This is a genomic window from uncultured Modestobacter sp. (genome assembly GCF_947486615.1).
GTDB lineage: Bacteria > Actinomycetota > Actinomycetes > Mycobacteriales > Geodermatophilaceae > Modestobacter.
Genome location: NZ_CANKUD010000001.1, coordinates 1 through 56,748, shown reverse-complemented (window position 1 = coordinate 56,748; position 56,748 = coordinate 1). Strand labels below are relative to the sequence as shown.

General features: G+C 73.3%; 53 protein-coding genes and 1 pseudogene (1 of these 54 only partly in view). 29 read left to right on the top strand and 25 right to left on the bottom strand.

Annotated elements, in window-relative coordinates:
• From Q1A09_RS00265 to Q1A09_RS00235, 7 genes are all read left to right on the top strand, one after another.
• Window positions 1–1,043: the 3' portion of an aldehyde dehydrogenase gene (locus Q1A09_RS00265; protein ID WP_299950548.1), read on the top strand. 424 nt of this gene lie to the left of the window's left edge; the window shows 1,043 of its 1,467 coding nt (coding positions 425–1,467); the start codon falls outside the window, past its left edge; the stop codon is at window positions 1,041–1,043.
• A gap of 80 nt (window positions 1,044–1,123) precedes the next feature.
• Window positions 1,124–2,248: an NDMA-dependent alcohol dehydrogenase gene (locus tag Q1A09_RS00260; RefSeq protein WP_299950546.1), complete on the top strand. Its 1,125-nt coding sequence runs from the start codon at window positions 1,124–1,126 to the stop codon at window positions 2,246–2,248.
• A 25-nt stretch (window positions 2,249–2,273) separates the two neighbouring features.
• The gene (locus tag Q1A09_RS00255; protein ID WP_299950543.1) at window positions 2,274–3,554 is read left to right on the top strand and encodes a cytochrome P450; all 1,281 of its coding nucleotides are present in this window, start codon (window positions 2,274–2,276) and stop codon (window positions 3,552–3,554) included.
• 47 nt (window positions 3,555–3,601) lie between these two features.
• Window positions 3,602–4,375 carry an SDR family NAD(P)-dependent oxidoreductase gene (locus Q1A09_RS00250; RefSeq protein WP_299950540.1) on the top strand — a complete coding sequence of 258 codons (774 nt, stop codon included), beginning with the start codon at window positions 3,602–3,604 and terminating at the stop codon, window positions 4,373–4,375.
• A complete protein-coding gene (locus Q1A09_RS00245; RefSeq protein WP_299950537.1) occupies window positions 4,372–5,202 on the top strand; it encodes an enoyl-CoA hydratase/isomerase family protein in 831 nt (276 codons plus the stop codon). The genes Q1A09_RS00250 and Q1A09_RS00245 overlap by 4 nt, the downstream gene beginning before the upstream one ends.
• A 28-nt stretch (window positions 5,203–5,230) precedes the next feature.
• Entirely contained in the window at window positions 5,231–5,641 is a 411-nt protein-coding gene (locus tag Q1A09_RS00240; RefSeq protein ID WP_299950533.1) for a Zn-ribbon domain-containing OB-fold protein, read from the top strand.
• Window positions 5,642–5,691: 50 nt separating this feature from the next.
• Window positions 5,692–6,615, top strand: a complete 924-nt coding sequence (locus Q1A09_RS00235) for an SDR family NAD(P)-dependent oxidoreductase (protein ID WP_299950530.1) — start codon at window positions 5,692–5,694, stop codon at window positions 6,613–6,615.
• 39 nt (window positions 6,616–6,654) lie between these two features.
• Here Q1A09_RS00235 and Q1A09_RS00230 read toward each other — a convergent pair whose 3' ends face one another.
• From Q1A09_RS00230 to Q1A09_RS00215, 4 genes are all read right to left on the bottom strand, one after another.
• A complete protein-coding gene (locus Q1A09_RS00230; protein WP_299950527.1) occupies window positions 6,655–8,160 on the bottom strand; it encodes a class I adenylate-forming enzyme family protein in 1,506 nt (501 codons plus the stop codon).
• Between the two features lie 4 nt (window positions 8,161–8,164).
• Window positions 8,165–9,310 (bottom strand): acetyl-CoA acetyltransferase, encoded by a 1,146-nt coding sequence (locus Q1A09_RS00225; RefSeq protein WP_299950525.1) that lies wholly within the window; start codon window positions 9,308–9,310, stop codon window positions 8,165–8,167.
• A gap of 97 nt (window positions 9,311–9,407) precedes the next feature.
• Window positions 9,408–10,436 (bottom strand): acyl-CoA dehydrogenase family protein, encoded by a 1,029-nt coding sequence (locus tag Q1A09_RS00220; protein WP_299950522.1) that lies wholly within the window; start codon window positions 10,434–10,436, stop codon window positions 9,408–9,410.
• Between the two features lie 12 nt (window positions 10,437–10,448).
• The gene (locus tag Q1A09_RS00215; protein WP_299950519.1) at window positions 10,449–11,621 is read right to left on the bottom strand and encodes an acyl-CoA dehydrogenase family protein; all 1,173 of its coding nucleotides are present in this window, start codon (window positions 11,619–11,621) and stop codon (window positions 10,449–10,451) included.
• A gap of 165 nt (window positions 11,622–11,786) precedes the next feature.
• On the opposite strand from Q1A09_RS00215, the gene Q1A09_RS00210 reads away from it, so the two are divergent.
• From Q1A09_RS00210 to Q1A09_RS00195, 4 genes are all read left to right on the top strand, one after another.
• A complete protein-coding gene (locus Q1A09_RS00210) occupies window positions 11,787–12,944 on the top strand; it encodes an acyl-CoA dehydrogenase family protein (RefSeq protein ID WP_299950516.1) in 1,158 nt (385 codons plus the stop codon).
• Window positions 12,945–13,012: 68 nt separating this feature from the next.
• The gene (locus Q1A09_RS00205; protein ID WP_299950514.1) at window positions 13,013–13,783 is read left to right on the top strand and encodes an SDR family NAD(P)-dependent oxidoreductase; all 771 of its coding nucleotides are present in this window, start codon (window positions 13,013–13,015) and stop codon (window positions 13,781–13,783) included.
• 127 nt (window positions 13,784–13,910) lie between these two features.
• Window positions 13,911–15,836 (top strand): 2-oxoacid:acceptor oxidoreductase subunit alpha, encoded by a 1,926-nt coding sequence (locus tag Q1A09_RS00200; RefSeq protein ID WP_299950511.1) that lies wholly within the window; start codon window positions 13,911–13,913, stop codon window positions 15,834–15,836.
• Window positions 15,833–16,906 carry a 2-oxoacid:ferredoxin oxidoreductase subunit beta gene (locus Q1A09_RS00195; RefSeq protein WP_299950510.1) on the top strand — a complete coding sequence of 358 codons (1,074 nt, stop codon included), beginning with the start codon at window positions 15,833–15,835 and terminating at the stop codon, window positions 16,904–16,906. The genes Q1A09_RS00200 and Q1A09_RS00195 overlap by 4 nt, the downstream gene beginning before the upstream one ends.
• Before the next feature lie 49 nt (window positions 16,907–16,955).
• Here Q1A09_RS00195 and Q1A09_RS00190 read toward each other — a convergent pair whose 3' ends face one another.
• The 11 genes from Q1A09_RS00190 to Q1A09_RS00140 form a co-directional block, all read right to left on the bottom strand.
• On the bottom strand, window positions 16,956–17,858 hold the full coding sequence (locus Q1A09_RS00190) for a CoA ester lyase (RefSeq protein ID WP_299950507.1): 903 nt from the start codon (window positions 17,856–17,858) through the stop codon (window positions 16,956–16,958).
• The gene (locus Q1A09_RS00185; RefSeq protein ID WP_299950504.1) at window positions 17,855–19,627 is read right to left on the bottom strand and encodes an NAD(P)/FAD-dependent oxidoreductase; all 1,773 of its coding nucleotides are present in this window, start codon (window positions 19,625–19,627) and stop codon (window positions 17,855–17,857) included. The genes Q1A09_RS00190 and Q1A09_RS00185 overlap by 4 nt, the downstream gene beginning before the upstream one ends.
• Window positions 19,628–19,683: 56 nt before the next feature.
• On the bottom strand, window positions 19,684–19,878 hold the full coding sequence (locus Q1A09_RS00180; RefSeq protein WP_299950501.1) for a ferredoxin: 195 nt from the start codon (window positions 19,876–19,878) through the stop codon (window positions 19,684–19,686).
• A 61-nt stretch (window positions 19,879–19,939) separates the two neighbouring features.
• Entirely contained in the window at window positions 19,940–20,719 is a 780-nt protein-coding gene (locus tag Q1A09_RS00175) for an enoyl-CoA hydratase/isomerase family protein (RefSeq protein WP_299950498.1), read from the bottom strand.
• Window positions 20,716–22,362, bottom strand: a complete 1,647-nt coding sequence (locus tag Q1A09_RS00170; RefSeq protein ID WP_299950495.1) for a class I adenylate-forming enzyme family protein — start codon at window positions 22,360–22,362, stop codon at window positions 20,716–20,718. Before Q1A09_RS00170 ends, Q1A09_RS00175 begins: the two co-directional genes overlap by 4 nt.
• Entirely contained in the window at window positions 22,359–23,903 is a 1,545-nt protein-coding gene (locus Q1A09_RS00165) for a class I adenylate-forming enzyme family protein (RefSeq protein WP_299950492.1), read from the bottom strand. The genes Q1A09_RS00170 and Q1A09_RS00165 overlap by 4 nt, the downstream gene beginning before the upstream one ends.
• Before the next feature lie 60 nt (window positions 23,904–23,963).
• Entirely contained in the window at window positions 23,964–24,479 is a 516-nt protein-coding gene (locus Q1A09_RS00160; RefSeq protein ID WP_299950489.1) for an aromatic-ring-hydroxylating dioxygenase subunit beta, read from the bottom strand.
• Window positions 24,472–25,761, bottom strand: coding sequence for an aromatic ring-hydroxylating dioxygenase subunit alpha (locus Q1A09_RS00155; protein ID WP_299950487.1), 1,290 nt, complete (start codon window positions 25,759–25,761; stop codon window positions 24,472–24,474). The genes Q1A09_RS00160 and Q1A09_RS00155 overlap by 8 nt, the downstream gene beginning before the upstream one ends.
• Window positions 25,758–26,249, bottom strand: coding sequence for a Zn-ribbon domain-containing OB-fold protein (locus Q1A09_RS00150; protein WP_299950484.1), 492 nt, complete (start codon window positions 26,247–26,249; stop codon window positions 25,758–25,760). Before Q1A09_RS00150 ends, Q1A09_RS00155 begins: the two co-directional genes overlap by 4 nt.
• Window positions 26,246–27,436 carry a thiolase family protein gene (locus Q1A09_RS00145; protein WP_299950481.1) on the bottom strand — a complete coding sequence of 397 codons (1,191 nt, stop codon included), beginning with the start codon at window positions 27,434–27,436 and terminating at the stop codon, window positions 26,246–26,248. Before Q1A09_RS00145 ends, Q1A09_RS00150 begins: the two co-directional genes overlap by 4 nt.
• The gene (locus tag Q1A09_RS00140; RefSeq protein ID WP_299950478.1) at window positions 27,433–27,687 is read right to left on the bottom strand and encodes a hypothetical protein; all 255 of its coding nucleotides are present in this window, start codon (window positions 27,685–27,687) and stop codon (window positions 27,433–27,435) included. The genes Q1A09_RS00145 and Q1A09_RS00140 overlap by 4 nt, the downstream gene beginning before the upstream one ends.
• Before the next feature lie 276 nt (window positions 27,688–27,963).
• Here Q1A09_RS00140 and Q1A09_RS00135 point away from each other — a divergent pair, with 276 nt between their 5' ends.
• The 5 genes from Q1A09_RS00135 to Q1A09_RS00115 are packed head-to-tail and all read left to right on the top strand — an operon-like array spanning window position 27,964 to window position 33,113.
• The gene (locus Q1A09_RS00135; RefSeq protein ID WP_299950476.1) at window positions 27,964–28,839 is read left to right on the top strand and encodes an alpha/beta fold hydrolase; all 876 of its coding nucleotides are present in this window, start codon (window positions 27,964–27,966) and stop codon (window positions 28,837–28,839) included.
• Between the two features lie 5 nt (window positions 28,840–28,844).
• Entirely contained in the window at window positions 28,845–29,648 is an 804-nt protein-coding gene (gene hpaH, locus Q1A09_RS00130) for a 2-oxo-hept-4-ene-1,7-dioate hydratase (RefSeq protein WP_299950473.1), read from the top strand.
• Window positions 29,645–30,430, top strand: a complete 786-nt coding sequence (locus Q1A09_RS00125; protein WP_299950470.1) for an aldolase/citrate lyase family protein — start codon at window positions 29,645–29,647, stop codon at window positions 30,428–30,430. Before hpaH ends, Q1A09_RS00125 begins: the two co-directional genes overlap by 4 nt.
• 32 nt (window positions 30,431–30,462) lie before the next feature.
• Window positions 30,463–31,920: an aldehyde dehydrogenase gene (locus Q1A09_RS00120; protein WP_299950467.1), complete on the top strand. Its 1,458-nt coding sequence runs from the start codon at window positions 30,463–30,465 to the stop codon at window positions 31,918–31,920.
• Window positions 31,917–33,113, top strand: a complete 1,197-nt coding sequence (locus Q1A09_RS00115) for a CaiB/BaiF CoA-transferase family protein (protein ID WP_299950464.1) — start codon at window positions 31,917–31,919, stop codon at window positions 33,111–33,113. The genes Q1A09_RS00120 and Q1A09_RS00115 overlap by 4 nt, the downstream gene beginning before the upstream one ends.
• 41 nt (window positions 33,114–33,154) lie before the next feature.
• Here Q1A09_RS00115 and Q1A09_RS00110 read toward each other — a convergent pair whose 3' ends face one another.
• A complete protein-coding gene (locus Q1A09_RS00110; protein WP_299950461.1) occupies window positions 33,155–33,835 on the bottom strand; it encodes a TetR/AcrR family transcriptional regulator in 681 nt (226 codons plus the stop codon).
• Between the two features lie 136 nt (window positions 33,836–33,971).
• On the opposite strand from Q1A09_RS00110, the gene Q1A09_RS00105 reads away from it, so the two are divergent.
• The 3 genes from Q1A09_RS00105 to Q1A09_RS00095 are packed head-to-tail and all read left to right on the top strand — an operon-like array spanning window position 33,972 to window position 36,866.
• Window positions 33,972–34,565: a flavin reductase family protein gene (locus tag Q1A09_RS00105; protein ID WP_299950458.1), complete on the top strand. Its 594-nt coding sequence runs from the start codon at window positions 33,972–33,974 to the stop codon at window positions 34,563–34,565.
• A 28-nt stretch (window positions 34,566–34,593) separates the two neighbouring features.
• Window positions 34,594–35,781 carry an acyl-CoA dehydrogenase family protein gene (locus Q1A09_RS00100; protein ID WP_299950455.1) on the top strand — a complete coding sequence of 396 codons (1,188 nt, stop codon included), beginning with the start codon at window positions 34,594–34,596 and terminating at the stop codon, window positions 35,779–35,781.
• Window positions 35,778–36,866, top strand: coding sequence for a CaiB/BaiF CoA-transferase family protein (locus Q1A09_RS00095; RefSeq protein WP_299950452.1), 1,089 nt, complete (start codon window positions 35,778–35,780; stop codon window positions 36,864–36,866). The genes Q1A09_RS00100 and Q1A09_RS00095 overlap by 4 nt, the downstream gene beginning before the upstream one ends.
• 82 nt (window positions 36,867–36,948) lie before the next feature.
• On the opposite strand, the gene Q1A09_RS00090 is transcribed toward Q1A09_RS00095, so the two are convergent.
• Window positions 36,949–38,403, bottom strand: coding sequence for an aldehyde dehydrogenase family protein (locus Q1A09_RS00090; protein ID WP_299950449.1), 1,455 nt, complete (start codon window positions 38,401–38,403; stop codon window positions 36,949–36,951).
• A 433-nt stretch (window positions 38,404–38,836) separates the two neighbouring features.
• Here Q1A09_RS00090 and Q1A09_RS00085 point away from each other — a divergent pair, with 433 nt between their 5' ends.
• From Q1A09_RS00085 to Q1A09_RS00070, 4 genes are all read left to right on the top strand, one after another.
• Window positions 38,837–39,697: a mycofactocin-coupled SDR family oxidoreductase gene (locus Q1A09_RS00085; RefSeq protein ID WP_299950447.1), complete on the top strand. Its 861-nt coding sequence runs from the start codon at window positions 38,837–38,839 to the stop codon at window positions 39,695–39,697.
• Window positions 39,698–39,710: 13 nt separating this feature from the next.
• On the top strand, window positions 39,711–40,439 hold the full coding sequence (locus Q1A09_RS00080) for an alpha/beta hydrolase (RefSeq protein WP_299950444.1): 729 nt from the start codon (window positions 39,711–39,713) through the stop codon (window positions 40,437–40,439).
• Complete coding sequence (locus Q1A09_RS00075) at window positions 40,436–41,365, top strand: hypothetical protein (protein ID WP_299950441.1); 930 nt, start codon at window positions 40,436–40,438, stop codon at window positions 41,363–41,365. The genes Q1A09_RS00080 and Q1A09_RS00075 overlap by 4 nt, the downstream gene beginning before the upstream one ends.
• Window positions 41,366–41,436: 71 nt before the next feature.
• A complete protein-coding gene (locus Q1A09_RS00070) occupies window positions 41,437–42,615 on the top strand; it encodes an NAD(P)/FAD-dependent oxidoreductase (protein WP_299950438.1) in 1,179 nt (392 codons plus the stop codon).
• Window positions 42,616–42,627: 12 nt separating this feature from the next.
• Here Q1A09_RS00070 and Q1A09_RS00065 read toward each other — a convergent pair whose 3' ends face one another.
• The gene (locus Q1A09_RS00065; protein WP_299950436.1) at window positions 42,628–43,671 is read right to left on the bottom strand and encodes an enoyl-CoA hydratase/isomerase family protein; all 1,044 of its coding nucleotides are present in this window, start codon (window positions 43,669–43,671) and stop codon (window positions 42,628–42,630) included.
• 60 nt (window positions 43,672–43,731) lie between these two features.
• Here Q1A09_RS00065 and Q1A09_RS00060 point away from each other — a divergent pair, with 60 nt between their 5' ends.
• Together Q1A09_RS00060 and Q1A09_RS00055 are read left to right on the top strand one after the other, a co-directional pair.
• A complete protein-coding gene (locus Q1A09_RS00060; protein WP_299950433.1) occupies window positions 43,732–45,039 on the top strand; it encodes a CoA transferase in 1,308 nt (435 codons plus the stop codon).
• On the top strand, window positions 45,026–46,435 hold the full coding sequence (locus tag Q1A09_RS00055; protein ID WP_299950431.1) for an amidohydrolase family protein: 1,410 nt from the start codon (window positions 45,026–45,028) through the stop codon (window positions 46,433–46,435). Before Q1A09_RS00060 ends, Q1A09_RS00055 begins: the two co-directional genes overlap by 14 nt.
• A gap of 15 nt (window positions 46,436–46,450) precedes the next feature.
• Here Q1A09_RS00055 and Q1A09_RS00050 read toward each other — a convergent pair whose 3' ends face one another.
• From Q1A09_RS00050 to npdG, 4 genes are all read right to left on the bottom strand, one after another.
• The gene (locus Q1A09_RS00050; RefSeq protein WP_299950429.1) at window positions 46,451–47,197 is read right to left on the bottom strand and encodes an SDR family NAD(P)-dependent oxidoreductase; all 747 of its coding nucleotides are present in this window, start codon (window positions 47,195–47,197) and stop codon (window positions 46,451–46,453) included.
• Between the two features lie 68 nt (window positions 47,198–47,265).
• A complete protein-coding gene (locus tag Q1A09_RS00045; protein WP_299950426.1) occupies window positions 47,266–48,090 on the bottom strand; it encodes a VOC family protein in 825 nt (274 codons plus the stop codon).
• A 59-nt stretch (window positions 48,091–48,149) separates the two neighbouring features.
• Window positions 48,150–49,295 carry an acetyl-CoA C-acyltransferase gene (locus Q1A09_RS00040; RefSeq protein WP_299950424.1) on the bottom strand — a complete coding sequence of 382 codons (1,146 nt, stop codon included), beginning with the start codon at window positions 49,293–49,295 and terminating at the stop codon, window positions 48,150–48,152.
• Between the two features lie 154 nt (window positions 49,296–49,449).
• On the bottom strand, window positions 49,450–50,178 hold the full coding sequence (gene npdG, locus Q1A09_RS00035; protein WP_299950421.1) for an NADPH-dependent F420 reductase: 729 nt from the start codon (window positions 50,176–50,178) through the stop codon (window positions 49,450–49,452).
• A 136-nt stretch (window positions 50,179–50,314) separates the two neighbouring features.
• On the opposite strand from npdG, the gene Q1A09_RS00030 reads away from it, so the two are divergent.
• The 4 genes from Q1A09_RS00030 (at window position 50,315) to Q1A09_RS00015 (ending at window position 55,533) form a co-directional block, all read left to right on the top strand.
• Entirely contained in the window at window positions 50,315–51,802 is a 1,488-nt protein-coding gene (locus Q1A09_RS00030) for a FadR/GntR family transcriptional regulator (protein ID WP_299950418.1), read from the top strand.
• A 559-nt stretch (window positions 51,803–52,361) separates the two neighbouring features.
• Entirely contained in the window at window positions 52,362–53,240 is an 879-nt protein-coding gene (locus Q1A09_RS00025) for an acyl-CoA thioesterase II (protein ID WP_299950415.1), read from the top strand.
• 80 nt (window positions 53,241–53,320) lie between these two features.
• The gene (locus Q1A09_RS00020; protein WP_299950412.1) at window positions 53,321–54,496 is read left to right on the top strand and encodes a thiolase family protein; all 1,176 of its coding nucleotides are present in this window, start codon (window positions 53,321–53,323) and stop codon (window positions 54,494–54,496) included.
• Window positions 54,497–54,531: 35 nt separating this feature from the next.
• Window positions 54,532–55,533 (top strand): alpha/beta hydrolase, encoded by a 1,002-nt coding sequence (locus Q1A09_RS00015; RefSeq protein WP_299950409.1) that lies wholly within the window; start codon window positions 54,532–54,534, stop codon window positions 55,531–55,533.
• A 10-nt stretch (window positions 55,534–55,543) separates the two neighbouring features.
• Here the strand turns inward: Q1A09_RS00015 and Q1A09_RS00010 are convergent, their stop codons facing one another.
• The 3 genes and pseudogenes from Q1A09_RS00010 to Q1A09_RS00005 form a co-directional block, all read right to left on the bottom strand.
• Window positions 55,544–56,149: a helix-turn-helix transcriptional regulator gene (locus Q1A09_RS00010; protein ID WP_366139740.1), complete on the bottom strand. Its 606-nt coding sequence runs from the start codon at window positions 56,147–56,149 to the stop codon at window positions 55,544–55,546.
• Window positions 56,150–56,231: 82 nt separating this feature from the next.
• Window positions 56,232–56,390 (bottom strand): annotated as a pseudogene (locus Q1A09_RS22555) (helix-turn-helix transcriptional regulator); the annotation flags it as partial.
• 139 nt (window positions 56,391–56,529) lie between these two features.
• Window positions 56,530–56,748, bottom strand: a 219-nt coding sequence (locus Q1A09_RS00005) for an electron transfer flavoprotein subunit alpha/FixB family protein (RefSeq protein ID WP_299950406.1), incomplete at its 5' end; no start/stop codon positions are given.

The following is a 56,748-nucleotide window of genomic DNA, read 5'->3' as shown; positions in this document are numbered from 1 at the left end:
TCCCGGTGGGGGTCGTGGCGGCCATCGTCCCGTGGAACGCACCGCTGTTCGTGGCGGCCCTGAAGCTGGCCCCGGCGTTGGCCGCGGGCTGCACCGTCGTCCTCAAGCCCTCCCCCGAGGCGCCGCTGGACGCCTACCTGCTGGCCGAGGCCGTGTTGGAGGCCGGGCTGCCCGACGGCGTGGTGAACATCGTCCCGGCCGGTGCCGAGGCCAGTGAGCACCTGGTGCGCCACCCCGGCGTGGACAAGGTGAGTTTCACCGGGTCGACCGCGGTCGGCCGGCGCATCGGCGCCCTGTGCGGGGCCGATGTGCGCCGCTGCACCCTCGAGCTCGGCGGCAAGTCCGCGGCGATCCTGCTCGACGACGTCGAGCTCGATCGCCGGCTGCTGGACGGCCTGGTCACCGGCTCGATGGCCAACAACGGGCAGATCTGTGTCTCCCAGACCCGGATCCTAGCCCCCCGCGACCGCTACGCCGATGTGGTCGACGCGCTGGCCGCCCGGGTCGGCGAGTTGTCCGTCGGCGACCCTGCGGACCCGGCGACCGAGATCGGTCCGCTGGTGTCCCGGCGGGCGCGGGAGAGCGTGCTCGGGCACCTGGCGGCCGCGGTCGGCGAGGGCGCGCGCCCGGTGACCGGCGGCGGCCGTCCGGCGGACCAGCCGCGGGGCTGGTACGTCCAGCCAACCGTCTTCGCCGGCGTGGACAACGGCATGCGGATCGCCCGCGAGGAGGTCTTCGGCCCGGTCGCCGTGGTGATCCCCTACGACGACGAGGCCGACGCGGTGGCGATCGCCAACGACTCCGAGTACGGGCTGGCCGGCAGTGTCTGGACCGGCGACCCCGAGCGCGGGGTGGCCGTCGCCGGCCGGGTGCGCACCGGGTCGATCTCGGTCAACTCCGCCGCCCCGCTCGACCTCGGCAGCCCCTTCGGCGGCTTCAAGCACTCCGGGATCGGGCGCGAGGGCGGCCCCGAGGCCTTCAGCGCCTACACCGAGCTCCAGTCGGTGATCATGCCCCGGCCGCGCTCGACCACGGCCGCCTGACCATCCGGCGGCGCCGCCACCCGGGGCGCCGCTCCCCCGGGCCCTTCCGGCCCGGCCACCAGCAGGAAGGAAGGACCCCTGTGCAGACCAAGGCAGCCGTGCTCTGGGAGCGCAACACCCCGTGGTCCATAGAGGACGTCGAGCTCGACGAGCCCAAGGACCAGGAGGTCCTCGTCGAGCTGCACGCCTCCGGGATGTGCCACTCCGACGAGCACATCGTCACCGGCGACATGCCCTTCCGGCTGCCGTGCATCGGCGGCCACGAGGGCGCCGGCGTGGTCAAGCAGGTCGGCCCTGGGGTCTCCTGGCTGGCCCCCGGTGACCACGTCGTCTTCAGCTTCATGCCCTCGTGCGGTCGCTGCCCGTCCTGCTCGACCGGGCACCAGAGCCTGTGCGACCTGGGCGCCCGGCTCTACACCGGCCGGCAGATCTCCGACGGCACCGCCCGCCACCACGCGCGCGGCCAAGACCTCGCCACCGCCTGCCTGATCGGCTCCTTCGCCCACCACACGGTGGTGCACGAGGCCAGCTGCGTGAAGATCGAGCCGCAGTTCCCGCTGGACAAGGCGTGCCTGCTCGGCTGCGGTTTCATCACCGGCTGGGGATCGGCCGTCTACGCCGCCGACATCCGCCCGGGCGACGCCGTCGTCGTCGCCGGGGTGGGCGGGATCGGCGCGGCCGCGATCCAGGGTGCCCGGCTCGCCGGCGCCAAGGTGATCGTCGCCATCGACCCGAACGACTCGAAGAAGGACAAGGCGCTCGAGTTCGGCGCCACCCACGTGGCCTCCTCCTGGGAGGAGGCGCCGGAGGTCGTCGCCGAGGCCACCTGGAGCCGCGGCGCCGACCGCTTCATCTGCGCCATGGGCGTCGGCGAAGGCCATCTGATCAAGTCGGCGCTGCGGATGACGGCCAAGCGGGGGCGCGTCGTGGTCACCAACATCCACCGGGCCGCGGAGACGTCCATCGACGTCAGCCTGATGGACCTGACGCTCAGCGAGAAGCAGATCGTCGGCACACTCTACGGCTCGGCGAACGCCCGGGCCGACATCCCCAAGCTCCTGGAGCTGTGGGGCCGTGGGCAGGTGGACCTGGACTCGATGGTCTCCCGCACCTATCCCCTCGAGGGGGTCAACGACGGCTACGCGGACATGCGGGCCGGACGCAACCTCCGTGGAGTCCTCACCTATCCCGCGCTCCAGGCCTGAGCGCTCCCCCACCGGGAGATACACCATGACCAGCGTCATCAGCACCGACAGCGCACCCGCCCCCGACGTCCAGCTCGACGACCTGGACTGGTGGACCCGTCCCGCGCCGGAACGCAACGCGGCGTTCGCCCGGTTCCGCGCCGCCGAGGACCTACCGTTCTTCCCCGAGCAGGACCTGGAGGGCACCCCCCGCGGCCGGGGCTTCCACGCCGTCACCCGGTACGCCGACGTGGTGGAGGTGAGCAAGCGGCCTGACGAGTTCTGCAGCGGCGAGGGCGTCAACATCTTCGACCAGCCGCCGCACCTGCGGGAGTTCTTCGGCTCGTTCATCTCCATGGACAACCCCGAGCACGCCCGGCTGCGGAAGATCGTCGCCCGCGGGTTCACCGCGAAGAACATGGAGGCGATGCGCGGTCAGGTGGCGGCCACCACCCGGGAGATCCTCACCGAGGTCGCCGGGCGCGGGGAGTGCGACTTCGTCACCGAGGTCGCCGCGCTGCTCCCGCTGCGGGTCGTCGACGACCTGATGGGCATCCCCCGCAGCGCCGAGCAATTCATCTTCGACAAGACCAACGCCGTGCTCGGCGCCAGCGACCCCGAGTACGTGGCCGACCAGTCGCCCCGCGGGGTGGCCACCGCGCTGATGTCGGCGGCCAACGAGATGGCCGAGCTGCTCCGGGAGCTGGCGGACGCACGGATCAAGAACCCCCAGGACGACCTGATCAGCAGGCTGGTGGCCGCCTCGACCGAGGAGAACCTCACCACCGAGGAGCTGGCCTCCTTCTTCATCCTGCTCGTGGGGGCCGGCAACGAGACCACCCGCAACGCCATCTCCCATGGCCTGGTCGCGTTGACCCAGAACCCCGACCAGCGGCGGATCTGGGCCGATGACCTGGCCGGCGTGACCCCCACGGCGGTCGAGGAGATCGTCCGCTGGGCCTCCCCCGTGGTGCACATGCGACGCACCGTCACCCAGGACGGCGTGCGTCTCGGGGACAAGGAGTTCCGCGAGGGCGACAAGGTCGTGCTCTGGTACGGCTCGGCCAACCGGGACGAGTCCGTGTTCGCCGACGGAGACGCCTTCGACGTACGGCGCAGCCCCAACCCGCACATTGCCTTCGGCGCGCCCGGCCCCCACTTCTGCCTCGGCGCCCACCTCGCCCGCCTGGAGATCGGCGTCGCGTTCCAGGAGATCCTCACCGCCCTGCCCGACATCGAGGCGGCGGCGGAGCCCGAGTACCTGCGGTCCAACTTCATCCACGGCATCAAGCACCTGCCTGCGCGCTTCACGCCCACGGCGCTCTGATCCGCCCGCTCACCGCCCCACCCGACACCGAACAGAGGACCCCAACGATGGGCAATCGCCTCGCCGGCAAGATCGCGTTCGTCTCCGGCTCCACGCGCGGCATCGGCCGCTCGATCGCCGAGCACTACGCCTCCGAGGGCGCCAAGGTCGCCGTCGCAAGCCGGACCGTGGCCAAGGGGGAGAAGGTCGTCGCCCGGATCCAGGAGGCGGGTGGGGAGGCGAAGTTCTTCCCGCTGGACGTGACCGACGAGGACAGCGTGCACGAGGCGCTCGACGCCGCGGCCGAGCACTTCGGCGGGCTCACCACCCTGGTGAACAACGCCGCCCCCACCGACCTGGTGGTGCAGAACTTCAAGCCGTTGCACCAGTACACGACCGCGGAGTGGGACTCGATCCTGCTGGGGACGCTGACCGGGAACGTCTTCTGGGCCTCGAAGTACGCCTGGCCGCACCTCGCCGGCTCTGGCAACGCATCGATCATCAACATCTCGTCCGGGCAGTCCGAGCGGGGCTACAAGGGGCTGGGCGCGTACGGGACGGCGAAGGGCGGGGTCAACTCGATCACCCGGACGCTGGCCGTCGAGGGCGCCGAGGACGGCATCCGGGCCAACGCGGTCATCGTCGGTCGCGTGGTCAGCCCCGGGGGTGACTCCGGGCACCACACCGGGCCCGGACACCTGACCCGGATGGGGCACCCCCTGGACATCGCCTACGCGTGCACCTGGCTGGCGTCGGACGAGGCAGCCTTCGTGACCGGGTCCCTGGTGACCGCGGACGGCGGCTTCGGCATCAACGGCGATGCGATCGGCAGCGGCGCATGACCGCGGTCAGCCAGAGCCAGCAGGACACCACCGACCCGATCGGCAGCACCGTCCTGCGGGACCTGACCGACGGCGTCCTGACCATCACGTTGAACCGCCCCGAGGCCGCCAACGCCATCCGGGCCGACCAGCGGAACGCCCTGATCAGCCTGTTCACCGAGGCCGACGGCGACCCCGACGTCCGGGTCGTGGTGCTGGCCGCCGACGGCAAGCACTTCTGCTCCGGCGCCGACGTCGGCGGCATCGGCGGCGGCGGTGAGAAGCGGGTCGGCGACCCCATGCGCAAGATCATGGGCGGGGCGCAGCGGCTGGTCACCTCCATCCTCGACTGCGGCAAGCCGGTGATCGCCTCGGTGCAGGGCGTCGCCGCCGGCATGGGCGCGCACCTCGCCTACGCCGCCGACCTGGTCGTCGCCTCCGAACAGGCCAGCTTCATCGAGTCCTTCGTGCTGCGCGGGCTGGTCGTCGACGCCGGCGGGGCCTACCTGCTCCCCCGCCGGATCGGCCTCCAGAAGGCCAAGGAGCTGGCGTTCTTCGGTGACCGGCTGCCCGCCGCCGAGGCGCTCGCGCTCGGGCTGGTCAACAAGGTGGTGCCCGCCGACGAGCTCGCCGCGGCCACCGCCGAGTACGCCGCCCGGCTGGCCACCGCGCCGACGTCGGCGATCGCGCTGACCAAGAAGCTGTTCAACACCTCCCTGGACGTCAGCCGCGAGGCGGCCTTCCTCGACGAGGGCATGGCCCAGGAGATCCAGTCCTACGCCGCCGACTCCGGCGAAGGGGTTGCGGCGTTCAAGGAACGCCGCAGCCCCGACTACCGAGGGTGGTAGGCGTGCACCGAGAGGAGCTGACCCGGCGATGACCGCACCGCGCAACGACCTGCCCACGATCGAGGATGAGAGCCGTCCCTTCTGGGACGCCGCCAAGCAGGGCCGCTTCCTCATCGCGCGCTGCAACGCGTGCGGCCGGGCGCACCACTACCCGCGGCCGTTCTGCCCGTTCTGCTGGAGCGAGGACGTCGCCTGGGAGGACGCCAGCGGCCGGGCGACGCTCTACACCCACTCCACGGTCTACGTGAACGACCTCGCGCCCTTCCGCGAGGCGCTGCCCTATGTCGCCGCCGTCGTGGACCTGGACGAGGGCCCCCGGGTGATGACCCAGCTGATCGACTGCCCGCCCGACGAGTTGCGCATCGGCATGCCGCTTACCGTCGCGTTCCGCGAGCTGACCGACGAGGTCACCGCCCCGGTCTTCCGTCCCGCGGGATGACCGACGCGCCACCCCCTGACAGTTCGCCCTCAACGAGAAGGAGTCCGATCATGTCCCGCCTGTTGGAAGGAAAGGTCGCCGTCGTGACCGGTGCCGGTCACGGCATCGGCCGCGGGCACGCCCTGGAGCTCGCCAAGCACGGCGCCACCGTGGTCGTCAACGACCTCGGCACCTCGGTGAGCGGGGAGGGCAAGGGCCGGGACGCCGAGCAGGTGGTCGACATCATCACCTCCCGCGGCGGCACGGCCGTCCCCGACTTCGGGGATGTCGGCGACGAGGCCCAGGTCGAGGCCATGCTGGACCGCGCCTGGGACCAGTTCGGACACGTCGACATCGTGGTCAACAACGCCGGCATCGTCCGCGACCGGGCGATCTGGAACATGAGCGCCGACGACTTCGACCTGGTCATGCGCGTGCACGTGCGCGGCACCTGGCTGGTCTGCCGGGGAGCGGCCCGCCGCTGGCGGGCCGAGGCCAAGGCCGGCGACGGCTCGGTCTACGGCCGGGTCATCAACACCGTTTCCGGTGCCGGGCTGCTCGGCCACTTCGGCCAGTCCAACTACGCCACGGCGAAGTCGGCCATCGCCGGGATGACCCTCACCCTCAGCCTGGAGCTGCAGAGCATCGGCGTCACCGTCAACGCCATCGGCCCCGGTGGGCTGACCCGGCTGTCGGCGACGATGCCCGGGCAGGCAGCGGCGCTGGAGCCCGACGAACGCGACGAGGACGCCTTCGACCCCAAGGACCCCTCGCTGTGCTGCCCGGTGGTGGCCTGGCTGGCCAGTCCGGAGGCCGACCACGTCAGCGGTCAGGTCATCCGGGCGATGGGTGAGAAGATTCACCTGATGGGCGGCTGGTACGAGAAGGCCAGCGCGGCCAACGGCCAGCAGCGCTGGGACGCCACCAAGCTGGGCCAGGTCTTCGCCACCGACGTGTTCGGCACCCGCGCGCCGGGCCTGCGGATGGGTGGCTGACGGCTCCCACGCGCCGCCTCGCCCTGCGGGAGCGGGTCCTCAGCCGAGGGCCAGCTCCCGCAGGGCGAGCTTGTCGATCTTCTGCATCGCAGTGAGCGGTAGGTCCGGCACCGTCTCCACCCGGTCGGGGGCCTTGTAGTCGGCCAGGTGGCCCCGGACCCAGACCCGTAGCTCCTCGCGGGTGGGCGCCGCCGCCGGATCGGCCGGAACCACGAAGGCCACCCCGATCTCGCCGATCACCGGCGCGGGGACGCCGACGACGGCGACCCGCGCGACCGCCGGGTGGTCGGCCAGCACGTTCTCCACCTCGAGCGGGTAGACGTTGTACCCGCCGCGGATGTACATGTCGCCACTGCGGCCCACCAGGACGAGGTTCCCCTCGGCGGTCAGCCGGCCCAGGTCGCCGCTGCGCAGCCAGCCGTCGTCCCCGAGGACCTGCGCGGTGAGCTCGGGAGCGCGCCAGTAGCCGCGCATCACGCAGTCGCCGCGCACCTGGACCCGCCCGACCGTCTCGGTGGCCACCGGCCCGCCGTCGTCGTCGACGACGCGCACCTGTACGCCGGCCTGCGGGCGGCCGACGGTGCGGGCCTGCACCTCGGGTGGATCGGTGGGCTCGGTGCCGCAGATCGACGGGGACTCCGTCATCGCGTACCGCACCACCAGCGGGACGCCGAGGAGGTCGGCGACGCGTTCAACGAGCTCCGGTGCGGCGGGGGCGGTGGCCGCGATGCCCACCCGCAGGTGCTCCAGCCGGCGCCCGGCCAGGTGCGGTTGCTCCAGCAGCTTGGACCACTGCGTCGGGACGCCACCGGCCACCGTGATCCGCTCGTCGATGAGCACCTGCGCCATCTCCGCGGCCGACCAGGGCACCGTCCCGACCACCATCGTGATGCCCCAGGCGAGCTGGTCCCAGAGCTTGGCCATGTAGCCGGCGTGAGCGAACGGCGTGGCGACCAGACGCCGGTCGAAGGGCGCGCTCATCACCCCGGCCGACCGTGCCGCCGCGGCCAGGTTGCGGTGGTCGAACCAGGCGCCCTTGGGCACTCCGGTGGTGCCGCTGGTCCAGATGACCACCACGGGGTCGGCCGGGTCGACGTCGGGCGCGGGACCGCCCCCCGGCCGCCGCAGGCAGGCCGCGGCCAGCTCGCTGCGGGCCATCACCGGTATTCCCTCGGGCACCTCGGGCAGCCCCGCCTCGGTGTCCCGGATGACCAGCGCGGGCGCCGCCGTGGCGAGCACGGCGGTCACCTCGTTGACGCCGAGCCGCGTGTTCAGCCCCGTGGTCACCGCGCCCAGCGAGGCGATCGCGGCGTAGCAGACGGCGTAGTCGATGCTGCTGGGCAGCATCAGGGCGACCACGTTCCCGCGGCGGACCCCGCGGTCGGCCAGCTCCACGGCGAGCCCGCCCGCGGCGGCCACCCAGCCGGCGAAGCTGATCCGCTGGAAGCCGTCGACGTAGGCCTCCCGGTCGCCGAACTGCTCGGCGGCCGCCCGCAGGGCCTCCCCCAACGTCGCGGGGTCGCCGATCAGCGGAGGGGTGCCCATCGGGTCAGTCCCGGCCGAGGATGACCGTGCCGCTGGAGCAGAACCACCCACCCGTGCCGCTGACCGCGGCCAGCCGGGCGCCCGGCACCTGGCGCGGGCCACTCTCCCCGCGCAGCTGACGGGCGGCCTCGACCAGCAGGAAGAGCCCGCGCTGACCGGGGTGCACGGCCGACAGACCACCGCCGTCGGTGTTGGTGGGCAGTGCGCCGCCCAACCGCAGGGTGCCGCCCTCGACGAAGCTGCCGGCCTCGCCCTTCTCGCAGAAGCCGAGGTCCTCGAGGGTGATCAGCAGCATGTAGGTGAAGGCGTCGTAGAGCTCGGCGACGTCGATGTCCTCGGGGCGCACGCCGGCCCGCTGGAACGCCAGCGGCCCGGAGACGGCGGCCGGACCGGTGGTCATGTCGTCCCACTGGCTCATCGACACGTGGCTGACCGACTCGGCGGCACCCAGCACCCACACCGGGTCGCTGCGCAGGTCGGCGACCCGGTCCTCGGCGACCAGGACCACCGCGGCCCCGCCGTCGGAGCGGATGCAGCAGTGCAACTTGGTGAATGGATCGGCGATCATCGGGCCGTCCAGGACGTCCTCGATCGTGATCGGGTCCCGGAAGGAGGCCTCCGGGTTCTCCGCCGCGTTGTACCGGGCGGACACCGCGATCTCGGCCAGCTGCTCGATCGTCGTCCCGTACTCGTACATGTGCCGCCGGGCGGCCATCGCGTACTTGCTGATCAGCGTGTGCCCGTAGGGCGACTCCCACTGCTGCGGCCCACGGGAGCCCCAGTTCAGGCTCGCCGTGCGCATCTTGCGGCGGAGGTCCGAGCGCGCGGTGGAGCCGTAGGTGAGCAGTACGACGTCGGCGTGGCCGGCGGCGATCGCGTCCGTCGCGTGCGCGGCCATGACCTCCCAGGACGCCCCGCCGACGGTGGTCGAGTCGACCCACCGGGGACGCAGCCCGAGGTACTCGGCGACGTCGATCGGCGCCAGCGTGCCCAGGCCGGTGGAGCCGAGGCCGTCCACGTCCCCGGGCTTCAGCCCCGCGTCCGCCAGCGCGCGGCGGCTGGCCTGACCGATCAGCCCGTAGGGCGTGGCTTCGGGGACCGTGCCGACGTCGGAGAGCGCAACCCCGGCGATGGCGACCCGGCGGCTCATGCCGTCGCTCCGGGAACGGTGTGCATGCGGGATCCCTCCGGGTTCATGCGTCCTCCGACGACGGTGTTGTGGGGCTGGCGGGTGCGCGGCGGCTGGGTCATTGCGGCGCGGGCAGGGCGACGATCTCGGCCAGGTGCTCGGTGCGCCCCCCGAGCAGGTTCTCCAGCACCTCGACCCGCTTGACGAACAGATGGGCGTCGTTCTCCCAGGTGTAGCCCATGCCCCCGTGCACCTGGACGTTGCTGGCCGCATTCACCGTGGCAGCGTGCGCGGCCACGACCTTCGCCGTCCGGGCCTGCAGCTCGGCGTCGGGCCGGCCCGACGCGAGGCTGACGGCGGCGAAGTACAGCTGGGCCATGCCCAGCTCGGCCTGCACCGCCATGTCGGCGCACCGGTGCTTGACCGCCTGGTTCACCCCGATCGGCCGGCCGAACTGCTCGCGGGTCTTGGCGTACTCGGTGGAGGCATCCCGGCAGGCCTCGGCGATGCCGACCAGCAGCGCCGCGGCGAGCACGAGGCCGCGCAGGTACAGCGGTCGGGTGGCCGCCGGCAGCCAGGCACTGACCGGCGCGTCGACGCCGGTGGCGGTCGCCAGCCGGACGCCGGGGTCGATGCTCGGCACCGTCTGCACGGCGCCCAGCTGCCCGGTCTCGACGAGAGCGGCACCGGCCGGGCCGAGCAGCAGCACCAGGGGCGCCTCGACGGCGTCGATCAGGTCCAGGTCACCCCGGACCCGGTCCTCGTCGACCGTGCTCCCGGCCCGCAGCGCGGCCAGGCCCACGGTGGTCTTGCCGGCGACGATGGAGGCCACCAGGTCGGCATCACCGATCGCGACGGCGAGCTGGGCGGCCAGCACGGTGGACAGGAAGGGGCCCGGCGCCACGTGACGGCCGAGCTCGCGGAAGAGGAGGGCTTCCTCCTCCACGCCGAAGCCTGCGCCGCCGAGCTCCTCGGGCACCGACAGGCCGAAGAGCCCGAGATCGGCACAACCGGTCCAGGCCGCGGCGTCGACGGAGGAGGCCTCGGCCTCGCGCTGGCGGATCCGGTCACGGGGCATCTCCTGGGCCAGGAAGTCCGCCGCCGCGCGGACGACGTCCTGTTGGTCAGCAGAGGGCAGGAGGTCCATGGTCGCTTCCTCTCAGCGGGGCAGGCCGAGGATGCGGTCCCCGATGATGTTGCGCTGTACCTCCGAGGTGCCACCCCCGATCGTCTGCGAGTACGAGTACAGGTAGTTGCCCGACCAGCCGCCGGGGATCCAACGGGAGACGTAGCGCAGGCCGTCGGGACCGAGGATGTCCATCGCCAGCCGGGCGACCTGCTTGACCATCTCCGAGTAGTAGAGCTTCACGATCGAGCCCTCGGGACCGGGGGTGCCGGTGCGGGCGCTGCGCGAGATGCCCACGTACGTCATGGCGCGCAGCGCGGCGACCTCGGCCCGGGCCGTGGCCAGCCGGCGGGCCAGCTCGTCGTCGGCGATCGCCGGGCGGCGGCCGTCGGGGCCGGTGCGCTCGCGGGCCAGTTCGATCAGCTGCTCGACGGTGGAGGCCAGCCGCACCTGCCCGGCGGTGAAGGCCGTGCCGCGCTCGAAGGACAGCGTCGACATCGCGACGCTCCAGCCCTGGTCGACGTCGCCGACGACGCTGCTCAGCGGGATGCGCACCTCGTCGTAGAAGACCTCGCAGAACTCGGCCTCGCCGTCCATGGTGCGGATCGGGCGCACGTCGATGCCCGGGCTGTGCATGTCGCAGATGACCCAGGTGATGCCCTGGTGCTTGGAGCCGGTGCGGCTGGTGCGGACCAGCAGCTCCTGCCAGTCGGCGACATGGGCGAAGCTCGTCCAGATCTTCTGCCCGCTGACCACCAACTCGTCGCCGTCGATCTCGGCCCGGGCGCTGAGCGAGGCAAGGTCCGAGCCGGCGCCGGGCTCGGAGAAGCCCTGGCACCAGACGACCTCCCCGGCCAGGATCGGCCGCAGGTGCTGGGCCTTCTGTTCGTCGCGGGCGCGGGTCATCAGCGTCGGGCCGGCGTGGTTGAGGCCGACGAAGTTGGCGTCGACGCTGGGCAGTCCGGCCCGGCCGTACTCCTCGAACCAGATGAGCTGGTCGATCAAGGAGAGGCCGCGGCCGCCGTACTCGGTCGGCCACGAGATGCCGGCCCAGCCACCCTCGAACTGGGTGCGCTGCCAGGCCAGGTCGTACTCGCGGATGCCCGCGGCGGCCCGGGGGCGTTCGTCCCGGGGCTTGTTCTCGTGCAACCACGTGCGGACCTGGTCGCGGAAGTCGCGCTGGTCGGCGGAGAAGTCGAGGTCCATCTGCACCTTCTTGCATCTGACACCGGAGTCTGGTGTGACGACTGTGTCAGATACTAGCCTGGGGCACACCCCCCGGCGGGTGCGTCGCGACGACGCCCTTCGCCGACCACCGCACGAGGGACCGGCTGTACGGGCCGTCCCGGCACCGGTTCCCGAGGAGACGACGTGGCCCAGCTCAGCCCCGAAGAAGGTCAGATCGTCGACCTGGTCGCCGAGTTCGTCGACAAAGAGGTCCGGCCGGTGGCCCAGCAGCTGGAGCACGCCAACACGTATCCCGAGGCCCTCATCGAACAGATGAAGGAACTCGGCGTGTTCGGCCTGGCAATCCCCGAGCCTCACGGCGACTACGGGGTCTCCACGACCTGCTACGCGCTGGTGACCGAGCAGCTGTCGCGCGGGTGGATGAGCCTGGCCGGCTCCTTCGGGGGGCACTCCGTGGTCTCCAAGCTGCTGCTGCGCTACGGCACGGAGGAGCAGAAGCAGCGCTACCTGCCCCGGATGGCGACCGGGGAGCTGCGGGCGACGATGGCGCTCACCGAGCCCGGGGGCGGCTCGGACCTGCAGGCCATGCGCACCGTCGCCCGCCGGGACGGGGACGACTGGGTGGTCAACGGGTCGAAGACCTGGATCACCAACGCCCGGCGGGCCGGCCTGGTGGCCCTGCTGGTCAAGACCGACCCCGCCGCCTCCCCCGCGCACCGCGGGATCAGCATCCTGCTGTCGGAGAAGGGCAAGGGCTTCACCGTCTCCAAGGACCTCCCCAAGCTCGGCTACAAGGGCGTGGAGAGCTGCGAGCTGCACTTCGACGACCACCGGCTGCCCGTGGACGCCGTGCTCGGTGAGGAGCCGGGCAAAGGCTTTGGGCAGATGATGGCCGGCCTGGAGGTCGGCCGGATCCAGGTCGCCGCCCGGGCGGTCGGCGTCGCACAGGCGGCCTTCGACGACGCCCTGCGGTACTCCCAGGAGCGGGAGGCCTTCGGCAAGCCGATCTGGCAACACCAGTCGATCGGCAACTACCTCGCCGACATGGACACAAACATCGAAGCCGCGCGGGGTCTGGTCCTGCGTGCGGCCGAGACCTTCGACGCCGGCGGACGCGCCGATCTCCAGTCGGGTCAGGCGAAGCTCTTCGCCTCCGAGATGGCCGCCAAGGTCACTCTCGACGCGATCCGCATCCACGGCGGCTACGGCTACTCGACCGAGTTCGACGTCGAGCGCTACTTCCGGGACGCCCCGCTCATGATCGTCGGCGAGGGCACCAACGAGATCCTCCGCGGCGTGATCGCCCGCCAGCTGGTCCAGCGGGGCTCGGCCAGACGCTGACACAGCCGTCCCCGCAGCGCTTTCCACCCACAACCGTGCGGTGGGCAACTCAGAGAGAAGGAGGACCGATGATCCTGGCAGGCAGCGTGGCCGTGGTGACCGGCGGAGCAGGCGGACTCGGCGAGGCCGCCGTCCGTGAGCTCGTCGAGGCCGGCGCCAAGGTCGTGATCAGCGATCTGTCCGAGGAGCGGGGCAAGGCCCTGGCCGACGAGCTCGGGGACGCCGCGGTGTACGTCCCGACCGACGTGCTGAGCGACGAGAGCATCGCCGGCGCGATCGAGGCGGCCCGGGGGCTCGGGACATTGCGGTACGCCGTGGTCGCCCACGGCGGCTTCGGCGTGGCCGAGCGGGTCGTCGGCCGGGACCACACGCCGGCCACGATGGCGGGCTTCACCAAGACCATCGAGCTGTACCTCACCGGCACCTACAACGTGCTGCGGCTGCTGGCGGCGGAGATCGCCAGTGCCGAGCCCGACGACGGCGGGCAGCGGGGCGCGGTGGTGACCACCTCCAGCATCGCCGCCTTCGAGGGCCAGATCGGCCAGTCCGCCTACGCCGCGGCCAAGGGCGGGGTCGCCGGTCTCACCCTGGCAGCGGCGCGCGACCTGGCCGTGCTGGGGATCCGGGTGGTCTGCATCGCGCCCGGGACCTTCCTGACCCCGGCCATGGAGCGGGTCGGCCCGGAAGCACTGGCGAAGTTCGGCGCCTCGGTCCCGAACCCGTCCCGCCTCGGCAAGCCCTCGGAGTACGCCGCGCTGGCCCGGCACATCTGCGAGAACACCTACCTCAACGGAGAGACCATCCGCATCGACGGGGCCCAGCGCTTCCAGCCGCGCTGACCCACCCCGTCCGCTGCCGGCGCAGGCCGGCAGCGGACGGACCCGGCAGCCGCGCCCCTCACCGGGTGGTTGCCGCCGTACCGAACCGTCCGGGACCACCCGGACCAGCTCCCCCTGAGAGGGACTCATGGACAAGCCCGTGGACGCCGCACTGCCGCCGCGCCCCGCCGGAGCACGCACCGTCGAACAGCGCAACCGGGTGGTGATCCGCTTCGCCGGTGACTCCGGAGACGGCATGCAGCTGACCGGCGACCGGTTCACCTCGGCCGCGGCCGCCTTCGGCAACGACCTGGCGACCATGCCCGACTTCCCCGCCGAGATCCGCGCCCCGCACGGGACGCTGGCCGGGGTGAGCAGCTTCCAGCTGCACTTCGCCGACTACGACATCCTCACCCCCGGCGACCGGCCGGACGTGCTCGTCGCGATGAACCCGGCGGCACTGCGAGCCAACCTGCGCGACCTGCCACCCGGCGGCGCGCTCATCGTCGACACCGACGAGTTCACCAAGCGCAACCTGGCCAAGGTCGGCTACGCCGACGACCCGCTCGCGGAGGGGTCGCTGTCGGCCTACACCGTCCACAAGGTGCCGATGACCTCGCTGACCACCGCAGCGCTGGAGTCCCTCGGCATCGGCAAGAAGGACGCCGAGCGCAGCAAGAACATGTTCGCCCTCGGGCTGCTGTCGTGGATGTACTCCCGCCCGACCGAAGGCACCGAGCGCTGGCTGCGGGAGAAGTTCGCCAAGCGCCCGGAGATCGCCGAGGCCAACCTGGTGGCCTTCCGCACCGGCCACGCCTACGGCGAGACGACGGAGTCCTTCGCCGTCACCTACGAGATCGCCCCCGCGGCGCTGCCGGTCGGCACCTACCGGCAGATCACCGGCAACACGGCCCTGGCCTACGGCATCGTCGCGGCCGGGCAGCAGTCCGGCCTGCCGGTCTTCCTCGGCAGCTACCCGATCACCCCGGCTTCGGACATCCTGCACGAGCTCAGCCGGCTCAAGCGGTTCGGAGTCACCACCTTCCAGGCCGAGGACGAGATCGCCGGCATCGGCGCCGCGCTCGGTGCAGCCTACGGCGGGGCGATCGGCGTGACGACGACGTCCGGCCCGGGGCTGGCACTCAAGAGCGAGGCGATCGGCCTCGCAGTGATGACCGAGTTGCCACTGCTCATCGTCGACGTGCAGCGCGGCGGCCCCTCCACCGGGCTGCCGACGAAGACCGAGCAGTCGGACCTCCTGCAGGCCATGTTCGGCCGCAACGGCGAGGCGCCGGTACCGGTCGTGGCACCCCGGTCACCGGCCGACGCCTTCGACGCCGCCCTGGACGCCGTCCGGATCGCACTGGCCTACCGGACTCCGGTGCTGCTGCTCTCCGACGGCGCCATCGCCAACGGCTCCGAGCCGTGGCGGGTGCCCGAGGACGAGGAACTGCCCGACCTCGGCGTGCAGTTCGCGACCGAGCCAAACGGGCCGGACGGGTCGTTCCTGCCCTACGCCCGTGACCCGGAGACCCTGGCCCGGCCCTGGGCGGTGCCCGGCACCAAGGGCCTCGCGCACCGCATCGGCGGACTGGAGAAGGCCGACGGCACCGGCAACATCTCCTACGACTCGGCCAACCACGAGTTCATGGTCCGGGTGCGCCAGGCCCGGATCGACGGCATCGCGGTTCCCGACCTGGAGGTCGACGACCCCGCTGGGGACGCCGAGGTGCTGCTGCTGGGCTGGGGCTCCACCTACGGCCCCATCGGCGCGGCCGCCCGCCGGCTCCGCGCGGCCGGTCACACGGTCGCCCAGGCCCACCTTCGCCACCTCAACCCGCTGCCGGCCAACACCGAGGCCGTGCTGCGGTCCTACCGGCAGGTGATCGTGCCGGAGATGAACCTCGGGCAGCTCGCGTTCCTGCTCCAGGGCCGCTATTGCATCCCACTCGTCTCGGTCACCAAGGTGGCCGGGCTGCCCTTCGGCGCCGAGGAGCTCTTCGACCGCCTGACACCGCTCATCACCGCACCACAGCTGCAGGACACCGACCAGAAGGAAGAGGTTCCGGCATGACCGCCATCGACCTGGGCCTGCCCGTCCGCGGAGGCCTGGACCTCGTCCCCAGCGAAGAGGACGTGCAGAAGGCGAAGGACTACGCCAGCGACCAGGAGGTCCGCTGGTGCCCCGGGTGCGGTGACTACGCCGTGCTCGCCGCCGTCCGCTCCTTCCTGCCGACGCTGTCGATCAAGCGGGAGAACACCGTCTTCGTCTCCGGGATCGGGTGCTCGTCCCGGTTCCCGTACTACCTGGACACCTACGGGATGCACTCGATCCACGGCCGGGCGCCCGCGATCGCCACCGGGCTGGCGGTCTCGCGCCCCGACCTGAGCGTCTTCGTGGTGACCGGGGACGGCGACGCCCTGTCCATCGGCGGCAACCACCTGATCCACGCGCTGCGGCGGAACGTGAACATGACGATCCTGCTGTTCAACAACCGGATCTACGGGCTCACCAAGGGCCAGTACTCCCCCACCTCCGAGGTCGGCAAGGTCACCAAGTCCACCCCGATGGGCTCGCTGGACCACCCCTTCAACCCGGTGTCGCTGGCGCTCGGGGCCGAGGCGACGTTCGTGGGGCGGGCCATGGACTCCGACCGGGCGGGCCTGACCGCGGTGCTCGAGGCGGCGGCGAAGCACCGCGGCGCCTCGCTGGTGGAGATCTACCAGGACTGCCCGATCTTCAACGACGGCTCCTTCGACGTCCTGCGCAAGCCGGACGAGTCGGAGTCGCGGGTGATCACGGTGACCCACGGGCAGCCCATCACCTTCGGCACCGACGGGCGCTGGGCGGTCGTCCGGCGCGGGTTCGGTCTCGCCGTCGCCCCGATCGCGGAGGTGGACCCGGCCGACGTCGTGGTGCACGACGCGACCGACCACGAGCTGGCGTTCGCGCTGTCCCGGTTGTCCGACCAGGCGCTGGACCACGCCGTCTTCGGGGTGCTGCGTCAGGTGCAGCGGCCGACCTACGACGACCTGACCCGGGAACAGGTCGACCAGGCCGTCACCAAGGCCGACGTGGCCGGCGGCCCGGACCTGCACGGCCTGCTGCACGGGCAGGACACCTGGACCATCGCTGGTCGGTGACCGGCGGGGAACGGAGGGGCCGAGTGCGCCCCTCCGTTCCCCGGCACCGTCAGTCCGTCGCGCGGCCCAGGGTGCGCAACGCGCCCCGGTAGACCGGGACGTCGACGAAGACGTCATCCACCCGGAGCGACCCCACCCCGGCGTCCCGGGACTCCCACGCCTGCACGATCCGCTGGGCGCGAGCCCGGTCGTCGGCGGACCCGCGGAACCCGTAGGTGGCGCGGACCGCTGACACCTGCCCGGGGTGGATGGCGATCCGGCCGCCGAACCCGTGGGCGACCGATCGCCGCGAGTCCTCGGTCAGGCCGGCCTCGTCGGCGAGCCCCAACCACGGGCCGTCCAGCGGCGCTCCCCAGCCGGCCGCCCGGGAGTGCAGCACCAGCTGGGCCCGGGCGTGCTCGACCGCGGGGCTGCCCGGGGTGTTCTCGACCCCCAAGTCGGCGGTGAAGTCGACCGTCCCGAACGCCAGCAGCACCCGCCGGGACGGCGCACCGGCAGTCAGCTGTGCCAGCCGCGCGAGGCCCCTGGCCGTCTCCACCAGGGCCACCAGGGCCACCGAGCCCGGCTCCCGCCCGCGCTGCCGCTCCAGCTCGCGCAGCGCGGCGTCCAGCTGGGCCAGGTCGGCCGGGGACTCGGACTTGGGCAGCAGGACCGCCTCGACGGCCGGCCACACCGCGGCGTGGAGGTCGGCTGCCAGCACCCCCTCCTCGGCGGCGTTGACCCGCACCCAGAGCCGGCGGCCGGGCAGCCGGTCCGCCAGCGCCGCCTGGACCAGCTCCCGCGCCTCCGTTTTGCGCTCCGGCGCCACCGCGTCCTCGAGGTCCAGCACGAGGGCGTCGCCGTCCACCACGTCGAGCTTCCCCAGGTGGGAGGGGCTGTCGCCGCGCAGGAACAGCGCGGCGTGCGGCGTGCCCCGCCAGCCGCCAACGTCCCGTGTCGGTGCGGCGGTCATGAACCGGCGAGGATGCCGACGGGCTGCGGATCGGCCTCGCTGGGCTCGGTGCCGGTCAGGCCACCGGGCGGCGCCAGCCGGAACCCGGTGTAGCCGTCGGCGGCGACTGCGTCGCAGCGCTTGCGGTACCGGCCGACGCCGCCGGCGTAGGGCATGAACACCCGGGGCTTGCCCGGCACGTTGGCGCCCAGGTACCAGGAGTTGGCCTGCTTGTAGAGGGTCCGGTCCGCGGCGTCGTTGACGTGGTCGACCCACGCGTCCTCCGCCTCGACCTCCGCCTCGATCGTCGCCAGGCCCTCGTCCCGCAGGTACTCGAGGCAGTCCACGATCCAGTCGACGTGCTGCTCGACGGCGAGCACGACGTTGCTCAGCACGGCCGGGCTGCCCGGACCGGTGACGGTGAACAGGTTGGGGAAGCCCGCCGTGCCCAGGCCCAGGTAGGTCCGCGGGCCGGCCGCCCACTTCTCCCGCAGGGTGAGCCCACCGCGGCCGCGGATGTCCATCGCCAGCAGGGACCCGGTCATGGCGTCGAATCCGGTCGCGAAGACGATCACGTCGACCTCGTGCACTCGACCGTCGACCTTCACGCCGGTCTCCGTGATCTCCTCGATCGGCGTCTGCTTCACGTCGACCAGGCGCACGTCGTCCCGGTTGAACGTCTCGAAGTAGCCGGTGTCCACGCAGATCCGCTTGGAGCCGATCGGGTGGTCGGTGGGCACCAGCCGCTCGGCGACCGCGGGGTCCGCCACCGCCTGCCGGATCTTCTCGCTGACGAACTCGGCGGCCAGCGCGTTCGCCGCCAGGTCGGTGCCCAGGTCCTCGAAGGCCGCCATGAAGGCGAACCCGCCCATCGTCCAGCGGGCCTCGAACTGGGCGCGCCGCTCCTCCTCCGAGACGGCGAAGACCGAGACCCGGTTGGTCCGGATCATCGACCCGCCGAACGACCGGCGGGCCTGCGCCCGGTATTCGGCGTAGTGCTCCTTGACGTCGCGGACCTGCTCGGGGTCCAGCGGCTGGTTGGCCCCGGAGATGGAGAAGTTCGGCGTCCGCTGGAACACCGTCACGTGCGCAGCCTGCTCGGCGATCAGCGGAAGCGACTGGATGCCCGAAGAGCCGGTGCCGATCAGCGCGACTCGCTGGCCGGTGAAGTCGACGCCCTCGTGCGGCCAGCGCCCGGTGTGCACCGCGCGGCCGCGGAAGCGGTCCAGCCCCGGGAAGTCCGGGACCCGCGAGGAGGAGAGGCAGCCCACCGCCGTGACGACGAAGCGGGTACGCACCTGCTCACCGGCGTCGGTCGTGACCGTCCAGCAGTCGATCTCCTCGTCGAACACCGCGGAGGTCACGCGGGTCTCGAAGGTGAAGTGCCGGCGCAGGTCGAACCGGTCGGCGACGTGCTGGATGTAGGCCAGCAGCTCCGGCTGCTCGGGATAGCGCTGGGTCCACGTCCACTCCTGCTGCAGCTCCTCGGAGAAGGAGTAGGAGTACTCGACGCTCTCGATGTCGCACCGGGCGCCGGGGTAGCGGTTCCAGTACCAGGTGCCGCCCACGTCGCCGGCCACCTCGAAGCCGCGGAGCGAGAAGCCGTGCGTGCGGAGCTGGTGGATGGCGTAGAGCCCGCCGAAGCCGGCCCCGATGACGACGGCGTCCACGACCTTCCCCGGCGCCGGGTGGTCCGTTCCGCCGGTGGCGGGACCGGGGACGGCGGGAACTGCCTCGGGCACAGGTGCCTCGCTTCGCTGCGACGGGTGCGTCCACTGGTCGGTGGACATGACGACACTGTCAGAATAGCGGGGACACGGGTGGTCCGGGACCCCCGCGGGCCAGGTCAGGCCTCGATGACCTCGATGGCCTGCGCCGGGCAGGAGGCCGCGCCGAGCGCGGCGGCGTCCTCGTGTTCGGCCGGGACGTCGAGGTCCTCGACGGCGCAGAACCCGTCGTCGTCGAGCTCGTAGACCTCCGGTGCCAGCGCCGCGCATTGACCGTGCCCGGCGCACTCGATCTGCTTGACGTGGATCTTCACGGGAGCCTCCTGCTGGACGTGGCCGCGGACCGGGCCGCGGCGGTGGTGGCGCGCCGCCCGGTCATCGCAACCGCGGCGCGCGGCGCTCGGCCGGCTGGCGCGGACCGCCGCCCCGGTTGCCGAGCTGGGCGTAGGACAGGCCGGTGCGCTTGGCGTGCGAGGGCATCTGGTCCAGCGACTCCCAGACGGCCCGGACGGTGCCCTGGATCGCGTCGGGGCTGCGGGCGGCGATCTCCGCGGCCAGCTCCGCCGCGTGCGCCCACAGCCGGTCGCGCTCGACGACCTCGCTGACCAGGCCGATCCGCATCGCGGTCTCGGCGGTCATCCGCTCCTCGTTGCCCAGCAGCGCCCAGCGCATCACCTCACCGAGCGGGATGCCGCGGTGCAGCATGCCGATCGGCTCGAGCGCGGAGACCATCCCACCGCTGGCGTGCGGGTCGAAGAAGGTGGCCTCCGGGGCGGCGATGATGATGTCGGACTCGTTGAGCAGGTACATGGCACCGCCGGCCGCCATGCCCTGCACGGCCGTGATCACCGGCTTCCAGACCCGCTGCGATTTCGGCCCGAGCAGCGCGCCGGGGTCCTCCTGGGAGAACACCGGCAGGTCGTTCCACCACGGCCCCTCCCGGATGTCGATGCCGGTGCAGAACGCGCGGTCGCCGGACGCCCGCAGCACCACGCAATGGATGTCGGCGTTGGTGCGGACCTCCCGCCAGACCTGGTCGAACTCATCGACCATCTGCTCGTTGAACGAGTTCATCCGGTCCGGGCGGTCCAGGGTGACCGTCGCGACGTGGTCGGCCACGTCGAACAGCAGCGTGGACAGCTGCAGCCGGGTCATCGCAGCACCTCGGGGACATCGAGCGCCGCCGCGTCCCGGACGCGGCTGCGCAGCTGTGGCTTCATGACCTTCCCCATCGCGTTGCGCGGCAGCGCCTCGACGACCTCGACCTGGACCGGCAGTTTGCGCGGGTTCAGGCCGCGGTCGGCCAGGTGGGCGCAGAGCTCCGCGAGGGTCGGCACCGGGCGCCCGGGCTCCGGGACGACGACGGCGCAGACCCGCTCACCGGTCGCGTCGTCGGGCAGGCCGATCACCGCCACCTCGGCCAGTCCCGGGAAGTCCATCAACCGGTCCTCCACCTCGCGGGCGGAGATGTTCTCCATGTTCCGGATGATCACGTCCTTGATCCGCCCGGTGATCGTGAGGTAGCCCCGCGCGTCGATCCGGGCGAGGTCGCCGGTGCGGAAGTACCCGTCCTCGTCGAAGGCGTCGGCGTCCAGGGCGGCGTCGACGTAGCCGACCGTCAGCTGCGGCGCGCGGACGCGCAGCTCACCCACCTCGCCGGACTCGGCCCGGGACCCGTCGGGGCGCACCACGACCACCTCGGTGCCGGCTGGCGGGCGGCCCTCGGTCGAGATCAGGTCCGCCTCGTCGTCGGTGACGGCGGCCCAGCTCAGGTACGGGCACTCGGTGAGGCCGTACCCCGACAGGACGCCCACTCCGCCGAGCTCGGTCTTCACCTGGGTGTGGAACGAGGGAGGCCGGGGCGAGCCGCCCACCAGCCACGCCCGGACGTCGGGGAACATCGGGGTGCCCGGCTGCTGGCGCTGCCGCTGCAGGTAGGCCTTGATGAAGGGCACCCCGGACCCGCCGAGCGTCACCCGCTGCTCACCCAGCTGTTCGGGTGTCGAGGCGGGGTCGAAGACGTCGGTGATCAGGATGCTGGAGCCGGTGGCCAGCGCCGACAGCACGTGCAGCACGCCGCCGACGTGTGCCATCGGCGCCAGCGACGCGGTGCGGTCCGCCGGCACCGGGGCGACCGCCCGGCAAAAGGTGTCCGCGGCGGCCAGCAGCCCCTGGTCGGTGTGCTGGGCGCCCTTGGGCTCGGCCGTGGTGCCCGAGGTGTAGAACAGCCAGCGCACCGGCGGCCGGCCGTCGGGTCCGGAGCGCGGCGGCTCGGGCGGCAGGGTACCGGGGTCGCCCTCGGGCAGGTCCCGGTCGACCACCAGCACCTCGAGGCCCGACTGGTCGGCGGCGACGAAGGCGGCCATCGCACCGTGCACGGTGCCCCGGAACACCGAGGGCACCACGAGCAGCCGGGACCCGGCCTGGCGGGCGATGAACCCGACCTCCTGCTCGCGCAGCATCATGATCAGCGGGTTCTGCACCGCGCCGAGCCGGGACAGCGCGAAGAACAGCACGATCGTCTCCACCCGGCTGGGCAGCTGCCAGGACACGACCGTCCCCGGCCGGATGCCCTGCGCCAGCAGGCCGGCCGCCACGCGCTCGGCCGACTCGCGGATCTCCCGGTAGGTCACCTCGCGCCGGCGTTCGTCGCGGACCAGGACGGCGTCCGGCGTGCGCTCGGCGCTCTCCCGCAGTAGCTGCCACACCCCGGCGGTGTCCAGCGCCGGCGTGGTCGGGCGCCATGTCGTCGTGCCGGTCGTCATCCCGGTGATCGTGCCGGTGATCGTGCCGGTCACGATGCCGCCACCTCGGAGGACACCTTCAGCTCGCGCTTGAGGATCTTGCCGGCCGGACCGAGCGGCAGCTCGGTCCGGAAGTCGAAGCTGCGGGGCTGCTTGTACCCGGCCAGCTGGGTGCGGCACAGCCCGGTGAGCTCGGCTTTGAGGGCGGCCCGGTCGACCTCGCCCTTGGGCACGACCACCGCGACCGGGGTCTCGCCCCACTCGGGGTGCGGCGCCCCGACGACGGCGACCAGGTCGACGAGCGGGTGAGCGCCGATGACCCGCTCCAGCTCGGCCGGGTACACGTTGAAGCCGCCGGAGATGATCATGTCCGCCTTGCGGCCGACGACGTGCAGGTACCCCTCCTCGTCCAGCCTGCCCAGGTCGCCGGACCACAGGCCGGTGGGCCGGAAGGTCTCGGCGGTCTTCTCCGCGTTCTTCCAGTAGCCGACGGCGAGCGAGTCGGCCTGGATGACGATCTCACCGACCTCACCCCGCGGCAGCTCCTCGCCGTCCTCGCCCACGACGCGGATCTGGGCCTGCGGCGTCTCGCGCCCGCACGAGGTGCGCAGCGACTCCTTGCCGGCGACCATCGCGCGGTGGTCCTCGGGGCTGAGGATGGTGACCTGCCCGCCGGCCTCGGTGAGCCCGTAGCGCTGCTGCAGGTCGCACCCCAGCCGCTCCATCGCCTCCTGGGCCAGGCCGGGCGGAACGGGTGAGGAGCCGTAACTGATCCGCCGGAGGCTGCTGACGTCGCGCTGCCGGCCGCTCTCCTCCAGCAGCCGCAGGGTGCGCAGCAGCATGGTCGGGATGAACGTCGTCATGGTGATCCGGCGGCGCTCGATCGCGTCGAGCACCGCCTCCGGGTCGAACCGGGAATGGATCTCCATGGTCTGCCCGAGGTACATCCAGCCCAGCGTCCGAACCATGCCGCCGGCGGTGAAGAACGGGGTCGTGGCCAGGAGCACGTCGGAGTGCCGCGCCTCGGTGACGATGGTGGTGTCCAGCGTCTGGGCGACCATGCCGCGGTGGGTGTTGACCACGGCCTTGGGCCGCCCCGTCGTCCCGCTCGTGTAGAGCAGGAAGTGGACGTCGTCCCCGGTCAGCGCCGCGGGCGTCGGGTCGACGTCGCGGCCCAGCTCCAGCGCCGCCTCGTACGGCCGGCCGACGCTCTCCCCGCCGATCTCCAGCACCACGTCGAGGTCGGCGAACACCGACGCGACGAGGTGCGCCTGGTCGGTGTGCACGATCGCCGCCTGCACGCCGGAGTCGGCGAGGATGTACTCGATCTCCGCCGGGGCGAGCCGGGTGTTGATCGGCACAGCGACCAGCCCGGCCTTGGCGAGCCCGAACGTGATCTCCGGCCACTCGCCGGTGTTGCGGGCACAGACCGCCACCCGGTCGCCGAGGTCGAGGCCGCGGCTGAGCAGGTGGGTGGCCAGCCGGTTGGCCCGGGCGTCCAGCGCCCCCCAGGTCACGGTGCCGGTGTCGGTGACCACGGCGGCCTTGCTGGGGTAGCGACGGGCGTTCCGCCGGGAGATGTCACCGATGAGCATGGGTCCTCACAGCGTCGTGATGAGCAGGGGCGGGGAGCGCTGTCCCCCGGGGACGTCGCCTCAGATGAGGAACGACATGGTGGGCAGCGCCCCGCCGGCGTTGACCAGGTGCACGGTCTTGGCGACCAGCAGGGGTCCGGCGTCGGTCAGCTGCACGCGGTGCACGTACCGGCCGGCCCACACGGTCATGGCGTACCGGTACTCGTAGAGCGCGAAGTTCGAGGCCACGGTGGTCGTGTCCTCGTCCCGGGCGACGACCTCGAGGTTGGAGATCGTGCGGCGCATGACCGAGGGCGGGGTCTGAGAGTGCCGGGTGCCGGTGTTGAGCTGCGCCACCCGGCTCTTGATCCGCCGGCGGTTGTCGTAGATGTAGGAGAGGGTGACCTCGGGGTCGTCCCCGGGGTGCATCGGCACCCAGTACAGGCCGTCGTCGGCCCAGAGCGACTCCCACTCGGAGTAGCGGGCCTCGTCGGCCAGCCTGGCCTCCAGGTAGATCAGCCCGGCCACCGCCGGGTCGACCGCGACGTCGGCCGGCTGCACCCGCACGACCTCCTGCACCGTGCCCGGCTCAGCCACGGGAACCCGCCAGCACGCCGGCCCAGTGCTTCCACCAGCCGCGCTGGGGCGTCTCGGCGCTCTTGTCGTGGTTGACCCGGCCGGTCTCGTCGTCGACGTCGGTGTCGCTCCCCCGGCTGAGCACGACCCACTCGGGGTCCTGCGCGGCCAGGCCCATCTGGTTGCGCTGTCCGATCTCGCCGTCGTCGGCGATGAGGAAGCCGGCCGGGCCCATCGCGCCCTCGGTGCGGCGCAGCGTCTTAGTGTTGATCTCCGGAGCACCGGGGATCAGCACCGGGGCGGTGAAGGCGATGGTCTCGCCGGCGTTGAGCGGCTCGACGGTCATCACGTTCATCTCGGCCAGGAACAGGTTGGGGAAGATCAGCGTGTGCGGCGGCCCGGACACCAGGGCCTGGTGGGCCTTGGCCGGACCGTGCGCGGCCTCCATCGCGGCGACGTATTCCGGGGCCTTCTCCCGGGGCAGCCGCCCGTACCAGATGAACTCCTCGTCCAGCCGGGTGTACTCGGGCTCGTAGTCGATCTCCGAGTGGCCGTTGCCCAGGTCGCGGACCAGCACCTCCACCTTGGAGGGCACGTGCGAGACCTTCGCCGGGCGCACCGCGTCGTAGACCGAGGCGTGGGTGAACAGCGCGTGGTAGCCGTCCACGTTGTTCTCCATCACCATCTTCCAGTTGCAGTTGTTGTGGTGCTTCATCCAGCCGGCCGACAGCTGGATCTCGCGGGTCGGCGAGAGGTCCAGCAGCCGGTCGATGGCCTTGGTCGCGTTGCCCAGGTGCTCCAGCAGCGAGATGCCGGTCGGGGCGAGCGAGGCGAACACGAAGCCGCCGTAGCTCTCCTGCCGCGGCGCCTGCACCAGGCCGAGCTCCTCGCGGACGGCGTTCAGCCGGTCGCCGTAGCCGTCCCGCATCGGCACCCCGACGAGCTTGCCGTCGTTGCCGAACGTCCAGCCGTGGTACGGGCAGCGGAAGGAGGAGCTGTTGCCCTTCTCGGCGTTGCACAGCCGGTTGCCCCGGTGGGTGCAGCGGTTGGCCAGCACCCGGACGACGCCGTCCTTGCCGCGGGCCACGACCATGGGCTCGCCGCCGATCCGCCGGGTCACGTAGTCGCCCTTCTCGGGCACCTCGCTCTCGTGGGCGACGAAGACCCAGCCCTCGCGGAAGATCCGCTTCATCTCCAGCTCGAAGACCTCGGGCGAGGTGTACACCGCGCCGTGCACCCGGTCGGGTTCGACCAGGGCGGTCACGTCGTGCGGCCGGGAGACCGGCGCTGCTGTCACGGTCATGGAGTGACCTCCGTATCGGATGGGTGAACGGGACGGATCTCTGCTGCAGCGAGCTCGGCGGCGGGGACGGCGACGCCGCCGACGGACCGGAAGCCGATCCGGACCGCCTCCCCGATCGCCGGGGCGCTCGCCCGGGGGGCGAGCGTGGTCATCACCAGCCGGTGGCCGGAGGCGAGCTCGACGTCGACCACCGGATAGGGCTCGGTGGCGAGCACCAGGCCCCGCTCCCGGCGGTGCACGGTGGTGGCCGAGTGCACCTCGCCGGTCGGGGCCACGGCCGCCCAGACGACGTCGGCAGAGTCGCACCGGTCGCAGGCCCGCTGCTCCAGCTCGAGGGCCAGGCCGCACGCCCCGCACGAGGGCAGCACCAGCTCACCCCGCGCGGCACCGGCGTAGAGCGGGGCGAGCACGGCGTCGGCGGCGTTCGGCGCGAGCCCCGGCGCGAGCAGCCAGTCCGCCCGGGCCAGGTCGGTCGCGGTCGTGGTCATGCCGCCTCCCGGTCCAGGACGAGCGCGGCATGGTGGTCGATCCGGCCGCCGATCCCCCCGACGAAGGCGGTGGTCACGCCGGGGACCTGCCGGGCGCCGCCGGTGCCGCGCAGTTGCACGACCGCCTCGACCAGCGGGGTCATCCCCTGCAGGTAGAAGCCGGAGAGCTGGCCGCCGCCGGTGTTGGTGGGCAGGTCACCCCCGGGACCGAGGGCTCCGGACCGGGCGACCGCACCGGCGGTGCCGGGGGCGCAGAAGCCGTACTCCTCCAGCAGGCACAGGGTGACCACGCTGAACGGGTCGTACAGCTCCCGGACGCCGACGTCCGCGGGCCGGCGACCGGCCATGGCCAGCGCGTCGTCGGCCGCCCGGCGACCGCCGCCGAACCACGACTCCGTGCCGGCCCGGCGACGCCGCACCGGGTGGTCGAAGCCCATGCCCAGGACGTGCACCGGCGGATGGCCACCCCGGCCCGGACGCCCGCTCACGACCACTGCGGCGGCACCGTTCACCGGCCGCGCGCAGTCGAGCACCCGCAGCGGGGTGGAGATCATGCGGCTGGCCCGATACCCCTCGGCGTCCAGCGGCGTGCGGACCACCGCGTCGGGGTTGTGCACCGCCCAGGCGCGGGTGGACACCGCCACCGCGCACAGGTCGTCGGGGTTGCCGCCGGTGACGTGCAGGTAGCGGGCGGCCATCAGGGCGTACGTCGGGACCGAACCCAGCACGCCGCTGGCGCGCTCCAGCCCGCGCACGCCGTCGGAGCCGCCGCTGTGCGCGTAGGTCGACCCGGCGCTGCCGCCGGGCTGCAGCGGCGCGTCGGCGAACACGCAGACCACGGTCTCGGCCATGCCGGCCCGGATGGCCAGCACGGCCCGGGCGACCATGGCCACCGTCGTCGCGCCCTTGATCTCCAGGTGCTCGAGCAGCCGTAGGTCGCCGAGGCCGATCTGCCGGGCCAGGGCCACCGAGAGGCGGTCCGGCCGCACGCCCTGGCTGGTGTTGACCAGCAGGCCGTCGACGTCCCGCTTCGTCAGCCCGGCGTCGGCCAGGGCGGCGGTGACGGCTTGCGCGGCCAGGTCGCCGGGCGCACCACCGGGTTCCAGCGACATCGTGGTCAGACCCAGGCCGACGATGCCCACCGGCGCACCGGGGACGGCGCCGGCGGGGACGGCCGCAGCCGTCACGTGCGCTCGTCCCGGTACTGCCCGACCCGCAGCCAGTTCAGCCGGTCGTCGGCGGAGGCCAGCGTCAGGCTCGCCAGCTCGATCGGCGACAGCAGGATCTCGGTGCCCGCCTCGGTGTCCTCGACCAGCAGCCGCGGACCGTGGCCGGCCGTGTCGAGGGTGATCCGCACGGAGGCGAACTCGTTCATCAGGGTGGCCAGCTCGACCCGCGTGCCGGCCTGCTCGGGCGACGTCCCGTCTCCGACGGTCACCGTGCCTCCTCCGTGTCGCGTGGCCGTTCCGGCCGCCGTGCCGCCTCGTCGGTGAGGGAACGGCGGGACCCGGCGAAGGGCCCTGACAGCGACCATATACTCGGTGTCAGAAATCGCATAGAGTCGCGACCCGGAGCGCTGCACCGCCCCGACCGCCGGCCCCTCCCGGGCCCGACCGGAGCTCGTCCGCGCGATCGACCACTGGCGGCCGCGACGCCGATGGGGCCCTGCGCCCCGGACCCCGCCGCCGCCGAGACCCGACCGAGAGGCACAGAGATGACCGGGTCCGAGACCCCGTACCGCAGCCTGTGGACGTCGCTGATGGACGTCTCCTTCCGGCAGCACTGGATCGACGTGGACGGGGTGTCCACCCGGGTGGCCGAGGCCGGCTCGCCCGACCTGCCCGGCCTGGTGCTGCTGCACGGCACCGGCGGCCACTGGGAGACCTTTGCCCCGAACCTCAAGGCGCTGAGCGCGCACTTCCACTGCGTCGCCATCGACATGGTCGGCAACGGGTTCTCCGACAAGCCCGACTACGACTACGAGATCCCGGTGTACGTCGAGCACGTCCGCGGGGTCATGGACGCCCTCGGGGTGCAGCGGGCGTCCTTCATCGGCATGTCACTGGGCGCGTGGGTGTCCGCGCGGTTCGCGCTGGACCACCCCGAGCGCATCGACAAGCTGGTGCTGCTCTCCCCCGCCGGGCTGATCGCGACCGAGTCCAACATGGCGCGGATCCGGGCCGAGCGCACCAAGGCCGTCCAGGACCCCACGTGGAACTCGATCAAGGCGATGTTCGACCACCTGATCGCCGACGAGCACAACCGGATCCCCGACGTGGTCGCCCTGCGCCAGGCCATCTACCGCCAGCCGGAGACCCTGCAGGTCATCGACCACGTGCTGATCCTGCAGGACCCCGCTGCGCGCGACCGGAACCTGCTGTCCGAGGCGCATTGGTCGGCGATCAAGGCCCCGACCCTGGTCGTGGCGTCGGGCAAGGACCACGGCGAGTACCAGAGCACCGCCCGCCGGGTGGCCGCGCTGATCCCCGACTCCGAGGTCTTCGAGATGCCCGAGGTGCGGCACTGGCCGCACTTCGAGGACCCCGAGGCGTTCAACGAGGCGGCCGTCCGCTTCCTCACCCGCTCCTGATCCCGGTGCTCTCCGCCGAGGACGTCGCCGACGCCGCCGCGCGGCTGGACGAGGCCGAACGCACCCGGACGCCGATCCGGCAGCTGTCCCTGCAGTACCCGGAGATGACGCTGGAGGACGCCTACGCCGTCCAGCGGGCCTGGGTGGAGACCAAGCTCGCCCGGGGGGCGGTGCTGCGCGGCCGCAAGATCGGGCTGACCTCCCGCACCATGCAGCAGGCGCTGTCGATCACCACGCCCGATCACGGCGCGATCTTCGACGACATGTTCTTCGCCGACGGCGGTGACGTGCCGACCGGGCGGTTCATCCGCCCCCGGGTCGAGGTCGAGCTCGCCTTCGTGCTGGACCAGGACCTGCGTGGGCCCGGGATCACGACCCTGGACGTGCTGGACGCCACCCGCTGGGTCACCCCGGCGCTGGAGATCCTCGACGCCCGGGTGCAGATGAGCGACCCGGAGACCGGGCACCTGCGCACGATCGTCGACACCGTGGCCGACAACGCCGCCGACGCCGGCATCGTGGTCGGCGGCCGGGCGGTGCGGCCCACCGAGGTGGACCTGCGCTGGGTCTCCGCGCTGCTCTACGTCAACGGCGTGATCGAGGAGTCCGGGGTCGCAGCCGCGGTGCTCAACCACCCGGCCAACGGGGTGGCCTGGCTGGCGAACGAGCTGGCCCGCTTCGACGTGGGCCTGGAGGCGGGCCAGGTCGTGCTGTCCGGTTCCTTCATCCGGCCGGTCCAGGCAGCGGTGGGCGACACCTTCCACGCCGACTACGGACCGCTGGGGGCGATCACGTGCCGGTTCCGGTGAGCCCGCCGAGCGCCGGCCGGCGCTGGAAGCAGCAGCTGGCCGGCGGCGATCCGCAGGTGGGCATGTGGGTCGCCTCCGGCAGCCCGTACGTGGCCGAGATCTGCGCCGGCGCCGGGCTGGACTGGCTGCTCGTCGACGCCGAGCACGCCCCCAACGACCTGCGCTCGATCCAGGCCCAGCTGCAGGCGGTCGCGCCGTACCCGGTGGTGCCGGTGGTCCGCCCGCCCGGCGGTGACCCGGTGCTGCTCAAGCAGCTGCTGGACGCCGGGGTGGAGGCGCTGCTCATCCCGATGGTCGAGTCCGGCGAGGAGGCCGCCGCGCTGGTCGCGGCCACCCGCTACCCGCCGGCCGGCATCCGCGGCGTCGGCAGCGCGCTTGCCCGCGCCTCCCGCTGGAACCGCACCCCCGACTACCTGGCCACCGCCGACGAGGGCATCGCGCTGATGGTGCAGGTCGAGTCGGTCCGGGGGCTGGCTGCGCTGCCGGACATCCTCGCGGTCGACGGGCTGGACGGCGTCTTCCTCGGCCCGGCCGACCTGGCCGCCTCGATGGGGCACCTCGGCCGTCCCGACCACCCTGACGTGGTCAGCGCCGTGGCGACGGCGATCGACGCGATCACCGCCGCCGGGGTGGCCGCCGGCGTCAACGCCTTCGCCGAGGACGCCGCCCAGCGGTACCTCGACCGCGGCGTCCGCTTCGTGCTCGTCGGCGCCGACGTCACGCTGCTCGCCCGGGGCAGCGAGGCACTGGCGACCCGCCACCGCGAGCAGCAGAACCCATGACACCCGACCGGGCTCGACCTGGAGGAGACACCATGCGCCACATCAGCATGCAGATCGGCGCGGACCGGCGTCCGGGGAGGACGACCTTCGAGTCGCTCGACCCGTACACCGGCGAGCCCTGGGCGACCGTCGCGGAGGCCACCGAGGCCGACGTCGACGACGCCGTCCGCGCGGCGCGGACCGCGTTCGAAACCACCTGGGGGCCGATGCCGGGTCGCGAGCGCGGCCGGCTGCTGCGGCGCCTCGGCGAGCTGATCACCGAGAACGCCGACGAGCTCGCCCTGGCCGAGACCCGGGACAACGGCAAGCTGCTGCGCGAGATGGGCGGGCAGGTCCGCAGCCTGCCCTCCTGGTACGAGTACTACGCGGGGCTGGCGGACAAGATCGACGGCCGGGTCGTCGACACCGGCCGGCCGGACTTCTTCGGCTACGTGTCCCGCGAGCCGGTCGGCGTGGTGGGGGCGATCCTGCCCTGGAACAGCCCGCTGCTGCTGCTGACCTTCAAGCTCGCCCCGGCGCTCGCCGCCGGCTGCACCATGGTCGCCAAGCCCTCGGAGCAGGCACCGGTCTCCATCCTGCTGCTGGCCGAGCTCTTCGAGCAGGCCGGCTTCCCGCCGGGGGTGTTCAACACCGTCAGCGGCGCCTCCCGCGAGGTCGGCCGGTGGCTCGTCGAGCACCCCGACGTCGACCGCGTCTCCTTCACCGGTTCGGAGACCACCGGCATCGCCGTGGCCCGGGGCGCGGCCGGGCACTTCGCCCCGGTGACCCTGGAGCTCGGCGGGAAGTCGGCGAACATCGTCTTCCCGGACGCCGACCTCGATGCCGCCGCCAATGGCCTGATCGCCGGCATCTTCGCCGCGGCCGGGCAGACCTGCATCGCCGGGTCCCGGGCCCTGGTGCACGAGGACGTCTACGAGGAGGTCGTCGCCAAGGTGGCCGACCGGGCGGCCCGGATCAAGCTCGGCGACCCGCAGGCCCCGGACACCGAGATGGGCCCGATCTGCTTCTCCGGCCAGCTGGACAAGATCCGGGACTTCGTCACCGAGGCCAAGGAGAAGGGCGCCGACATCATGACCGGCGGCGGTGACGGCGGGCTCGGGGGCCTGTTCTTCGAGCCCACCATCGTGGCCAACGTGACCAACGACGCCCGGGTCTGCCAGGAGGAGGTCTTCGGCCCGGTGCTCAGCGTGCTGAAGTTCCGCACCGAGGACGAGGCGGTCGCGCTCGCCAACGACAGCCGGTTCGGCCTGGCCGCCGGGGTGTGGACCCGCGACGTGCAGCGCACGTTCCGGCTGACCAAGCGGCTGCGCGCCGGAACGGTATGGGTCAACGCCTACCGGACGCTGAACTACGCGATGCCCTTCGGCGGGGTCAAGGCCAGCGGCTTCGGCCGGGAGAACGGCATCGAGGGGCTGCACGAGTACCTCACCGACAAGGCGGTGTGGATCGAGACCACCGGCGCCACCCGCGACCCGTTCGTCCTCGGGTGAGCGCGCCCGCCACCGGCGTCGACCCGGCCCGCCCGCTGGCGGGCATCACCGTCGTGTCGATCGAGCAGGCCGTGGCGGCGCCCTTCGCGACCCGTCAGCTGGCCGACCTGGGTGCCCGGGTCATCAAGATCGAGCGCCCCGGGAGCGGTGACTTCGCGCGCGGTTACGACGAGAGCGTCCGGGGGCTGGCCAGCTACTTCGTGTGGCTGAACCGGTCCAAGGAGTCGGTCTCGCTGGACCTCAAGCAGGAGCCGGCCAGGCAGGTGCTGGCCCGGCTGATCGCCGGCGCGGACGTCTTCGTGCAGAACCTCGCGCCCGGTGCCGCCGCGCGGATGGGGCTGTCCGCCGAGGAGCTGCGGGCGCGGGACCCGCGGCTGGTGGTGTGCGACATCTCCGGCTACGGCAGCTCCGGCCCCTTCCGCGACCGCCGCGCCTACGACCTGCTGGTGCAGTGCGAGACCGGGCTGCTGTCGGTGACCGGCTCACCGGAGGCCCCGGCGAAGGTGGGCATCTCGGTGGCCGACATCTCCGCCGGCATGTACGGGCTCTCGAGCGTGCTCACCGCGCTGTACGCCCGGGAGCGGACCGGGCAGGGGGCGGCGGTCGAGGTGTCGCTGTTCGACTCGCTGACCGAGTGGATGTCCCAGCCGCTCTATTACGCCATGTACACGGGCACCCCTCCCCCGCGCACCGGCACCAGCCACGCGACCATCGCGCCCTACGGCACGTTCGCCACCGGCGGCGGCGGCAGCGTGCAGCTCGCCGTGCAGAACGACCGGGAGTGGCGGCGGCTGTGCGACCAGGTCCTGGAGCGACCGGAGCTGGCCGACGACGCCCGGTACGCCACCAACGCGCTCCGGGTGCGGCACCGGGACGTCCTGGTGCTGGAGGTCGAGGCGGCCCTGGCGGCGCGGTCCGCGGACGAGGTGCTGGCCCGGCTGGACGCCGCCCAGATCGCCAACGGCCGGTTCAACGAGGTCACCGACCTGCTGGACCACCCCCAGCTGGACTGGGCCGAGGTGGGCACGTCGGTGGGCCCGGTCCGGGCGCTGCTCCCGCCGGCCCGGATCGGCGGGGTCGAGCCCGTCATGGGCCCGGTGCCGGCCGTCGGCCAGCACAGCGACGCGGTGCTGGCCGAGCTGGGGCTGGACCCGGAAGCGATCGCCGCGCTGCGCGCGTCCGGCGCGGTGTAGCGGACGGGCCGGGGCGCCGGCCGGCACGGGGCCTCGGGACGTCAGGCCGGGTGGGCCGACGGCGTCGGGCCAGCCGCGAACGGCGGCGCGTCGAGCCCGCGGCCGACGACGTCGATGGCCTGCAGCACGTGCTCGCGCAGCTCCCCGCCGTGGACGGCGAACCGCCGGGCCCCGGTGACCAGCGCGGTCGCGGCGATCACCCCGGCGATGTCCGGCCACGGATCGGTGGGCGCCTGGCCGCAGCGCCGGGCGAAGGCGGCGGACAGCAGCGGGCTGGTGACCGCCACGACCTGCTGGATCATCCGGTTGCCGGCGCGGCAGGCGGCCACGGCGGCCTGCCACCGCCGCAGGTCCTCGTCGCCGGCGCGGGAGCGCTCGTCGACCGCCTCGCGCATCGCCGCGAACGGGGGCTCGCCGGCCGGACGACGGTCGATCGCCTGCTGCACCTCGGTGGCCAGGGAGGTCGGCGTCACCAGGAGGACGTCCTCCTTGCCCGGGAACCGGCGGTAGAAGCTGCGCACCGAGACCCCGGCCGCCGCGGCGATCCGAGCGACCGACACCCCTTCCATCGGCTCGGCGATGAACAGGTCCAGTGCGGCGCGCTCGATGCGCCGCACGGTCTCGTCGGCGTGGGTGGCGGCCAGCCCGCCGGGGTGCCGGCCGTGGTGGGCGGCCGGAGAGGGGAGCTCCGTGCGGGCGGGTCCCCCGCCGGTCGGTTCCACTGGCACAGTGTGCCTTGCCCTCGCGTGGCACAGTGTGCCAAGTTGAGGGGGCAGCCGCACCGCCCGCCTCCGGGGTCACTCCGGGCAGGCGCCGCGACGATCCATCCGCGCACGTTCCCGCAGGGAGATCCCACGCATGGGCCCGGACCTCGACGCCGCAGCCGCGACCCTCAACGGCCTCCGGCCGTTCCCGGTCGCGATCACCACCGTGTCCGGCGGCCGGACGAACGGCCTCATCTCGCTGTCGGCCGGCGGCGGCAGCATCCTCCCGGAAGCGCCGCGGGTCACGATCAGCATCACGAAGTACAACTTCAGCCACGACCTGGTGCGGGAGTCCGGCGTCTTCGCGCTGCACCTGCTCGGTGCCTCCGACGAGCTCCTGCCGCGCTCGCTGCGGACGATCATGACGCTGGGGGGCAGCTCCGGTCGCGACGGGGACAAGCTGGCCGGCCTGGACTGGACGCCTGGCGTCACCGGGTCGCCGGTCCTCGCCGACGCGCTCTCCTACGTCGAGGGCCGCGTCGTCGGCGTCCTCGACAACGAGGAGAACTCGATCTTCCTCGCCGACGTGGTCGCCGCCGAGCGGCTGCACGGCGGTCGCCGTCTGGACATCGGCACGGCCTGGAAGGCGCTCCCGGCCGAGTGGACGGAGACCTACGACCGGGAGCACCTCCACCAGACCAACGCCGCCCGGCGGGCCCGCGGCCTGCCCGAGCTCACCGACCACTGACGCAGCGACCGACCCGCGGAGGACTGACGTGGTACTGGACCAGCCCGATCCCCCGGAGGCCGCCGGCGCCTGGGAGCTCCCCGCCGAACTCGTCCTGCTGCGGGAGACCGTGCGGCGGTTCATGGCCGACGAGGTCCGCCCGCTCGAGGAGTCCCTCCCCCACGACGCCGCCGGAGCCCCGCCCGAGGAGCTCGCCCGGCTGCAGGCCCGGGCCCGCCACCTGGGGCTGTGGGCGCTGTCCACCCCCGCGGAGTTCGGGGGCGCGGGCCTCGGCGTCCTCGGTCAGGTGGTGGTCGCCGAGGAGGCGGCCAAGTGCCGGATGGGCGCGTTCTTCCCGGCGGCCGGGGCGTTCGGGGGCAACCCGCCCAACGTCGTCCTGTCCGGCACGCCCGAGCAGTTCGACCGGTACGCCCGGCCGATCATCGAGGGCCGGGCCGGGCGGGCGTTCACCGCGATCAGCGAGGCATCCGGCGGTTCGGACCCGGCCCGCGCCATCCGGTGCCGGGCCGAGCGCGACGGCGACTGCTACGTGCTCAACGGCGCCAAGATGTGGACGACGCACGCCGGCACCGCACAGTGGGGCGTGGTGTACGCCCGCACCGGCGACCAGGGCGACCGGTCGGGCATTTCGGCGCTCATCGTCGATGCGAACGCGCCCGGCCTCACCAAGCGCCCCATCCCGGTGATGAGCTCCTACCAGCCCTACGAACTGCACTTCGACGACGTCCGGGTACCGGTCTCGGACCGGATCGGCGCGGAGGGCGATGGGTTCGCCCTGGCCGGGAGGTTCCTCGTCGCCGGGCGGATCACCTACGGCGCCGGCCCGGTGGGCATCGCCCAGCGGGCGCTCGAGCTGGCCGTCGCGTGGGCGAAGGACCGGGTGGTGTTCGGCAGCCCGCTGGCCGACAAGCAGGGCATCCAGTGGATGCTCGCCGACAGCGAGATCGAGCTGCGCGCCGCCCGGCTGCTGATCTACCAGGCGGCCTGGAACGCCGACCTCGGCCGGGACGTGCGGGTCGACGCCTCCGTGGCCAAGCTCTACAGCACCGAGGCCGCCTTCCGCGTGGTCGACCGGTGCGTGCAGGTCTTCGGTGCGATGGGCCTGTCGGCGGAGGCCCCGCTGGAGCGGTGGTTCCGGGACCTGCGGGTCAAGCGGCTGGGTGAGGGCGCCACCGAGGTGCAGCGCATGGTGGTCGCCCGCCACCTGCTCCGGTGAGCGGCCCGCTGGCCGGCGTCCGGGTCGTCGAGCTGGCCGGGATCGGCCCCGGCCCGCACGCCGCGATGCTGCTCGGCGACCTCGGCGCGGACGTCGTCCGGGTGCAGCGTCCCGGCCGGCCGGCGGCCGCGGGTGAGCCCGGCAACCCGCAGCTGCGCAACCGCCGGGTGGTGCAGGCCGACCTGGCCGACCCCGCCGACCGGGCCGCCGTCCTGGACCTGGTGCGGGCGGCCGACGTGCTCATCGAGGGCTTCCGGCCCGGGGTCACCGAGCGGCTCGGGCTGGGCCCGGAGGACTGCGCGGCGGTGAACCCGCGGCTGGTCTACGGGCGGATGACCGGCTGGGGCCAGGACGGCCCGGACGCCCACCGCGCCGGCCACGACATCAACTACGTCGGCGTCACCGGCTCGCTGAACGCCATCGGGCATCCCGGGCAGGCGCCGGTGCCCCCGCTCAACCTGGTCGGGGACTTCGGCGGCGGCTCGCTGTACCTGGTCGTCGGCATCCTGGCCGCGATCGTGGAACGTGCCGGGTCCGGCCGGGGACAGGTGGTGGACGCCGCCATCGTCGACGGCACCAGCCACCTGTCGCACGTGATCTGGAGCCAGCGGGGCCTGGGCCGGTGGGACGAGTCGCGAGGCTCGAACGTGCTGGACGGCGGCGCGCCGTTCTACGACTGCTACGCGACCTCCGACGGCGGTTACATGGCCGTCGGCGCGCTGGAGCCCCAGTTCTACGAGCGGTTCGTCACCGCGCTGGGCCTGGACCCCCGCGACCTGCCCGCCCAGCGCGACGCGTCGTCGTGGCCGCGGATGCGCGAGCGGTTCGAGCAGCTGTTCGCCAGCCGGACCCGGGACGAGTGGGCGGCCGTGTTCGCCGAGGTCGACGCCTGCGTGACGCCGGTTCTCGCCTTCGGTGAGGCGACCGGCCACCGCCAGCTCGCTGCCCGCCGGACCCTGATCGACGTCGACGGCATCACCCAGCCGGCGCCCGCGCCGCGGTTCTCGCGCACCGCCGCGGACCCTCCCACCCCGCCGCCCTCGACCACCGTCGGGGTCGACGAGGTGCTCGCCGGCTGGGGCTGAGCCGGCGCCGGACCCCGGTCCGCGGACCCGGACCCCGGCTGCCGGTCGCTGGGCGAGACCGGCAACCGAGGTGACGACCGGCTCAGACCGGGAAGCTGACCGTCTTGGTCTCCAGGAAGTCCTCCAGCCCCTCCGGGCCCCACTCCCGGCCCAGGCCGCTCTGCTTGTAGCCGCCGAACGGTGACTCGACGTCGAACCACTGGGCGCCGTTGACGGCGATGGTGCCGGTGCGCAGCCGGTTGGCCACGGCCATCGCCCGGTCGACGTCACCGCTGTAGACGCCGCCGGAGAGGCCGTAGAGCGAGTCGTTGGCCAGCCGGACCGCGTCGTCGTCGTCCTCGAAGCCGACGATGACCAGGACGGGGCCGAAGATCTCCTCCCGGGCCAGCCGGCTGTCGGCGGGGACGTCGGTGAACACGGTCGGCTGGATCCAGAACCCCCGGTCGAACTGGGTGGCCGGACCGCCGCCGGTGACCAGCCGCCCGTCGGCGCGGCCGACTTCCAGGAAGCCGAGGACCTGCTCGTACTGCCGCCGGTTCACCACCGGCCCCATCATGTTGCTGATGTCGGTGGGGTCGCCGTACTTCAGCTGGGACATGACGGCGCCGGCGATCTGGGCTGCCTGGTCCATCAGCGAGAACGGCACCAGCAGCCGGGTGTGCAGCGCGCAGCCCTGCCCGGCGTGCATGCACACCCCGCCGGCGGTCATCCCCACGGCCAGCTCCAGCAGCGCCTCGTCCAGCACGATCGCCGCGGACTTGCCGCCGAGTTCCAGCGACACCCTCTTGATCGTGTCCGAGGCGTTGCGCATGATCCGCCGGCCGGTCGCCGTCGAGCCGGTGAAGGTGATCTGGTCGACGTCCCGATGGGTGGTCATCAGCTCGGCCACCGCGTTGTCCGAGGTGGTCAGCACGTTGAGCACTCCCGGCGGCAGATCGGTCTCGGCGGCGGCCGCGGCCAGCATCGTGCCCGACCACGGGGTGTCCGGCGCGGGCTTGAGCACCACGGTGCAGCCGGCGGCCAGCGGGGCGGCGATCTTGGTCAGGTTGAGCTGGAAGGGGTAGTTCCACGGCGTGATCGCCGAGACCACCCCGGCGGCCTCCTTGCGGACGACCCGGCGGGCGGTACGGCCCATGATCTCCTTCGGCGGCAGCTCACGCTGCCACGCGTGCTCGCCGATCATGTCCGTGTAGTAGGACAGGTTGTCAATCGGGCCGTCGACCCCGATGGTCATGGCCAGGCCCACCGGCATGCCGGTCTCGGCGGTGTGCGCCGCCCTGATCTCCTGGACGTCCTTGCGCAGCTGCTCCTGCAGCTGGCGCAGGCAGTGCTGCCGGAAGGTGACGTCGGTGGCCCACCGGCCCTCGTCGAAGGCCGCTCGCGCGGCCGTGACGGCCCGCTCGACGTCCTCGGGCCCGGCGTCCGGCGCCGTTCCGATGACCTCCTCGGTGGCCGGGTTGACGTTGTCGTACTCGCGACCGCCGGTCGCCTCGACCAGCTCGCCGGCGATGAGCATCCGCTGCCCGGTGACGTACATGGCTTTCCTCCGGTGCTCGGGGCGCCACGCTGCGCCTCTGCGTCCGAAGCACCCCACCGAGGCGGCACCCAGGACCCGGCCCAGCCTCGCCCATTCAGGTAGACGAGTCAACGCTTTCGCTGATCACACACCGTCAGAAGCAGGCCGGTTCCCGGCCTGCCGATCGGGCAGATGATTCTGCTGTTCACGGTTGACGACGTTCTCCAGCTGTGGCTAGCGTCACGGCTCCGGCGGATGCGGGGCAGTCGTCCGGCTCAGCCCCGCGCCCTCCGCCCGGCGACCACGCCGGCGCACCCGCCGGAGCACCCGCCGGGGCACCGCGTCCACTCCGCCAACGGGTGACCGCGGGGCGCACACGATCTGCGTGGTCCTCGACCACGCCCGCCGGGGCCACCAGGCCCCGGTCTCTCCACCACCAGTGAGGACTGTCGAAATGGGTCGCGTCGAAGGCAAGGTCGTCTTCATCACCGGTGCAGCGCGCGGGCAGGGTCGCGCGCACGCGCTGCAGCTGGCCGCCGAGGGCGCCGACATCATCGCCGTGGACAGCCTGGAGGACATCGCCACCAACGAGTACCCGATGGCGCGGCAGAGCGACCTGGACGAGACCGCCAAGCAGGTGGAGGCGCTGGACCGCCGGGTCGTGGCGCTCAAGGCCGACGTCCGCGACCGCGCCGGCCTTCGCGCCGCGCTGGACCAGGGCGTGGCCGAGCTCGGCAGGCTGGACGCCGTCGTCGCCCAGGCGGGCATCGCCCCGCTCGGCAGCCCCGACCAGCAGGCGTTCCTCGACGCGGTGCAGGTCGACTTCGTGGGCGTCGTCAACGCCGTCGAGGCCGCACTCCCCCACCTGGCCGACGGCGCGTCGGTCGTCGCCACCGGCTCGCTGGCCGCGATGCTCCCCGCCACGACGGACAACCCGGCGGCCGGACCGGGCGGGCAGGGCTACACCTGGGCCAAGCGGGCCGTCGCCTCGTTCGTCAACGACCTGGCGCTCGTGCTCGCACCCCGCAGCATCCGCGCCAACGCCGTGCACCCGACGAACGTCAACACCCACATGCTCAACAGCGACATCATGTACAAGCTGTTCCGCCCCGACCTGCCCAGCCCGACCCGGGAGGACGCCCTGCTCGCCTTCCCGGCGATGAACGCCATGCCGGTGGGCTTTGTCGAGCCCGAAGACATCGCCCAGGCCGTGCTGTTCCTGGTCTCCGACGAGTCGAGGTTCGTCACCGGCATGCAGCTGCGCGTCGACGCCGGGGGCTACCTCAAGGCCCGGCCCCAGCAGCCCACCTTCTGAGCGGGGGCCGACGATGACCACCTTCGCCCTGATGCACGGCGGGCAGCACGGCGGCTGGTGCTGGGAGCTGCTGACCCCGGAGCTGGAGGCGGCCGGCTTCGCCGTCGTCGCCCCGGACATGCCGATCGAGGACCCGGCAGCCGGGGCGGCCGAGTGGGCCGGCGCGGTGGCCACGGCCCTCGACGGCGTCTCCGACGACGTGATCGCCGTCGCGCACTCGATGGGCGGGCTGGCGCTGCCGGTGCTGGCCGCGCTGCGACCGGTCCGGCACATGGTGTTCCTGGGCGCCATGGTCCCGGTGCCGGGGCACACCTTCTTCGAGTACCTCGGCACGCCGGAGGGGCAGACGGCGATCAGCATGCCCTTCGACGACAGCGACCCCGACGAGCTCGGCCGCGGGGCCTTCTCCTGGAACCGGGCGCGGACCTACTTCTACCCGGATGTCCCCGAGCCGCTGGCCCGGCGGGCGTGGGAGCGGCTGCGCGGCAACGCCCTCACCGTCTTCACCGAAACCTGCCCGATCGACACCTGGCCCGACGTGCCGGCCACGTCGGTGGTGATGACCGCGGACGCGGCCGTTCCGCCGGCCTGGGAGCGGGCCGTCGCCGCCGGGCGGCTCGGCTCCGAGGTGGTCGAGTTCCCCGGTGGGCACTCGCCGTTCCTCAGCCGGCCGCGCGAGCTGGCCCAGGTGCTCATCGGCATCGCCGAGCGGGCCGGCGACCGGACGGCGGCGGGCGCGTGACGTCCGGGAGCTCCGCCGGCCGGCCCCCCGGCCAGCCGCCGGAGCTCCCGGTCCGCCCCGGGCACCTCCACCGGCTCGGCCTGGTCACCGACCGGCCGGGCGCCGAGGCCGGCGCCTGGCTGGCCCGCACCCTGGGCGCCGTGCCGATGACCGGTGGCATGGTGAGTGCCCGCGGCTTCCCGGTCCCCGCCGCCGGCGCGCTCGCGGAGTCGGCGACCGACTCAGCCCTGTTCTGGCTGGGCACCTCGCCGCTGGCGGTGTTCTCCCCGACGGACCCGGGCAGTCCGGTCGTCGGGTTCCTGCGCCGGTACGGCCCCGGCGTGCACTCGCTGGCGTGGACCGTCGACGACCTGTGGACGGTCGAGGCGCTGTTGCGCCGGGCGGACGTGCGGATCACCGGCGTCGACGTCCCGGGCCGACACCTGTTCATGCACCCTCGGGACACCGGCGGGGTGCTCATCGAGTGGACCGACCTGGAGCTCGCCGGCGAACCGCGTGCGGGCGCGCCGGCCCCGCTCGCGTCGGGCGCGCCGTCGGTGCCGGTCCTCGGGCTGGCGTGGACCACCGCCCTCGTTCCGGACGTGCGGGCGACCGCCGACCTCCTGGGCCACCTGGTCGCCGTCACTCCGCTGCCCGGTCCCGGCGGACGGCGGAACGACCCGGACGGGCCGCTGGACCTGGCCGTCGGCGACACCGTGCTGCGCCTGGCCACCGGCCCGGGGACGGGCCGGCTCGCCTCCTTCTGCCTGGCCGTGGCCGACCTCGCCGCGACCGAGCGCCGGTTGTCGACAGTCGGCATCCGGGTGCTCCACCGGACCGGGGCGGTGCTGGCCACCGATCCGGCCGACACGCTGGGTCTGACGATCGAGTGGACCGACCGGCACACCCTTCCGGCGCACACCGCCAGGGACGGACCAGGTTTCTGACGGTTGTGTCATCATCGGTCGGGAGCACCGTCGACCGGGGACGGCTCCGCGCCGGGAGAGAGGGATCAGCTGTGGAACACGTCGTGGTCGTCGGGGCCGGCCTGGCCGGGCTGCGCTCTGCGGAGGCGCTGCGCGCCGCCGGGCACACCGGCCGGCTCACCGTCGTCGGCACGGAACCGCATCCGCCGTACAACCGACCGCCGCTGTCGAAGGCCGCGTTGACCGCCGGCGTGGACATCGCCGAGCTGCGCTTCCCCCAGCGCGCCGCGACCGGCGACGTCCACTGGTGCCTGGGCACCTCGGTGGTCGCCGCCGACCTCGGCGCCGGCCGGCTCACGCTGTCCGACGCGGCGGAGCTGGACTTCGACGGGCTCGTGGTCGCCACCGGGCTGCGGCCCCGACGGCTGACCCTGCCCGGGCCGGTCCCCGGCCGGCACGTGCTGCGCACCCTGGACGACGCCCGGGCCCTCGCCGCCGAACTGGGGCCGGGGCGGCGGCTGCTGGTCGTCGGCGCAGGGCTGGTGGGGATGGAGCTGGCCTCGACCGCCGTCGACCTCGGTTGCCCGGTCACCGTCAGCGCTCCGGAGCCGGTTCCGCTGCTGCGGGCCCTCGGCCCCGAGGTCGGCGGCGAGCTGGCCCGGCGGCACGCCGACCGGGGGGGCACGTTCCTGCTCGGCCGGCTGCCGGTCCGCTACCTGGGCGCCGACCGGGTCACCGGGGTCGAGTTCGACGACGGCAGCCAGGTCGCCGCGGACGTCGTCGTGGAGGCGGTGGGCAGCCATCCGGAGGTGGAGTGGCTGGCGGGCAACCGGATCGACCTGGCCAACGGCGTGCGGACCGACGGGCACATGGCGGTGCTCGACACCGACGGCCGGCGCGTCCAGGGCGTGGTCGCGGTGGGCGACGTCGCCGGGTTCCCCTATCCCCGCTTCGGCGGTGGCACGCACCGGGTGGAGCACTGGTCCCTGCCCACGCTCACCGGCCGGCACGCGGCCCGCACGCTGCTCGGGCTGGAGCAGGAGCCGCTGGACCTGGTGCCCACCATGTGGACCGAGCAGGCGGGCATCCGGCTGGACGGCCAGGGCCTGCCCGGCCTGGCTGACAGCTGGGAGCTCGTGCAGGGCGACTGGGCGACAGAGTTCCATGCCCTGGGGCGCCACGGAGCCGATCCGGTCGCGGTGCTGGGCATCGGCGACGTCCGCGGGCTGATCAAGCGGGGACGCGAGCTCGGCGTCCCGTCGGCCGGCTGACGCCGGCGCCGGTCACTCCGGCGCAACCTCGTCGACCAGTCCCCAATCGCTGGCCGGGAGCGCGGGCAGCGGCAGCCCGCTCAGGGCCAGCCAGGCCGTCCGGTGGCGGCCGATCCGCCGGGTGATGCTCACCGTCCCCCCCGCCCCGGGGATCAGGCCCATGCCGATCTCCGGCAGGCGCAGCAGGGTGTCCGCAGCGGCGACCACCCGCCCGGCGAAGGCCGGCACCTCGATGCCCGCACCGATGCAGTTGCCGTGCAGGTAGGCGGTGACCCGGTCGGCCACGGCCAGCAACGCGGGGGCGGCCCCGGCGGTGGTGCGCACCAGGTGGGCGGTCGCCGGGTCCGGTGTCGTGCCGAACTCGGTGAGGTCCCCGCCTGCGCAGAAGTCCGGGCCGCGCCCGTGCAGCTCGATCCGGCGCAGCCCGTCGTCGGCCACGGCCAGCCGGAAGCCGTCAACCAGGCCGTCGCGGACCGCGGCGTCGTAGGCGTTGCGCACCTCGGGCCGGTCCAGGGTGAGCAGCAACGTGTCGTCGCGCCGGTCGACGAGCACCGGAGGGCGGTCCGCCCGGCGGGGGCTGCGGGCCGGTCGGCCGGCCAGCCACGCCCGGTGCTCCGGGCCGCCCTGCAGCGTGGCGTAGGCGAAGGACTCGGCGACCAGAGCGTCCGGCGCCGGAAGGCGCTCGGCCAGCCGGAGCAGCTGGACCAGCGCAGTGGCGGCCTGCGGCGCAGTGCCCAGCGTAGTGGTCAGCGTGGCGACCGCGTCGTCCAGGTCGGGCACGGCGACCCACGGGGCCGGTGCCCCGGACGCCTCGGCGAGCAGGACGTCGAAGAGCTCGGCCGGGACGCCGGGAGGAACGGCGGCCGCCCGGTGCACCCCGACCACGACGCACGCCGGCCGCACCCCCAGTGGTGCCAGGTCCGCGGGTCCGGCGCCGTCGAGGTCGACCACCAGCAGCGGCGACCCCAGCAGCGGGTCCAGCTCCTCGGGCAGCCCGCGGTAGCCGGCCAACAGCTGCGGCAGCGCCCGGGCCGGGACCGAACCTGCTCCAGGCACGCCTCACCGGTCCTCTCTGCGCCCCGACCGGGGACGCTGCGTCGTTACCATGCCAGCGACATGGGACCCGACCGCGAGCGACCCTCCCGCGCCCCGTCCTGCACGCTGGACCGCTGGGCCCGCTCCGGGCTGATGGCGCTGACCGGTCCGCCCGACGGCCCGCCCGACCCCGGCCCGGCCGGCCTGCTCGGGTTCGTCACGGACCTGATCACCCGGCTGCAGGACGCCGGCGACCGGCTGGGCGCCCGTGTGGACGTCGACCCCGCCGTCCTGCTCGCCGGTCGGGCCGGTGCCCTGGGGCTCCGCCGCCGGGGACGGACCTCGGCCGGCGGGGCGAGCCGGTTGCTGCCCACCGCGGACGGCTGGTGGGCGGTGTCGCTGGCCCGGCCCTGGGACACCGAGAGCGTGCCGGCGCTGGTCGCGCTGGCCGGTGGCCGTGCCGACGGGGCCGCCGATCCGCAGCAGTTGCTGGCCACCGCCGCGCTCGGGACGACCGCGGCCCGGCTGGTCGACGCGGCGACCCTGCTCGGCGTGCCCTCCGCCGCGCTGCCCGCAGACCCTCCCCCGCCGCCCGCGCCGGAGCGGGCCCGGCCGCTCGGTGCGCCCTCCGCTCGCGGCCAACTGGCCGGGGCGCTGGTCGTCGACCTCTCCTCGATGTGGGCCGGCCCGCTGTGCGCGCGGCTGCTGGCCGACGGCGGCGCCCGGGTGGTCAAGGTCGAGTTCCCGCAGCGGCTGGACGGCGCCCGCCGGGGCCCGGCCCCCTTCTACGACTGGCTGCACACCGGCACCGCGAGCGTCCTGCTCGACCCGGCAACCGCGCCAGGGCACGCCGACCTGCGGCACCTGCTCGCGGCCGCCGACGTCGTTCTCGAGGCCTCCCGGCCCCGAGCGCTGGCACAGCTGGGCCTGTCCCCTGACCAGCTCGCGCACCGCGACGGCCAGGTGTGGGTGTCGCTCACCGGGCACGGCCGCGCCAGCGACCGAGTGGCCTTCGGCGACGACGCTGCCGTGGCCGGGGGGCTGGTCGGCGGGCGGTCGGCCGACCCGGTGTTCTGCGGTGACGCGATCGCCGATCCGCTGACCGGCCTGGCGGCCGCCGTCGGCGCGCTGGAGTCGCTCACCCGTGGCGGCGGGCAGCTGGTCGAGGTGGTGATGCGGGACGTCGCCGCCGCAGCCGCGGCTGCGGCTGCGGCTGCGGCCCCGGCCGGGACGCCGGCCGGGGAGGTCACCGGCCGCCGGGTGTCCTGTCCGGCCTGCGGCACCAGGCATCCGGTCCTCGACCCGCCGGCCCTCCCTCCGGTTCCGCCGGCGCCACCTCCCGGTGCGCACACGCGGGCGGTCGTCGGGAGTCTGCGTGCCGGGCGCTGACCCGGCCGACCTGCTGCTGCGCCGGGTGCGGGTGGCCGATCGGCTGGTCGACGTCCTGGTCCGCGACGGCCTGGTCGCCGCGGTGGCCGACCGGCTGGCCCCGGCGCGCGGCGTGCGGGAGGTGGACGGCGGCGGTGGCGCGCTGATCCCGGGCCTGCACGACCACCACCTGCACCTGCGGGCGCTGGCCGCTGTCCAGGCGTCGGTGCAGGTCGGACCGGCCCAGGCCCCCGGCCCGGATGCCTTCGGTGCGGTGCTGCGCGGCGCGCCCGGCGACCCGACGAGCTGGATCCGGGCAATCGGCCACCACGAGTCGACGACCGGCCCGCTGGACCGCTGGCGGCTCGACGCCCTCGTGCCCGACCGGCCGGTCCGGGTGCAGCACCGCAGCGGCGTGCTCTGGACGCTCAACTCCGCCGGCCTGCGCGAGCTCGGCCCGCTCAAGCACCCCGGCGTGGAGCGGAACGCCACCGGGGAACCGACCGGCCGGCTGTGGCGGGCGGACGGCTGGCTGGCCGCGCGCACCCGCCGCGACGGCGACGGCGGGCAGCTCGCCGCGACGTCCCGGCGCCTGGCGGCCACGGGCGTCACCGGCCTCACCGAGGCGACCCCGGGCGCCGGGCAGGCCGAGGTCGACGACCTCCGGCGCGCCACCGCCGACGGTGTCGTCCTCCAGCGGGTGCACCGGATGGCGGAGCCGGGCACGTCCGTCCCACCCGGCGAGCTGGTGACCGTCGGCCCGGTCAAGGTCCTCCTGGACGACGACCGGCTGCCGGCACTGGACGACCTTGTCGACCGCTGCGCCGCCGCGCACGCCGCCGGGGTGCCGGTCGCGGTGCACTGCGTCACCCAGGTGCAGCTGGTGCTGACCCTGACCGCCCTGCGGATGGCCGGGCCCCGGCACGGTGACCGGATCGAGCACGGGGCGCTCGTCCCCGCGTCGTGCCTGGCCGATCTGCGGGAGCTCGGGCTCACGGTGGTCACCCAGCCGAACCTGGTGGCCGAGCGGGGCGAGGAGTACCTGCAGGACGTGCCCGCCCCCGAGCTCCCCGACCTCTGGCGCTGCGCCTCGCTGCACGCCGCTGGGGTGCGGCTGGCGATCGGCACCGACGCGCCGTTCGGCGACGCCGACCCGTGGGCGGCGCTCACCGCGGCGACCCGGCGCCGCACTCCCTCCGGGCAGGTGCTCGGCCCCGCGGAGCGGCTGCCGGCCCGGGTGGCGCTCCGGCTGCTCACCGGTGCCGCCGACGACCCGGCCCGGCCGCGCCGGATCGGGCCGGGCGCGCCGGCCGACCTGTGCCTGCTCGACGGAGCGCTGGACGACGTGCTCAGCGCGCCGTCGGCCGAGCGGGTGCGGGCCACCGTGGTCGCCGGCCGGGTCGTCGCCGAGCGGTGACGACCCGCCCGGTGGTCACTGGTACATGAGACCGCCATCGATCAGCAGTTCGTGGCCGGTGATGAACGCGGCCTCGTCGGAGAGCAGGAAGGCGACCGACCCGGCGATCTCCTCCGGCGTCCCCGTCCGGCCCATCGGGATCATGTCCGCCCACTGCGCCCGGATCTCCTCGGGGTAGCCGGCCAGTCCCGGGGTGAGCACAGTGCCGGGGCAGACCGCGTTGATCCGGATGTTGCGCCGCGCGTACTGCAGGGCCGCGTTCTTCGTCAGGCCGACCACACCGTGCTTGGCGGCGGTGTAGGCAGCCATGTCCGGGGCGTTCTTCACCCCGGCGTTGGACGCCATGTTCACGATGCTGCCGTGGCCGGCGGCCACCATCAGCCCCAGCTCGGCCCGCATGCACAGGAACGTGCCGCGAAGATCGACGCCCATCACCAGGTCCCAGGCGGAGACCGGCAGCTCGTGCAGGTCGCCCGGGTGGTGGGCGATCCCCGCGTTGTTGACCGCCAGGTCCAGCCCGCCCACCAGCTCGACCGTGCGGAAGAAGAGCGCCTGGACGTCGTCCTCCCGGGAGACGTCGGCGGGCACGTTGTACGCCGTCCCGCCGGCCTCGGTGATCAGGTCCACGGTGGCCTGGCCGCTCGTCTCGGACACGTCCGAGACGACCACCCGGGCACCTGCGGCGGCCAGCCGGAGGGCGGTCGCCCGCCCGATCCCCGCCCCCGCGCCGGTCACCACGACACTCGATCCGTTCAACGGCATGTTCTCTCCTCGACATCGGTCGGTTCTGCTGCTCGGTGTGCGGACAGGTGGAACCGGGCGGCCCGGTTTCAGCCGGCGGCCAGCTCCCAGCGCACGCCCCAGTTGTCGGCCGCGGCGATGGCGACCGCCCCCGCCCGGCTCCCCGGCTCCACGCGCAGCCCCCTGCCGCGCAGGTGGCCGGTGGCCCGGTCGAGGTCGGTGACGCCCAGCTCGATCGACCGCAGCCGCTGGCCCCACCGCCGGACGTGGTCGGCGATCGGGCCGGTGTCCTGCCGGGCCTGCACCAGCTCCACCACGTGGTCGGCGACCGGCACGCTCACCACGTCGGCGTCCAGCTCCCGGCGGTGCTCGGCGGCAGGGGCCGGCACGCCGAGCAGGCCGGTCAGCCAGCCGGTGGCGGCGGTGAGGTCCCGCACCGCCACCGTGACCCGGTGCAGGCCGGTGATGCCGAGCGGGTCCCGGTCGCGCCAGGACGCCGGGCCCCAGCCCGGCTCGGCCCGTGGATCACCGGGCATGGTCAGCGGCGAGAGCTCCAGCAGCATGCCGTGACAGTCGGCGGGATGGGTCATCAGGAAGGCCCCCGGCCGGTCGACCGGGATCCGCACCCCGCGCTCGACCAGCGCCACCCGCGCCTCGTCGAGATCGGGCACGTGCCACTCGAAGGAGTGCCAGCTGTTGCCGTACCGGGCCAGCGCGGCACCCAGCAGCGAGTGCTCGTCGCGCGGCGCGAACAGCTCGATGCAGACGTCGCCTACGAGGAACAGGCAGGCGTCCCGGTTCTCGTCCTGGTCGTACTGCCGCCAGAACGTCCTCGCCCCGAGGACGTCGGTGTAGAAGGACTCCGCCGCGTCGATGTCGTCGACCAGCTGGTTCACGTGCGCCAGCCCGTTCACCCGGAGCACCGTTCCCGCCGAACCTCGCGAACCGGCGACCCTCGTTGGCAGCGCCACCCTCAGAGCAGTTCTAGGATGGTGGCGTTGGCCTGCCCGCCGCCCTCGCACATGGTCTGCAGGCCGTAGCGGATGCCGTTGTCGCGCATGTGGTGCACCAGCGTGGTCATCAGCCGGGCGCCGGAGCCGCCCAGCGGGTGGCCCAGGGCGATGGCCCCGCCGTAGACGTTCAGCGTCTTCGCGTCGGCCCCGACCTCGGCGAGCCAGGCCAGCGGCACCGGCGCGAAAGCCTCGTTGACCTCGAACGCCCCGATCTCGTCGATCGACAGGCCGGACCGGTCCAGCGCCTTCTGGGTGGCCGGGATCGGCGCGGTGAGCATGACCACGGGGTCGTCCCCGGCCAGCACCGCGGTGTGTACCCGGCCGATCGGGGTGAGCCCGAGCTCACGTGCCCGGTCCCCCGTCATCATCAGCAGGGCCGACGAGCCGTCGGAGATCTGCGAGGAGTTGCCGGCGGTGATCACGCCACCATCGGGCTTGAAGACCGTCTTGAGGGTACCCAGCTTTTCCACAGTGCTCAGCCGGATGCCCTCGTCCTGCGTGACCACGGTGCTGTCGGGCAGGGTGACCGGGACGATCTGGGCGTCGAAGCGGCCCTCGTCGCGGGCTGCGGCGGCCTTCTCGTGCGAAGCGACCGAGAACTCGTCGAGCTGCTGCCGGGACAGGCCCCAGCGGGCGGCGATCATCTCCGCACCCAGGCCCTGGTTCGGGGAGACGCCGTCGTACCGGTCGAGGAACGCCTGCGGGTGCGGTGAGCCACCGGCCAGCGCCTGGGTGATCGGTACCCGGCTCATGGACTCGACGCCGCCGGCGACGACCACGTCGTAGTGCCCGGCGATCAGCCCGGCCGCGGCGAAGTGCACCGACTGCTGGGAGGAACCGCACTGCCGGTCGATGGTCACACCCGGTACCGTCTCCGGCCAGCCTGCGGTGAGCAGGGCGGTGCGGGCGATGTCGAAGGTCTGTTCGCCAACCTGCGTGACACACCCCCAGATGACGTCGTCGACCAGCGCCGGGTCGACACCGGCCCGCTCGACCAGGGCGTTGAGCACCACCGCCGAGAGATCGGCCGGGTGCACCCCGGAGAGCCCGCCGTTGCGCTTGCCGATCGGCGTACGCACGGCCTCGACGATGACTGCGTCCCGCATGAGGAGCACCCTTTCTGACGACTGTGTCGGGTTGACTCTGCGATGGCGAGGGCGCCTTTGGCAAGGGCGGCCGACGCACCGAGCAGCCGGGGCCTCGACCCGGGATCGCGTGCTGCGGGGCCCGCGGCAGCGGGGCGCCGCCGGACCGGCGCCGTCAGACGTCGGTGACGCGGATCCCGGCGTGCGCCTTGTACCGGCGGTTGACCGACACCAGATTGATGGTCAGCGCCTCGACCTGGCGGGCGTTGCGCAGGCGCCCGGCGTAGATGCCGCGGACTCCGGGCAGCCGCCCCGCCAGCGCCTGCACCAGTTCGGTGGCCGTCCGGTCGTCACCCACGACCAGCACGTCGGCGTCGATGCTCGATCGGGAGAGGTCCTCCAGAAGCGTGGCGGAGAGGTGGTGGAAGGCGCCGACGACCGCGCTGTCCGGCAGCAGCGCCGCGGCCTGCTGGGTGACGCTGCCCTCGGGGACGTCGAGCACGTAGGCACCCCGCTCGTCGAACGCCATCGGCACCACGCAGTCGACGACGACCTTGCCGGCCAGCCGGGAGGCGAGGACGGCCAGGGTGGCCGCGTGGCCGGCGAAGGGCACGGCCACGACCACCAGGTCCGCCGCCCCGGCGACGTCGGTGTTCGAACCGCCCTGCACTGAGCCCGGCCGGGGGGTGACGGTGCCGGCGGACGTGGCGACCTCCGTGGCCACCTCGGCGGCCCGGTCGGGGTCCCGCGAGCCCAGCAGCACCCGCTGGCCGGCGGCGGCGAGGCGTACCGCCAGTCCTCGACCCTGCGGCCCGGTGCCGCCGAGGACCCCGACGGTCAGCGTGCCGACGTCCACCGCCGGCGTGTCCGCTGACGTGGACGAACCGGGCGGGGCGATCGACATGGAGCTCCTCGGGACGGCGCGCGGATCGAGTGGCCGACACAATCAGGCACCCCAATTCCTGTCAACCTCCGGCCGACGCCCACCAAGATCTGCTGAGCACCTAGGCTGAGGAGTCTCGATCACCCAGGAGACCGCCATGCCCCTCATCGACGTCGACCCGTCCCGGGACGCGTCGGCGCCCGGTTCCCAGGCCCATTCGGCTCCGGACGAGCCCGCCGCCGGCAAGCTGGCCGCCCAGGTGGCACTGCGCATCGAGCGGGACATCGTCGGACGCGGCTGGCCGGTCGGTGAGTCACTGGGCTCCCAGTCCGAGCTCCGGCAGAGGTACGGCGTGAGCCGCGCGGTGCTACGGGAGGCCGTCCGGCTGGTGGAGCACCACCACGTGGCCCGGATGCGGCGCGGTCCGGGCGGTGGCCTGTTCGTCGTGGCACCCGACGCCCGACCGGCCGCCCGCGCCATCGTCATCTACCTGGAGTCGGTGAACACCAGCGTCGACGACCTGATGGAGGCCCGGCGGCTGATCGAGCCGCTCGCCGCGGCGATGGCCGCCGCCCAGGTCACCGAGGACGGGATCACCGAGCTGCGGCACACGCTCGCGGCCGGCTCGGCGACGACCGACGACCGCGGTGACCGCACCGTAGAGGCGCTGCACGTCCTGCTCGGCGAGCTCTCGGCGAACCCTGTGCTCGGGCTGTTCATCGAGGTGCTGACCCGGCTCACCGACCGCTACGGCCGGCTGGCCACGGACACGCCGGCCTCCGCCTTCCGGGAGGCCCGGGCCGAGGCCCACCGCCGGCACGCCGAGATCGCCGACCTGGTCATCGCCGGGGACGCCGGGCGGGCGGAGACCAGGATGGCCGCCTACCTCGACGCGGTGGCGGCGTGGATGCGCAGCCACGGCCAGGGCGGCCGGGTCACAGACCGGGTGGCGACCTCCCCCCTGACGGCCGCACCCCAGGCCAAGCTAGCCGAGGTGGTGGCCGGCCGGCTGCGCGACGACATCGCGGCCGCCGGCCGGCCGGTGGGGGCGGTGATCGGCTCGGAGTCGGATCTGCTCTCCCGCTACGGGATCAGCCGGGCGGTGCTGCGGGAGGCCGTGCGGCTGTTGGAGTACCACTCGGTGGCGAGCATGCGGCGCGGACCGGGCGGCGGCCTCGTGGTCGGCACCCCCGACGCCCAGGCGAGCGTCGAGACGATGGCGCTGTACCTGGAGTACCGGGCGGTCGGCCCACGCGACCTGCTGGCCGTCCGGGAGGTGATCGAGCTGGGCGTCGTCACCCGGGTGACCGCCCGGCACGACGACCCGGAGGTGGTGCGGCGCCTCGACGTGGCCGCGCGCTGGCCGGAACCGGAGTCCGCCCGCGACCGGGCGCCGGCCGACTCCTTCCACGCCGAGCTGGCCGAGCTGGCCGGCAACCCGGTGCTGACGCTGTTCCTGCGGATCCTGACGGCGCTGTGGCGCCGGCACGCCCCCGTGGAGGGAGTGGTCTCCGGTTCCGTGGCAGCCACCGAGGTAGAGCGGGTCCATCGGCGCATCGCCGAAGCCGTGCTGGCCGGCGACGAGGGGCTGGCGCGGCACCGCCTGCGCCGACACCTGGCCGCACTCACCGACTGGTGGCACTGACCCGACGCACGCGGCCGACTCTCCGCACCGATGTCCACAGAGGGGTTCGCGAGCGCTGTCCACAGAGGGGGCCGATGAGCGCGGCGAGAGCGCTGGACCGGACGACGATCGCCGGCCGGCTCGCAGACTCTCCCCGGATGGCCGCCCCTCGTTGGCAGCGGGGTCCTCGGGCTGCTCGACGACCGCGTCACGCGGTCGGGCCAGGTGATGACGCCGGTCGTCGGCTGGGCCGGGGAGGTCGGTGTAGTCGTCGGCGCGGAGGCGGAGCTGGCCTCGGTCCACCAGGAGACCGTGGCCGACCTGAACGTCCCCCCGTGCTTCGTGACCATCCCTGAGTCCGACGCGCCGGTGATCCAGCTCCCGGTGCTCGGCGGGCTGCTGTACGCGCCCGCCGCTGCGGTCCTGTACCAGTCCTGCCATGTGGCCTGCCACCGTCTGACCGTCCGGCTACGTGCAGCCGGTGTTCGCCTGGCGCTGACCGCGCCGACAGCTAGATCATGGCAATTGAGGAGACGGATTTGGGGTCGTCGATCCCCTGGCCGCCTGTCACCATGTCGCCGTGACGCCAGGACTGCAGGACATCCTCAACCTCGAGCAGATCGATCTGAACGTCTTCCGCGCGCGCTCCAGCCCTGCTGCGGCGACCCGCACCTTCGGTGGAGAGGTGGCCGGCCAGGCGCTGGTCGCGGCCGGGCGCACGGCACCTGCGAACAGGCCCGTGCACTCACTGCACGCCTACTTCCTCCGGCCGAGCGACCCGGGCGCCCCGATCTCCTACACCGTCGACGCCATTCGGGACGGGCGCACCTTCACCACCCGGCAGGTCGTGGCGGTGCAGCACGGCGAGCCGGTGTTCCACCTGTCTGCGTCCTTCGCCCTGGTCGAGGACGGCTTCGCCCACCAGCTCCCGCAGCTCGACGCCCCGGACCCCGACGACCTGCCAACGGCCACCCAGGTGCTGGCCGGCGCCGATGAGCAGACGCGCAGGTGGCTGACCAGGATCTCCGAGGTCTTCCCGCTCGAGCTCCGCTTCCCCGACGAGCTGCCCCGGTTCGCCACCGTACGGGGAGAGCTGCGCGCCCCCGCCCAGCGGCTGTGGCTGCGGTCGGCTCAGCCGTTGGACGACGACCCGCTGCTCCATGCCTGCGCGGCGACCTACGCCTCGGACCTACTGCTGCTGTCCTCCGCGCTCCCGCCGCACGGAGTCGTCATCGACACCCCCGGTCTGCTGCTGGCCAGCCTGGACCACGCGGTGTGGTTCCACGCACCGTTCCGAGCCGACGAGTGGTTGCTCTACGACCAGGAGGGCATCTGGGCCGGCGGCTCCCGCGCGCTGTGCCGGGGCCGGTTCTTCGACCGGCGCGGCACCCTGGTCGCCAGCGTCGTCCAGGAGGGGCTGGTCCGGGTCGCCCAACAGCCGAACACGTCGATGAAGTAAGGGTACTCAATAACCCGTTTTGATCGTATGGTCACAAGCAGGCGCCGGTCGGCGCCTGCTCCCCCATCGGAAGGTGCTCCGTGCCCGACGCCGTGATCGTCAGCGCTGTCAGGACCCCCATCGGGACCGCCTTCAAAGGCACCCTCGCCGACACCAGTGCACTGGAGCTCGCCCAGGTCACGCTGGAGGAGGCGGTCCGCCGGTCCGGGCTGGACAAGAACGCCTTCGACGACGTCGTGCTCGCCGAGTCCGGCTGGGGCGGTGGCGACATCGCCCGGCATGCAGCCGTCGCCGCGGGGATGACCTCGGTGCCCGGCCAGGCGGTGAACCGGCACTGCGCCGGCAGCCTCACGGCCGTGGGCAACGCGGCAGCCAACATCCGGGCCGGCATGGACTCCGCCGTCCTCGCCGGTGGGGTGCAGTCCACCTCGACCGGCCCCCTGATGCGCTGGCGGATCCCCGGTACGGTCGACCAGTTCGAGGAGAACTGGATGAGCCCCAGCCACCCGGATCGCTCGGACGCTCCCAACCGGGACATGTCGATCTCGGTCGGCTGGAGCACCGCGGTCGAGGCCCACCTGACTCGCGAGCAGCTGGACGCCTGGGCATTCCGCTCGCACCAGCGCGCGATTACCGCCATCGACGCGGGGGTCTTCGCCGACGAGGTGCTCGCCGTGAAGGCCTTGCAGAAGGACGGCTCGCTGATCGACTTCGCTGTCGACGAGCACCCCCGCCGCACCACCACGATGGAGAAGCTGGCGTCGCTGAAGGTCATCCACCCGGAGATCGAGGGGTTCTCCATCACCGCCGGCAATGCCAGCGGCATCAACGACGCCGCGGCCGTCCTCGCGCTTACCAGCGACGAGCTGGCCCGGTCGGAGGGCCTCACTCCGCTGGCGACGGTCCGGGCATGGACGGCGCTCGGCGTAGACCCAGCTCGCATGGGGATGGCCGCGGTCGAGGTGATCCCCCGCCTCCTCGCCCGGGCCGGCGTGGCCCAATCCGACGTGGCGCTCTGGGAGATCAACGAGGCCTTCGCCTCGGTCCCCGTCGCCGCCTGCACGTTGCTGGACATCGACGAGGAAGTGGTCAACGTGCACGGCAGCGGCTGCAGCCTGGGCCACCCGATCGCCGCCTCCGGCGCCCGCATGATCACCACCCTGGTGCACGAACTGCGCCGTCGCGGCGGCGGCATCGGTGTGGCCACCATGTGTGCAGGTGGCGGCCAGTCCGGCGGGGTCCTGATCGAGGTCTGATCCCACCTTGGTCCCCGATCGACGTCACCGAGCGCGTGACCGGCACCGACCCTGAGCCGCCGACCGCCCCGGTCGGCCCTCCCCCGCCGTTCGACGCGGAACTGGCGCCCGTCCTGGCCGTCCTGAGTGGGGTGCTGCCCCCGGCTATCGTGCCCGAGCACATCCCGGCGGTACGGCGCGGCTCGCGCTTGAGCACACCGACGGATGCCGAGCTGGCTCGGAGCGGCCGGTTCACCGTCGCGACCCGGACGGCACCGGGGCCGGTGGGCGCACCGGACGTCCCGCTGCTCATCTGCCGGCCCACTCTTGCAACCGGTCCCCTCCCAGCCGTCTACTTCATGCACGGCGGCGGCATGGTGCTGGGCGACAACCGCAGCGGGGTGATGGAGCCGCTGGACTGGGCCGACGCACTCGGGCTCGTGGTCGTGTCGGTGGAATATCGATTGGCGCCCGAGCACCCGCACCCGGCCCCGGTCGATGACTGCTGGGCCGGGCTCCTCTGGACGGTGGAGCACGCCGCGGAACTGGGCATCGACCCCGGCAGGGTGATCGTCGCGGGGACGAGCGCCGGTGGCGGGCTGGCGGCCGCTCTCGCCCTCCTCGCCCGCGACCAGGACGGCCCGGCCCTGGCCGGGCAGCTACTGATGTGTCCCATGCTCGACGACCGCAACGACAGCGCGTCCGCAGAGCAGATGGCCGGGCAGGGAGTGTGGGACCGCACCGCGAACGACACCGGCTGGACCGCCCTGCTGGGGGCCGGCCGGGGCGGGCTGGACGTGTCGCCCTTCGCGGCGCCGGCCCGTGCCACCGACCTGTCCGGATTACCACCCGCCTTCATCGACGTGGGGTCGGCGGAGACCTTCCGGGACGAGGACGTCGCCCATGCCGGACGCATCTGGGCAGCCGGCGGCCGGGCCGAATTGCACGTATGGCCTGGCGGCTTCCACAGCTTCGACACGTTCGCGCCCTCGGCGGGCATGTCCCAGGACGCCAAGGCCGCCCGGCTGAACTGGCTGCGCCGGCTGCTGCGCAGCTGAGCACGGCGGCTCAGGACGGGAAACGGCCGGTCGGTAGACCGAACAGCAACTCGAGCCGGCGCATCGTGGCCTCCCAGCTGCGGACGGCCTGGCCGGAGCGCCCGAGGATGCGCCCGAGGCCGTCCTTCGACATCCCCGCCGTCGTCCGGAGTGAACGTATCGCCTCGGGCAGGTCCGCCGGGCCCCACGATGGGCCGGGTGGCAGCGGCACCGGCTGGTGCCCGCTGTGACCGAGCACCTCGTCGAACGGGCGGCGGTAAGCGACGGCCATGCGCCGGATCACGGAGACCGGCACGGTGCGCTGCCCGGCCTCGTACCGGGCCAGGGAGCCGACCGCGATCCGCAGGTGCGCCGCCGCCTCGCGTTGCGTCATGCCGGCCTGGCGCCGCAACCGTCGCAGCGGTCGCGGATCCGGAACGGCGGGAGGCGCTGGCGGCAGCACCAGCTCCGTCAGGTCGGTGGCGAGCATCTCCTCGAGCTGAGCCGCCACCGCATGGGGGACCGGGACACCGGCCGACTCCCACATCGACAGGGTCGTGGGGGCGACTCCGACCCGTTGGGCCACCTCCCGTTGGGGGAGCCCGGCCCTGCGCCGCGCCCGGCCGAGGCCAGGCAACTGGACGCTGTCGTCCCGCGCCGCCGGATACCCGTCGAACAGGGCAGTGACCTCGGCAGGCTCCAGTCGCAGCGCGTGCCAGGTCGGCCCAGTAACACCTGGACGCCCGCCGGGTGCCGCTCTCCCACATGGAGACCGTGGAGCGGGCCACGTGCAGGGCTCGGGCGAGCTGGGTGACGGACATGCCCGCGGCCACCCGCGCCTGCGTGAGCGTCAGTCCGGTGGGCGACGCACCCGCCACATCGGAGCGCCTTCCGTCAGGGGCACCGACCGCACCACCTGCGGTCGGTGCCCGGTGCAGCACCACGTGGAGCGGTGGCTCGAGCGTGCTGGTCACTGGTCCTCCACCGACCGAGGTTGACGGGATGCTCTGTCGTCGTTCAACCCCTGTGGGCGCTGATCTGCTCGGTGGCCGCCGGGACGACGGTGAACAGATCGCCCACCACGCCGAAGTCGGCGAGCTCGAAGATCGGTGCCTCGGGGTCCTTGTTGACCGCGACGATCGTCTTCGAGGTCTGCATCCCGGCGCGGTGCTGGATCGCCCCGGAGATGCCCACCGCGATGTACAGCTGCGGCGACACGGTCTTCCCGGTCTGCCC

Bases quoted from the DNA above. Each gene is read 5' to 3' on its own strand.
- Q1A09_RS00215 (WP_299950519.1), bottom strand. From the start codon at position 11,621: ATGGACCTCGACTTCTCCGCCGACCAGCGCGACTTCCGCGACCAGGTC.
- Q1A09_RS00220 (WP_299950522.1), bottom strand. From the start codon at position 10,436: ATGGACCTCCTGCCCTCTGCTGACCAACAGGACGTCGTCCGCGCGGCG.
- Q1A09_RS00190 (WP_299950507.1), bottom strand. From the start codon at position 17,858: ATGACCGCCGCACCGACACGGGACGTTGGCGGCTGGCGGGGCACGCCG.
- Q1A09_RS00205 (WP_299950514.1), top strand. From the start codon at position 13,013: ATGATCCTGGCAGGCAGCGTGGCCGTGGTGACCGGCGGAGCAGGCGGA.
- Q1A09_RS00155 (WP_299950487.1), bottom strand. From the start codon at position 25,761: ATGACCGTGACAGCAGCGCCGGTCTCCCGGCCGCACGACGTGACCGCC.
- Q1A09_RS00135 (WP_299950476.1), top strand. From the start codon at position 27,964: ATGACCGGGTCCGAGACCCCGTACCGCAGCCTGTGGACGTCGCTGATG.
- Q1A09_RS00185 (WP_299950504.1), bottom strand. From the start codon at position 19,627: ATGTCCACCGACCAGTGGACGCACCCGTCGCAGCGAAGCGAGGCACCT.
- Q1A09_RS00255 (WP_299950543.1), top strand. From the start codon at position 2,274: ATGACCAGCGTCATCAGCACCGACAGCGCACCCGCCCCCGACGTCCAG.
- Q1A09_RS00050 (WP_299950429.1), bottom strand. From the start codon at position 47,197: ATGCCGTTGAACGGATCGAGTGTCGTGGTGACCGGCGCGGGGGCGGGG.
- Q1A09_RS00040 (WP_299950424.1), bottom strand. From the start codon at position 49,295: ATGCGGGACGCAGTCATCGTCGAGGCCGTGCGTACGCCGATCGGCAAG.
- Q1A09_RS00120 (WP_299950467.1), top strand. From the start codon at position 30,463: ATGCGCCACATCAGCATGCAGATCGGCGCGGACCGGCGTCCGGGGAGG.
- npdG (WP_299950421.1), bottom strand. From the start codon at position 50,178: ATGTCGATCGCCCCGCCCGGTTCGTCCACGTCAGCGGACACGCCGGCG.
- Q1A09_RS00250 (WP_299950540.1), top strand. From the start codon at position 3,602: ATGGGCAATCGCCTCGCCGGCAAGATCGCGTTCGTCTCCGGCTCCACG.
- Q1A09_RS00090 (WP_299950449.1), bottom strand. From the start codon at position 38,403: ATGTACGTCACCGGGCAGCGGATGCTCATCGCCGGCGAGCTGGTCGAG.
- Q1A09_RS00080 (WP_299950444.1), top strand. From the start codon at position 39,711: ATGACCACCTTCGCCCTGATGCACGGCGGGCAGCACGGCGGCTGGTGC.
- Q1A09_RS00165 (WP_299950492.1), bottom strand. From the start codon at position 23,903: ATGCTCATCGGTGACATCTCCCGGCGGAACGCCCGTCGCTACCCCAGC.
- Q1A09_RS00030 (WP_299950418.1), top strand. From the start codon at position 50,315: ATGCCCCTCATCGACGTCGACCCGTCCCGGGACGCGTCGGCGCCCGGT.
- Q1A09_RS00240 (WP_299950533.1), top strand. From the start codon at position 5,231: ATGACCGCACCGCGCAACGACCTGCCCACGATCGAGGATGAGAGCCGT.
- Q1A09_RS00150 (WP_299950484.1), bottom strand. From the start codon at position 26,249: ATGACCACGACCGCGACCGACCTGGCCCGGGCGGACTGGCTGCTCGCG.
- Q1A09_RS00085 (WP_299950447.1), top strand. From the start codon at position 38,837: ATGGGTCGCGTCGAAGGCAAGGTCGTCTTCATCACCGGTGCAGCGCGC.
- Q1A09_RS00230 (WP_299950527.1), bottom strand. From the start codon at position 8,160: ATGGGCACCCCTCCGCTGATCGGCGACCCCGCGACGTTGGGGGAGGCC.
- Q1A09_RS00195 (WP_299950510.1), top strand. From the start codon at position 15,833: ATGACCGCCATCGACCTGGGCCTGCCCGTCCGCGGAGGCCTGGACCTC.
- Q1A09_RS00175 (WP_299950498.1), bottom strand. From the start codon at position 20,719: ATGACCCGGCTGCAGCTGTCCACGCTGCTGTTCGACGTGGCCGACCAC.
- Q1A09_RS00200 (WP_299950511.1), top strand. From the start codon at position 13,911: ATGGACAAGCCCGTGGACGCCGCACTGCCGCCGCGCCCCGCCGGAGCA.
- Q1A09_RS00105 (WP_299950458.1), top strand. From the start codon at position 33,972: ATGGGCCCGGACCTCGACGCCGCAGCCGCGACCCTCAACGGCCTCCGG.
- Q1A09_RS00225 (WP_299950525.1), bottom strand. From the start codon at position 9,310: ATGAGCCGCCGGGTCGCCATCGCCGGGGTTGCGCTCTCCGACGTCGGC.
- Q1A09_RS00235 (WP_299950530.1), top strand. From the start codon at position 5,692: ATGTCCCGCCTGTTGGAAGGAAAGGTCGCCGTCGTGACCGGTGCCGGT.
- Q1A09_RS00245 (WP_299950537.1), top strand. From the start codon at position 4,372: ATGACCGCGGTCAGCCAGAGCCAGCAGGACACCACCGACCCGATCGGC.
- Q1A09_RS00060 (WP_299950433.1), top strand. From the start codon at position 43,732: ATGGGACCCGACCGCGAGCGACCCTCCCGCGCCCCGTCCTGCACGCTG.